General features: G+C 72.4%; 42 protein-coding genes, 8 tRNA genes, 1 pseudogene and 1 riboswitch. Of the genes and pseudogenes, 21 read left to right on the forward strand and 30 right to left on the reverse strand.

The window, feature by feature from the left end:
- The first annotated feature begins 388 nt into the window (after window positions 1-388).
- A complete protein-coding gene (locus ABZ172_RS12275) occupies window positions 389-2479 on the forward strand; it encodes a sigma-70 family RNA polymerase sigma factor (protein WP_356883017.1) in 2091 nt (696 codons plus the stop codon).
- Between the two features lie 517 nt (window positions 2480-2996).
- Here ABZ172_RS12275 and ABZ172_RS12280 read toward each other — a convergent pair.
- Window positions 2997-5108 (reverse strand): asparagine synthase-related protein, encoded by a 2112-nt coding sequence (locus tag ABZ172_RS12280; RefSeq protein WP_356883019.1) that lies wholly within the window; start codon window positions 5106-5108, stop codon window positions 2997-2999.
- A 930-nt stretch (window positions 5109-6038) separates the two neighbouring features.
- Here ABZ172_RS12280 and ABZ172_RS12285 point away from each other — a divergent pair.
- The 4 genes from ABZ172_RS12285 to ABZ172_RS12300 all read left to right on the forward strand — a co-directional run bounded on the left by ABZ172_RS12285 (window position 6039) and on the right by ABZ172_RS12300 (window position 11422).
- Window positions 6039-7535, forward strand: coding sequence for a sporulation protein (locus tag ABZ172_RS12285; RefSeq protein WP_356883021.1), 1497 nt, complete (start codon window positions 6039-6041; stop codon window positions 7533-7535).
- Window positions 7536-7674: 139 nt separating this feature from the next.
- Window positions 7675-8931 carry an L-2-hydroxyglutarate oxidase gene (lhgO, locus tag ABZ172_RS12290; protein WP_356883023.1) on the forward strand — a complete coding sequence of 419 codons (1257 nt, stop codon included), beginning with the start codon at window positions 7675-7677 and terminating at the stop codon, window positions 8929-8931.
- The gene (gene trmB, locus ABZ172_RS12295; protein WP_356883025.1) at window positions 8924-9886 is read left to right on the forward strand and encodes a tRNA (guanosine(46)-N7)-methyltransferase TrmB; all 963 of its coding nucleotides are present in this window, start codon (window positions 8924-8926) and stop codon (window positions 9884-9886) included. The genes lhgO and trmB overlap by 8 nt, the downstream gene beginning before the upstream one ends.
- A 90-nt stretch (window positions 9887-9976) precedes the next feature.
- Complete coding sequence (locus tag ABZ172_RS12300; RefSeq protein ID WP_356883027.1) at window positions 9977-11422, forward strand: PrsW family intramembrane metalloprotease; 1446 nt, start codon at window positions 9977-9979, stop codon at window positions 11420-11422.
- A gap of 253 nt (window positions 11423-11675) precedes the next feature.
- On the opposite strand, the gene ABZ172_RS12305 is transcribed toward ABZ172_RS12300, so the two are convergent.
- From ABZ172_RS12305 to ABZ172_RS12325, 5 genes and pseudogenes are all read right to left on the reverse strand, one after another.
- Window positions 11676-12620 carry an aldo/keto reductase gene (locus tag ABZ172_RS12305; protein WP_356883029.1) on the reverse strand — a complete coding sequence of 315 codons (945 nt, stop codon included), beginning with the start codon at window positions 12618-12620 and terminating at the stop codon, window positions 11676-11678.
- Window positions 12621-12842: 222 nt separating this feature from the next.
- On the reverse strand, window positions 12843-13883 hold the full coding sequence (locus ABZ172_RS12310; protein WP_356883031.1) for a M23 family metallopeptidase: 1041 nt from the start codon (window positions 13881-13883) through the stop codon (window positions 12843-12845).
- An 11-nt stretch (window positions 13884-13894) separates the two neighbouring features.
- A riboswitch (cyclic di-AMP (ydaO/yuaA leader) is annotated at window positions 13895-14047 on the reverse strand.
- A gap of 233 nt (window positions 14048-14280) precedes the next feature.
- A complete protein-coding gene (locus ABZ172_RS12315; RefSeq protein ID WP_356883033.1) occupies window positions 14281-15438 on the reverse strand; it encodes a PP2C family protein-serine/threonine phosphatase in 1158 nt (385 codons plus the stop codon).
- A gap of 139 nt (window positions 15439-15577) precedes the next feature.
- Window positions 15578-15679: pseudogene (locus ABZ172_RS12320) on the reverse strand (MerR family transcriptional regulator); the annotation flags it as partial.
- Between the two features lie 124 nt (window positions 15680-15803).
- Window positions 15804-15877 (reverse strand) — tRNA-Met (locus tag ABZ172_RS12325).
- A 463-nt stretch (window positions 15878-16340) separates the two neighbouring features.
- Between ABZ172_RS12325 and ABZ172_RS12330 the strand changes: the two genes are divergently transcribed.
- The 3 genes from ABZ172_RS12330 to ABZ172_RS12340 all read left to right on the forward strand — a co-directional run bounded on the left by ABZ172_RS12330 (window position 16341) and on the right by ABZ172_RS12340 (window position 18400).
- Window positions 16341-17726, forward strand: coding sequence for an FAD-binding oxidoreductase (locus ABZ172_RS12330; RefSeq protein ID WP_356883035.1), 1386 nt, complete (start codon window positions 16341-16343; stop codon window positions 17724-17726).
- Window positions 17727-17933: 207 nt separating this feature from the next.
- Window positions 17934-18086, forward strand: coding sequence for a hypothetical protein (locus ABZ172_RS12335; RefSeq protein ID WP_356883037.1), 153 nt, complete (start codon window positions 17934-17936; stop codon window positions 18084-18086).
- 92 nt (window positions 18087-18178) lie between these two features.
- On the forward strand, window positions 18179-18400 hold the full coding sequence (locus ABZ172_RS12340; RefSeq protein ID WP_356883039.1) for a hypothetical protein: 222 nt from the start codon (window positions 18179-18181) through the stop codon (window positions 18398-18400).
- A 25-nt stretch (window positions 18401-18425) separates the two neighbouring features.
- Here the strand turns inward: ABZ172_RS12340 and ABZ172_RS12345 are convergent, their stop codons facing one another.
- Entirely contained in the window at window positions 18426-19766 is a 1341-nt protein-coding gene (locus ABZ172_RS12345; protein ID WP_356883041.1) for a sugar ABC transporter substrate-binding protein, read from the reverse strand.
- 400 nt (window positions 19767-20166) lie between these two features.
- The gene (locus ABZ172_RS12350; RefSeq protein ID WP_356883043.1) at window positions 20167-21618 is read right to left on the reverse strand and encodes an MFS transporter; all 1452 of its coding nucleotides are present in this window, start codon (window positions 21616-21618) and stop codon (window positions 20167-20169) included.
- Window positions 21619-21797: 179 nt separating this feature from the next.
- On the opposite strand from ABZ172_RS12350, the gene ABZ172_RS12355 reads away from it, so the two are divergent.
- A complete protein-coding gene (locus tag ABZ172_RS12355) occupies window positions 21798-22253 on the forward strand; it encodes a MarR family transcriptional regulator (protein ID WP_356883045.1) in 456 nt (151 codons plus the stop codon).
- A 51-nt stretch (window positions 22254-22304) separates the two neighbouring features.
- Here ABZ172_RS12355 and ABZ172_RS12360 read toward each other — a convergent pair whose 3' ends face one another.
- Window positions 22305-23390 carry a transcriptional regulator gene (locus ABZ172_RS12360; RefSeq protein ID WP_356883047.1) on the reverse strand — a complete coding sequence of 362 codons (1086 nt, stop codon included), beginning with the start codon at window positions 23388-23390 and terminating at the stop codon, window positions 22305-22307.
- 187 nt (window positions 23391-23577) lie between these two features.
- Between ABZ172_RS12360 and ABZ172_RS12365 the strand changes: the two genes are divergently transcribed.
- A complete protein-coding gene (locus tag ABZ172_RS12365) occupies window positions 23578-23976 on the forward strand; it encodes a VOC family protein (protein WP_356883049.1) in 399 nt (132 codons plus the stop codon).
- 421 nt (window positions 23977-24397) lie between these two features.
- Here ABZ172_RS12365 and ABZ172_RS12370 read toward each other — a convergent pair.
- The 7 genes from ABZ172_RS12370 to ABZ172_RS12400 all read right to left on the reverse strand — a co-directional run bounded on the left by ABZ172_RS12370 (window position 24398) and on the right by ABZ172_RS12400 (window position 30525).
- Window positions 24398-24474, reverse strand: a tRNA-Lys gene (locus tag ABZ172_RS12370).
- Between the two features lie 91 nt (window positions 24475-24565).
- Entirely contained in the window at window positions 24566-26143 is a 1578-nt protein-coding gene (locus tag ABZ172_RS12375; protein WP_356883051.1) for an amino acid permease, read from the reverse strand.
- Window positions 26144-26246: 103 nt separating this feature from the next.
- A complete protein-coding gene (locus ABZ172_RS12380; RefSeq protein ID WP_356883053.1) occupies window positions 26247-28475 on the reverse strand; it encodes a DEAD/DEAH box helicase in 2229 nt (742 codons plus the stop codon).
- Between the two features lie 198 nt (window positions 28476-28673).
- Window positions 28674-29231, reverse strand: a complete 558-nt coding sequence (locus tag ABZ172_RS12385; RefSeq protein ID WP_356883055.1) for a hypothetical protein — start codon at window positions 29229-29231, stop codon at window positions 28674-28676.
- 117 nt (window positions 29232-29348) lie between these two features.
- Entirely contained in the window at window positions 29349-29732 is a 384-nt protein-coding gene (locus ABZ172_RS12390) for a CrcB family protein (RefSeq protein ID WP_356883057.1), read from the reverse strand.
- Window positions 29729-30175 (reverse strand): CrcB family protein, encoded by a 447-nt coding sequence (locus tag ABZ172_RS12395; protein ID WP_356883059.1) that lies wholly within the window; start codon window positions 30173-30175, stop codon window positions 29729-29731. The genes ABZ172_RS12390 and ABZ172_RS12395 overlap by 4 nt, the downstream gene beginning before the upstream one ends.
- Entirely contained in the window at window positions 30172-30525 is a 354-nt protein-coding gene (locus ABZ172_RS12400; protein ID WP_356883061.1) for a metallopeptidase family protein, read from the reverse strand. The genes ABZ172_RS12395 and ABZ172_RS12400 overlap by 4 nt, the downstream gene beginning before the upstream one ends.
- A 123-nt stretch (window positions 30526-30648) precedes the next feature.
- Here ABZ172_RS12400 and ABZ172_RS12405 point away from each other — a divergent pair, with 123 nt between their 5' ends.
- From ABZ172_RS12405 to ABZ172_RS12420, 4 genes are all read left to right on the forward strand, one after another.
- Entirely contained in the window at window positions 30649-32184 is a 1536-nt protein-coding gene (locus ABZ172_RS12405) for a metallophosphoesterase (RefSeq protein WP_356883063.1), read from the forward strand.
- Between the two features lie 79 nt (window positions 32185-32263).
- Window positions 32264-32336, forward strand: a tRNA-Glu gene (locus tag ABZ172_RS12410).
- Window positions 32337-32579: 243 nt separating this feature from the next.
- Window positions 32580-32654: transfer RNA gene (locus tag ABZ172_RS12415), tRNA-Asp, on the forward strand.
- A 22-nt stretch (window positions 32655-32676) separates the two neighbouring features.
- Window positions 32677-32750: transfer RNA gene (locus ABZ172_RS12420), tRNA-Phe, on the forward strand.
- Window positions 32751-32939: 189 nt separating this feature from the next.
- Here ABZ172_RS12420 and ABZ172_RS12425 read toward each other — a convergent pair.
- From ABZ172_RS12425 to ABZ172_RS12460, 8 genes are all read right to left on the reverse strand, one after another.
- Window positions 32940-34286, reverse strand: coding sequence for a 3-deoxy-7-phosphoheptulonate synthase class II (locus ABZ172_RS12425; RefSeq protein ID WP_356883065.1), 1347 nt, complete (start codon window positions 34284-34286; stop codon window positions 32940-32942).
- 43 nt (window positions 34287-34329) lie between these two features.
- Window positions 34330-35259 carry a diiron oxygenase gene (locus tag ABZ172_RS12430; protein WP_356883067.1) on the reverse strand — a complete coding sequence of 310 codons (930 nt, stop codon included), beginning with the start codon at window positions 35257-35259 and terminating at the stop codon, window positions 34330-34332.
- A gap of 13 nt (window positions 35260-35272) precedes the next feature.
- Window positions 35273-36088, reverse strand: a complete 816-nt coding sequence (locus ABZ172_RS12435) for an aminotransferase class IV (RefSeq protein WP_356883069.1) — start codon at window positions 36086-36088, stop codon at window positions 35273-35275.
- On the reverse strand, window positions 36085-38187 hold the full coding sequence (gene pabB, locus ABZ172_RS12440; RefSeq protein ID WP_356883245.1) for an aminodeoxychorismate synthase component I: 2103 nt from the start codon (window positions 38185-38187) through the stop codon (window positions 36085-36087). The genes ABZ172_RS12435 and pabB overlap by 4 nt, the downstream gene beginning before the upstream one ends.
- Complete coding sequence (locus ABZ172_RS12445; RefSeq protein ID WP_356883071.1) at window positions 38187-39017, reverse strand: arylamine N-acetyltransferase; 831 nt, start codon at window positions 39015-39017, stop codon at window positions 38187-38189. Before ABZ172_RS12445 ends, pabB begins: the two co-directional genes overlap by 1 nt.
- A gap of 14 nt (window positions 39018-39031) precedes the next feature.
- The gene (locus ABZ172_RS12450; protein WP_356883073.1) at window positions 39032-39928 is read right to left on the reverse strand and encodes a UbiA family prenyltransferase; all 897 of its coding nucleotides are present in this window, start codon (window positions 39926-39928) and stop codon (window positions 39032-39034) included.
- Between the two features lie 10 nt (window positions 39929-39938).
- Window positions 39939-41111, reverse strand: coding sequence for a cytochrome P450 (locus tag ABZ172_RS12455; protein WP_356883075.1), 1173 nt, complete (start codon window positions 41109-41111; stop codon window positions 39939-39941).
- Window positions 41112-41306: 195 nt separating this feature from the next.
- Window positions 41307-42344: a polyprenyl synthetase family protein gene (locus ABZ172_RS12460; protein WP_356883077.1), complete on the reverse strand. Its 1038-nt coding sequence runs from the start codon at window positions 42342-42344 to the stop codon at window positions 41307-41309.
- A 671-nt stretch (window positions 42345-43015) separates the two neighbouring features.
- On the opposite strand from ABZ172_RS12460, the gene ABZ172_RS12465 reads away from it, so the two are divergent.
- Window positions 43016-44263, forward strand: a complete 1248-nt coding sequence (locus ABZ172_RS12465; RefSeq protein ID WP_356883079.1) for a cytochrome P450 — start codon at window positions 43016-43018, stop codon at window positions 44261-44263.
- A 202-nt stretch (window positions 44264-44465) separates the two neighbouring features.
- On the opposite strand, the gene ABZ172_RS12470 is transcribed toward ABZ172_RS12465, so the two are convergent.
- The gene (locus ABZ172_RS12470) at window positions 44466-45299 is read right to left on the reverse strand and encodes a methyltransferase domain-containing protein (RefSeq protein WP_356883081.1); all 834 of its coding nucleotides are present in this window, start codon (window positions 45297-45299) and stop codon (window positions 44466-44468) included.
- A 248-nt stretch (window positions 45300-45547) separates the two neighbouring features.
- On the reverse strand, window positions 45548-46453 hold the full coding sequence (locus ABZ172_RS12475) for a methyltransferase domain-containing protein (protein ID WP_356883083.1): 906 nt from the start codon (window positions 46451-46453) through the stop codon (window positions 45548-45550).
- A 368-nt stretch (window positions 46454-46821) separates the two neighbouring features.
- Between ABZ172_RS12475 and ispH the strand changes: the two genes are divergently transcribed.
- Entirely contained in the window at window positions 46822-47772 is a 951-nt protein-coding gene (gene ispH / locus ABZ172_RS12480; RefSeq protein WP_356883085.1) for a 4-hydroxy-3-methylbut-2-enyl diphosphate reductase, read from the forward strand.
- Between the two features lie 270 nt (window positions 47773-48042).
- Here the strand turns inward: ispH and ABZ172_RS12485 are convergent, their stop codons facing one another.
- The gene (locus ABZ172_RS12485) at window positions 48043-48327 is read right to left on the reverse strand and encodes a LuxR C-terminal-related transcriptional regulator (RefSeq protein WP_356883088.1); all 285 of its coding nucleotides are present in this window, start codon (window positions 48325-48327) and stop codon (window positions 48043-48045) included.
- 1312 nt (window positions 48328-49639) lie between these two features.
- Between ABZ172_RS12485 and ABZ172_RS12490 the strand changes: the two genes are divergently transcribed.
- A tRNA-Asp gene (locus ABZ172_RS12490) sits at window positions 49640-49714 on the forward strand.
- A 22-nt stretch (window positions 49715-49736) separates the two neighbouring features.
- Window positions 49737-49813 (forward strand) — tRNA-Phe (locus ABZ172_RS12495).
- A 51-nt stretch (window positions 49814-49864) separates the two neighbouring features.
- Here the strand turns inward: ABZ172_RS12495 and ABZ172_RS12500 are convergent.
- Window positions 49865-50707: a cytochrome c biogenesis CcdA family protein gene (locus tag ABZ172_RS12500; RefSeq protein ID WP_356883090.1), complete on the reverse strand. Its 843-nt coding sequence runs from the start codon at window positions 50705-50707 to the stop codon at window positions 49865-49867.
- Window positions 50704-51501 (reverse strand): DsbA family protein, encoded by a 798-nt coding sequence (locus ABZ172_RS12505; protein WP_356883091.1) that lies wholly within the window; start codon window positions 51499-51501, stop codon window positions 50704-50706. The genes ABZ172_RS12500 and ABZ172_RS12505 overlap by 4 nt, the downstream gene beginning before the upstream one ends.
- A gap of 314 nt (window positions 51502-51815) precedes the next feature.
- Between ABZ172_RS12505 and hrpA the strand changes: the two genes are divergently transcribed.
- The 3 genes from hrpA (at window position 51816) to ABZ172_RS12520 (ending at window position 56474) form a co-directional block, all read left to right on the forward strand.
- Complete coding sequence (gene hrpA, locus ABZ172_RS12510; protein ID WP_356883093.1) at window positions 51816-55772, forward strand: ATP-dependent RNA helicase HrpA; 3957 nt, start codon at window positions 51816-51818, stop codon at window positions 55770-55772.
- Between the two features lie 115 nt (window positions 55773-55887).
- Window positions 55888-55962: transfer RNA gene (locus tag ABZ172_RS12515), tRNA-Asp, on the forward strand.
- A gap of 140 nt (window positions 55963-56102) precedes the next feature.
- Window positions 56103-56474, forward strand: a complete 372-nt coding sequence (locus tag ABZ172_RS12520; RefSeq protein WP_356883095.1) for a DUF6274 family protein — start codon at window positions 56103-56105, stop codon at window positions 56472-56474.
- A 604-nt stretch (window positions 56475-57078) separates the two neighbouring features.
- On the opposite strand, the gene bldC is transcribed toward ABZ172_RS12520, so the two are convergent.
- Window positions 57079-57285 carry a developmental transcriptional regulator BldC gene (gene bldC / locus ABZ172_RS12525; protein WP_003949541.1) on the reverse strand — a complete coding sequence of 69 codons (207 nt, stop codon included), beginning with the start codon at window positions 57283-57285 and terminating at the stop codon, window positions 57079-57081.
- Window positions 57286-57383 lie beyond the last annotated feature (98 nt).

The raw sequence follows: 57383 nt of genomic DNA on the forward strand, positions 1-57383 counted from the left end.
CCCTCCGCCCCCCTTCCCCCCGCCGGCGGCGGGCCGCGGGGGGGGGGGGGGGCGGGGGGCGGGCGGGGGGGGGGGGGGGCGGGCGGCGGGGGGGGGGGGGGGGGGGCCCCCCCCCCCGCGGCGGGGGGGGGGACCCACCGGTGCGGGCGGCCAGAGCAGCCTGAGCGTCCGGGGTGCGGGCGCCACGGTCGTGACCACGGCACCGCAGGGCTGAACACCCTTGCGAGTGAGGGAGGTTATGTCTCCCCGTCCGGGTGATGTCGCATTCCCCGGGCGCAGGAAAACACCTCGGACGAGTGGTTACCGATGCTCGGGCCCCGTCCTGGCAGGGCTCTGTGACACTCTTTCCCCGTATTCGGGTTCGAGGGTGTGTACGGGGGCTTCCGCGATGAGCGGTGAGGCGCAGCAGGAAGAGCCGGCCGACGGCGTCGCCGCCGAGGGCGAGCGCGGCGGCACCGGCACGGAGACCGACGGCCCCGCGTCCCCCTCGGTCCCGACCCAGATGCCCGGCCGTGCGCCGGGCCGGCCGGCACCGCCGGATCGTTCCGTGGGAGCAGGCCGCCCGGGCGGCGGTCCCACCGAGGCCGGTGTGGAGCCGCGGACGGACGAAACCACCGAGGGCGGCACGGTGCTGCCCGGCCCCTGGCCGCCGGCGAGCGCGGCCGACGCGGGCGGAGCGGAGCAGGGGCCGGGCACGGATCCGGTCTACGCCGTCCCGCTCCAGCGCGAGGGACGCACGGGATCCGCCGACCTCGGCCCCTCCGACGCCCAGCTGATCGAGGGCATGCGCGCGGGCGACGACCAGGCGTACGAGGAGCTGTTCCGGCGCCACTCGGGGGCCGTGCGCCGCTACGCGCGTACCTGCTGCCGCGACGCGCACACCGCCGACGACCTGACGGCCGAGGTGTTCGCCCGCACGCTGCAGGCGGTGCGCGGCGGGAAGGGACCGCAGGAGGCCGTCCGGGCCTACCTCATGACGGCTGTCCGGCACGTCGCCGCCGCGTGGACCCGGACCGCCCGGCGCGAGCAACTCGTCGACGACTTCGCGGTGTTCGCCGCCCAGGCCACCCGCTCCGCCGAGCTGTCGGAGACCGACACCCTGGATCTGGGCGCCGATGTGCTGGCCATGCACGAGGCGGACCGGTCGATGGCCATGCAGGCGTTCCGCAGCCTGCCGGAGCGCTGGCAGGCCGTGCTGTGGCACACGACCGTGGAGGAGGAGTCGCCGAGCCAGGTCGCCCCGCTGTTCGGGCTGACGGCCAATGCCACGGCGGTCCTGGCCGTGCGGGCGCGTGAAGGGCTCAAACAGGCTTATCTGCAGGCCCATGTGAGCCGGTCGCTGACCGCCGGCGGCGACTGCGCGCAGTACGCCGACCGGCTCGGCGCCCATGCCCGCGGCGGGCTGCGGACCCGGGCGGAGCGCGGACTGCGCAAGCATCTGGACGAGTGCGCGAGGTGCCGGGTCGCCGCCGGTGAGCTGGACCGGGTGAACGCCGGTATCCCCGCCCTGCTCCCGATCGCCGTCATCGGCTGGTTCGCGGCGGGTTACGCGGTCAAGGCGGCCGGCGTCGTGGCGGGTGGCGCCGCGGGGGCGGCCGGTGCCGGAGCCGCGGCGGCGGCCACCGGAACAGCCTCCTCCGGAGGCGGCACGGCCGGTGGAGCCGCGGCGTCGGAGGGGCTCGGCGCCCCGGCGAAGGCCGGGATCGCCGCCGCGGTGGCCCTGGCGGTGGCCGCCGGACTCGTGTGGGCCCTGGTCGGTGACGACCGGCCGGCGCCGGAGCAGAAGCCGGTCGCCGAGCCGCCGGTGACCGCACCCGCCGATCCGACGCCCCCACCCCCGGAACCGGAACCGGCCCCGCAGCCGCCGGACCCGCCCGCGTCACCCGCCCCCGAGGCACCGCCCGCCCCGGAGCCCACCCCGAGCCCCACACCGACCCCGTCCCCCACGCCGACCCCGGAGCCGCCCGCCCCGGAGCCCACACCCGAGCCCACTCCGCCCGAGCCCTCGCCGACCCCGTCCGCCCCGAAGGAGCCCGCGCCGGAGGTCTACCAGGTGAACGAGCTGGCGTACTCCGTGATCGGTGACCACACCGGTCCCGAGATCCTGCTCGGGCAGAGCAACGGCGTGTTCTGGCAGCGCAGCGGGCTCTCGATCGCCTCGACGACGTACGCCCACGGGGTGACCGCGCCGTCCCGCTCCTCGGTCACCGTCCAGCTCAACCGGACGTGCAGCCGCTACGACGCGATGGTCGGGGTCGACGACCTGACCCTGGGGCTCGGTGCGGTGCGCTTCTCGGTGTACGGCGGTGAGGGGACCCGGCTGTGGCAGTCGCCCGTGGTGCGCGGAGGTGAGCCGGCCGTGCCGGTGAGCGTCGGCATCGAGGGCCGGAAGACGATCCGGCTCGTCGTGGAGCCGTCGGGCCCGCTCGGCGGGGCCGCACTGGCGGACTGGGCGCAGTCGCGGATCAGCTGCAGCTGAACTCCCGCACGGAGCCGGTCAGGAGACCACGGCGGACCCTGCGGTGCCGGACCACGGCCCGGGCGACACCCGGGACATGTCCGGAGCCTGCTCGGGGACATGCCCCAGGACGTGCCCAGGCTCGTCACGCCCGGTCTCCCGCTGCGGCTCGTCCCACCCGGTCTCCCGCCCCGCGCAGCCGTCGCGCTCCGGCAGCCCCGGCGGCACCAGCAGCTCCAACGGCCGCCGGAGGCACGGTCCCTCGCCTGCGGAGGCATCCGGAGGCGTCTGCAGGTATCCGGAGGTCACGGCCGGGTCAGAGCCCTGGCCATCTCGCGCAGCACCTGCGGGACCACCGGACGGCGCGGACACCCGGGGACGGACGCACCTGAGGACGGACGCACCCTGGGACGCCCCGAGGCTGCCGTGACCCGCCGAAGCCGCCGTCGCCGTGGACCGCCGCGGCCCCCGAAGCAGCCGTCGCCGTGACCCGCCGAGGCCGCCGTCGCCGTGACCCGCCGCGGTCAGCTGCCGCCGGTCACCGTTGGAGGGTGCGACGGGCCGGGACGACGCCGCCCGCGACCGCGCGTTGCCGCGGGGCCGCCGTACCGGTCCAGCAGGTGCCCCGGCGGGTGACCAGGCGGCGCAGCCACAGTTCCGTGGACGCGAGCTCGGCCAGGCCGTCCAGGGGCAGCGGCTCGCCCTCGGAGGCGGCCCGCAGCGCCTTGCGCACGACGCGTGCCTCGACCAGGCCGGCGTCGGCGAGCAGCGGGGCGTCGAAGAGGGCGATCAGTTCGGGCAGGGCCGCGCGCAGACCGATGCGTCCGGCCGCGGTGGACGTGGCCTGGGACGGGGTTCCCCAGCCGGGCGGCAGTTCGTGGATGCCGGCGCCCGCGAGGACCCGGCGCAGGATCGCGGCCCGGGCGCCCGGCTGGACCCGCAGCGACTCCGGGAGGGCCCGCGCCGCGCGGACGACCTGGTTGTCGAGGTAGGGGGCGTGGAGGCGCTGGCTGCGGACCTCCGCGGCCTGTTCCAGGATCCGCTGGTCCGCCGCGTGCCGGGCGAGCGCCGCCCGGGCCCTGGCCTCGCCGGGGCGCTGCACGAAGGCGGGACGGATCGCCGCCTCCTGGAGGCGAACCGATACTTCCGCGAGGGCCTCACCGGTGAGCCAGCGTGCGGCCGGACCGGGCCGCGACCAGGCCAGGGAGGCGAGGGAGGCGTCGGCGGGGGTGTCGAGGTCGGGGGCGTCGCGGTTGGCGTCGGGCAGCAGCGACGCGGCCGTTTCGAGCCCGGTGCGGTACGACGTACGGGCCAGCCTGCGGGCGGCCCGGTAGACGGCCAGCGGGACGAGCAGGGAGTGCGGGGAGGGGCCTTCGGCCCGGGCCAGCGCGGCGACGGGCCGCAGCAGGTGGCGTCTGCGCCGGTCCATCAGGAGGTCGGCCAGCCGTGCCGGGTGCGCGTCCAGGACCTGCCGGGCGCCGTGGCCGACGAAGTGGTCCGCGCTGCCCGCGGACAGCCGGCGGCGGTGGCGTTCGGCGACGACCAGCGAGGGTGCGGGCTCGTCGGTGAGGGGGCCGCTCTCCAGTGAGGCGTACGGCAGGGCCTCCTCGCCCGCCGCCACGACCACGTGGTGCAGCCGGGGGTTGGCGGCGATCACCCGGGCCCGCTCCAGCTCGTCCTCGCGCCCCTGCGCCGCGAGGTCGTTGAAAGTGACGGCCAGCAGCCGTTCGCCGGCGCCCGTGCCGTGGCCCAGCACGGTGCCCGGCAGCCCGGGCAGCCCCGAGGCCAGCAGGGCGAGCGTGGCCGAGGCGCTGCCGCCGGAGAGGTCGGCGCCGATCCCCGGGACGGGCGCCCCACGGGCGGCGCGGCGTTCGGCGGGCCCCATGCCGGGGACGGGGCCCGGGTCGGGCGGCAGGGTCTCCGGGGCGTGGCGCGGGGCGGTGAGCCGGGCGCGTACGGCCTCGACGAGCGCGTCCCGTACGCCTTCGACGGCGCTCACCGGGTCGGCCTGCGGGGCCGCGACGGCGAGCGAGGCCACCGCCTCGTACCCGGTGATCTCGCGCGAGCCCTCCCGGAGGATCAGCGCGTGCCCGGGCGGGATCCGCTTCACCCCCGCGTACGGGGTGCCGTCGCCCAGCGCCTCCGGGGTCTCGGGGCAGGCCAGCAGCGCCGCGAGGTGCCCGATGTCGAGCTGCGCCTCGATGAGGTCGGCGAGCGGGAGGGCGGCGGTGGCGTAGGCGGTGCCGTTGGCCCAGGGGGTGTGGAAGACGGGGCGCGCGCCGGCGAGGTCCCCGGCCACGGTGATGCGCCGGCCGATCTGGACGACGGCCGTGTAACTGCCGGGCCAGGCCGTGAGGTGACGCAGCGCGCCGCCGCGTGCGGACAGCAGCCCGGCCCGGAGCTGCTCGTCGCTGGCGCCGCAGCAGCCGAGGACGGCGAGGCGGGTGGTGGGCGCCCCCTCGGGGGTCGCGACCGTGATGACGCGGATCTCGTCCGGGCGCCAGTCGCCCACGGCCCAGAGGGGATCCGGGTCACCCCAGAGGAGTTGGGAGCCGACCGGGTGGACCGTGCGCCCCTCCCCGTGGCGGCCGACCGCACCCACCGTGCCGAAGCTCGCGGCGATACTGCTCCAGCCCACCAACCAACGCATCGCCGCCTCCACAGGCTGTGGACGAACCGGCGTACCAGGACACGGAGAACGCCGTCGCGGGACATGCTGCCACGACAACGGCGCCCGGGAAGGGGTGCGGGTGGCGCACACCGGCCGCGCATGCGCCCCTGGCAGAGGCCTGGCCACGGCTCCGCGGATCCCTCCGCAACGGATGCGGGTTCCGGGGGAGTTGCGGAGGGCGGCTTCCGGAGGCCGCCCCGTCCCGGCCCCGCGGCACACCCCATGCGAATCGGCCATAGTCGGGCGGACGCGCCGCACCCCGAGTGACCGGCGCTATCCGGCCATTTTCCGATCGCCGGGGAACCGCGCGTTTCGCCGCCGCGGGCGCCCGTCCACGGGCCGTCAGGACCGTCGGCGGCCCCTCCCCCGGGCCGCCCGGAGCCTCCCGCGCCCGTCCGCCCCCGTGCGGCGACGTGCGGGCCGGCGCATCCCCCCGGTGCGCCGGACCGCACGTCCGCTTTCCCGAACCCCGCCCGCAGGGCGCACGGTCCGGGAGGTGTCATCACCTCCCGGACCGGTTCGCCGCCCGCGGGGATGGGGCGGCGGTCTCCCCCAGCCCGCCGAGTCCAGTTCGGCGGGCCGACCCACGCAGGACCCATCGAAGCGCTTGCGATTCGGCCGAGGCAGAGCGCACGGCCGGGCGCACGGCCACACGTCAGGAGCACGGCGGCCCCGCACCGCGCGCCGCACGCACCCCATTCCCGCCATACGGAGGTCTGCCCCTTAACGGTGGGGATGCGGCGAACTACGCTGGGTTTACCGATGTTCTCGGCAGCGCGGCATATTCCACGGGGCCTGGCCAAATGCAGGTGCGGCCGGAGTGCCCGGGACCGTAGCTGGGGAGAACACGGTACGAATGCCGCGCGCCCGACGGTGACGCGGCAGCCGTCTGTGTGTCGAGGGGTGGCTATGTCCAGGGAGCAACGCGGGCCGAACGAGAAGCTCGGCACGGTTCTCGCCCTCGCGGGAATCAGCAACGCCGGCCTCGCCCGGCGGGTCAACGACCTGGGAGCGCAGCGGGGTCTGACCCTTCGCTACGACAAGACGTCGGTGGCCCGGTGGGTCGCCAAGGGCATGGTCCCGCAGGGCGCCGCGCCCCATCTGATCGCGGCGGCGATAGGGGCCAAACTCGGCCGTCCCGTGCCGCTGCACGAGATCGGGCTCGCCGACGCCGACCCGGCGCCCGAGGTCGGTCTGGCCTTCCCCCGCGACGTGGGCGAGGCGGTCCGGTCGGCGACCGATCTGTACCGGCTGGACCTCGCGGGCCGCCGGGGCGGCGGCGGGATCTGGCAGTCGCTGGCGGGCTCGTTCTCGGTGAGCGCCTATGCGACCCCCGCGTCCCGGTGGCTCATAACCCCGGCGGATCCGTCGGTGGCGCGGGACCCGGCGGCGGCCCGGGCCGCCGTCCTCACCCCGGAGGGCGCACCGGGGGCGCAGATCCCCGTCCAGCCGGGCCCGGACAGTGCGGTCGCGGCGGACGGCACCCTGCTGCGCGTGGGCCACAGCGACGTCAGCAAGCTGCGCGAGGCCGCGCAGGACGCGCGGCGGTGGGACTCCAAGTACGGCGGCGGCGACTGGCGTTCCTCCATGGTCCCAGAGTGCTTACGCGTCGACGCCGCACCGCTCCTGCTGGGCTCCTACAGCGACGAGGTGGGCAGGGCGCTCTTCGGCGCCTCCGCCGAGCTGACCAGGCTGGCCGGCTGGATGGCCTTCGACACCGGGCAGCAGGAAGCCGCCCAGCGCTACTACATCCAGGCACTGCGGCTGTCCCGCGCCGCCGCCGACGTGCCGCTCGGCGGTTACGTCCTGGCCTCGATGTCGCTGCAGGCGACCTACCGGGGGTTCGCCGACGAGGGAGTGGACCTCGCGCAGGCCGCGGTCGAACGCAACCGCAGCCTGGCCACCGCACGCACCATGAGCTTCTTCCGGCTGGTGGAGGCGCGCGCCCACGCCAAGGCGGGCGACGCACCGGCCGCGGGGGCCGCGCTCCGGGCCGCCGAGAGCTGGCTGGAGCGCTCCAGGGCCGGTGACGCCGACCCGGCGTGGCTCGGCTTCTACTCCTACGACAGGTTCGCCGCCGACGCCGCCGAGTGCTACCGCGACCTCAAGGCCCCCCGCCAGGTGCGGCGCTTCACCGAGCAGGCGCTGTCGAAGCCCACCGACGAGTTCGTCCGCTCCCACGGGCTGCGGCTGGTCGTCTCCGCGGTCGCCGAGCTGGAGTCGGGCAACCTCGACGCGGCGTGCGCGGCGGGGACACGGGCGGTGGAGGTGGCGGGACGCATCTCCTCGGCGCGCACCACGGAGTACGTACGCGACCTGCTGCACCGCCTGGAGCCGTACGGCGACGAGCCCCGTGTGGCCGAGCTGCGGGAGCGGGCCCGCCCCCTCCTCGTCTCCCCCGCCTGAGCGGCTCACCGCCCCGGCACCACCGGTACGCCCGGTTTTCGGCCGGTCCGGGCACGAAACGTCTCGCCACGCTCGCGCCGTCCCTGGTTTGAGCCCGTTGTCAGTGGGTCAGTGCACTATCGGGGTGGGAGGTGGCGTGATGATGACGCACGCGGCGTACGACTGCGACGTGCTGGTGATCGGTGGCGGGATCGTCGGTCTGTCGACCGCGTACGCGCTCACCCGCGCCGCGCCCGGCACCCGGATCGCGGTGCTGGAGAAGGAGTGGGGCCCGGCCCGGCACCAGACCGGGCGCAACAGCGGAGTGATCCACAGCGGCATCTACTACCCACCCGGCTCCCTCAAGGCGCGGTACGCGGTCCGCGGCGCCGCCGAGCTGGTGGACTTCTGCGCGGAGCACGGCATCGACCACGCGGTGACGGGCAAGCTGATCGTCGCGACCGGCAGCGCGGAGCTGCCGAGGCTGCACGCCCTGGTGCAGCGGGGCCGGGCGCACGGCCTGCCGGTCCGGGAGCTCGGCCCCGCCCAGATCACCGAGTACGAGCCGCGGGTGCGCGGGCTGGCGGCGATCCGGGTCGGGACCACGGGGGTGTGCGACTTCACCGCGGTGGCCGTCCGGTTCGCCGCCGAGGTGACCGCCGCGGGCGGGCGCATCCGTTACGGCGCCGAGGTCGTCGCCGTCGACCGGCGCCCGTGGGGCGTCGCAGTGCGCACGGCCGACGGCCGGGTGGTCCGGGCCCGGGTGCTGGTCAACTGCGCCGGACTGCACAGCGACCGGATCGCGCTGCTCGCGGGCGACGAGCCGGGGGCCCGCATCGTGCCGTTCCGCGGGGAGTACTACGAGCTGGCCCGGCCGGAGCTGGTGCGCGGCCTCGTCTACCCGGTGCCGGACCCCGCGTTCCCCTTCCTCGGGGTGCATCTGACCCGGGGGGTCGACGGCTCGGTCCACGTCGGACCGAACGCCGTGCCGGCACTGGCCCGCGAGGGATACGGCCGGACGGCCGTCCGCCCCGGCGAGCTGGCCGCCACCCTGGCCTGGCCCGGCGCCTGGCGGGTCGCCCGGCGGCACTGGCGGTACGGCGCGGGCGAGGTGCACAGGTCCCTGTCGAAGAGCGCGTTCACCCGGGCCGTCCGGCGTCTGCTGCCGGAGGTGACGGAGGCCGACCTGCGGCCCTCCCCGGCCGGCGTCAGGGCCCAGGCGGTGCTGCGGGACGGCACCCTGGTGGACGACTTCCTGATCCGGGACGCCCCGCACACCGTGCACGTGCTGAACGCCCCGTCCCCCGCGGCCACCGCGTCCCTGCCCATCGGGAGGGAGGTGGCGCGTCGGGCCCTGCTCCGGGCTCGCGCGACGGGATGGACGCCTCCCGCCGTAGAATCGGGGCATTGTGTCTGAGCCTGTGAACCCCACCCCCAAGACGCCCGGCCCCGTCCCGGAGACGCCCGGCTCGGCGCCGGAGACCGTGCCCGGCAGCGGCCTCGGCGCCGCCCCGGACGACGCCGACGCGAACCGCGCGCACCCGCCGGCCGAGGACGCCACGGCCGGCGCGGACGCCCTCGCCGACGCGGACGCCGCCGATGCCGCGGCCCGCCGCGCCGCCTCCTTCGAGCGTCAGCGCAGGCTGCGCCAGGAACCCCGCTTCCCCGGCGGCCCCGCGGCCGACCCGGCGGGCTCCCACCACGAGCGCCGGATCCGCAGCTTCCAGCCGCGCCGCAGCCGGGTCACCACCGGCCAGGAGGACGCCCTCCAGCGGCTGTGGCCCCTGTGGGGCCTGGACATCGACGGCCGCAGCGTCCTCGACCTCCCCGCGTTGTTCGACGGCCTCCCGGTGGTCCTGGAGATCGGCTTCGGCATGGGCGAGGCGACGGCCCTGATGGCGGCCGACGACCCGGGCACCGGGATCCTCGCCGTCGACGTGCACACCCCCGGCCAGGGCAATCTGCTCGGTCTCGCGGACCGGGCGGGGGTGTCCAACGTCCGGGTCGCCAACGGTGACGCGATCATCCTGCTCCGCGAGATGCTGGAGCCGGCCGCCCTGGACGGGCTCCGGGTGTACTTCCCCGATCCGTGGCCCAAGAAGCGGCACCACAAGCGGCGGCTGATCCAGCCCGAGTTCCTCGACCTGGTGGCGGGGCGGCTGAAGCCCGGCGCGGTCGTCCACTGCGCGACCGACTGGGAGCCGTACGCGGAGCAGATGCTCGACGTCCTGACCGCGCACCCCCTGTTCGAGAACACCGAGGCGGACGGCGGCTTCGCGCCCCGGCCCGGGTTCCGGCCGCTGACCCGCTTCGAGGGCCAGGGCCTCGACAAGGGGCACGTCGTGCACGACGTGCTGTTCACCCGTCGCTGATCGGCTGACCCGTCGCTGATCGGCCACGGCCCGGCACCCCCGGGGACGGCGGCGTGGCCAGGTGTCCGTCGCCCTCGTTAGGGTCGTCGGATGTCCGAGGGGTCCGTGCAGCACCAGCAGCCGGCCGTCCCGGTTCTCGAGGAGCAGCGGCTCGACGAGTTCCTGGGTGCCGTCCCGGAGCGAGGCCAGTGGCGTTACCGGCCCCGCCGGGTCGGCATGGTCTGGCGCAGCAAGGCGTTCCGTGCCGGCGCGGTGATCACGGTGCTCGCGCTCTGCGGTCTGGTGATCCTCGCGCTGGTGCGCCGGCAGACGGGCACCGAGGGGTTCCTGGTGGGGCTGGGGCTGGCGGTGCTGCCCGTGCCGCTGCTGATGGCCGCGTTCCGCTGGCTCGACCGGGTCGAGCCGGGCCCCTGGCGCAATCTGCTGTTCGCCTTCTCCTGGGGCGCGTGTGCGGCTGCGCTCGTGGCCATCATCGCGAACTCCTTCGCCACCCGGTGGATAGCGACGGCCACCGCGGATCCGGCGAGCGCCGACACCCTCGGGGCCACACTCGTCGCCCCGGTCGTCGAGGAGAGCGCGAAGGCCGTCGCGGTCCTGCTGATCTTCCTCTTCCGCAGACGGCAGTTCGGCGGAGTCGTCGACGGCATCGTCGTCGCCGGCTTCACCGCGACCGGCTTCGCCTTCACCGAGAACATCCTCTACCTGGGCAACGCATTCGGTGAGGACCAGCAGCTCGGCACCTCGGGCTTCGCCTCGGTGACGGCCGGGACCTTCTTCGTCCGCGTGGTGATGTCGCCGTTCGCGCACCCCCTGTTCACCGTGCTCTCCGGGATCGGCTTCGGCATCGCCGCACTCGGCGGCGCGCGCCACCGGGTGCGCCGCGTCGTCCTGCCGCTGCTCGGGATCGTCCTCGCCATGGGCATGCACGCCCTGTGGAACGGCTCCACGGCCTTCGGACCGTACGGCTTCTACCTCGTGTACGGCCTCTTCATGATGCCGTCGTTCGGCCTGGTGACCTGGCTGGCGGTCTGGGCGCGCCAGCGGGAGCTGCGCACCCTCTCCACCGAACTGCCGGTGTACGCCGCGGCCGGCTGGCTGGCCCCGGCCGAGCCGCTCGCCCTCGCCTCGATGCGGGCGCGGGGCATGGCCCGCGACATGGCACGGCACTGGAACAGCCACCCCGACCGCGCCCGGGGCAAGGCGGCGGCCCGTGCCGTCGCCGAGTACGAGTCGTTCGCGACGTCCCTGGCCATGCTGCGCCGGAGGGCCCGCCACGACGGCGCGGGCCCGGACTTCGCCCCGCGCGAGCAGGAGCTGCTGCACCATCTGTGGCAGCGCCGGGAGATCGCCGGCCCCGCGCTGACGTACGCGGCCCATGCGACGGGCCGGCTGCGCACCCACCGGCTGCCCGTGCCGCCGCCGCGCCCGTACGCCCCCGGCGGCCCGGCTCCGCAGCAACTGCCCGCGCCGCACCGGCACTACGGCGGCTACAACCCGTATCTGGACGACGGCGACCGCCGCACACCGCCCGTCTGAGGGCTGCCCGCCGGCCGACGCCGGACGCCCGGCCAGCAGACGGCAGACGGCAGACGGCAGACGGCAGACGGCAGACGGCAGACGGACCAGCGTAGGACGCCCGCGGACCCCGGCCCCGGTACGTCCGGTCACAGGCTCCGGGCCCGGCCGGACGGTTCACAGGCGCCGGACCCGGGCGTCGGGTCACCCGCGCCGGGCCCGGCCGTGCGGTCTCGGGCCGGGGCCGGGGCCGGGGCCGGGCGCCGAACGGGTCTCAGGCGGATGCCTCGGTCAGCTCCGCGAGCTCCCGCTCGGTCAGCCGGAGGTCCGCCACCGCGACCAGCGCCGGCAGCTGTTCGACCGTGCGCGCGGAGGCGATCGGCGCGGCCACGGTGGGCCGGGAGGCCAGCCAGGCGAGGGCGACCGTGGCGATCTCGGCGTCGTGCTCCTGGGCGATCCGGTCGAGCACCGCGAGCACCGCGCGGCCCCGCTCGGTCGCCAGGTGTTTGCCCGCGCCCTCGGCCCGCGCGCTCTCGACGGTCGTCCCCGGCCGGTACTTGCCCGTGAGGAAGCCCGCGGCGAGCGCGAAGTACGGCACGGCGGCGAGACCCGCGGCGGCCGCGGTCTCCTGGAGCGCGCCCTCGTAGGTGTCGCGGGAGACGAGGTTGTAGTGCGGCTGCAGCGCGACGTAACGGGCCAGGCCCTCACGCTCGGAGAACTCCAGGGAGGCCCGGAGCCGCTCGGGGCTGATGTTGGAGGCGGCGATCTCCCGCACCGTCCCCGCCTTCACCAGCTGGTCGAGCGCCGTGACGATCTCCTCGACGGGGACGCTCTCGTCGTCGAAGTGCGTGTAGTACAGGTCGATGTGGTCGGTGCCGAGCCGGCGCAGGGACGCCTCGGCCGCCTGCTTGATCGTGGTGGCCGAGAGCCCCTTGTACGCGGGGTGGGCGCCGACCTTGGTGGCGATGACGACGTCGTCGCGGCGGGACCGGGCCGCCAGCCACGCACCGATGAGCGTCTCCGACTCACCGCCCTGGTTGCCCGGGATCCAGGCGGAGTAGGAGTCGGCGGTGTCGATGAAGTTGCCGCCCGCCGCCACGTACGCGTCGAGGACGGCGAACGTCCGCTCCTCGTCGGCCGTCCAGCCGAAGACGTTGCCGCCGAGGGCGAGGGGGAAGACCTGGAGGCCTGAGGAACCGAGAGGGCGCAGAGATGTCATGCCCAAGGACAACCCATCGACGGAAGCAACTATTCCGCTCCACGCCGGTGCGCCCCGGACCGTGCCGGTCCGGAGTACTCCGGGCCGGGCAGCGGCGGACGGCCCCACGACAGCGGCGGGGCGGACCGGCGACCGCCCCGGACAGGCCGGCGGCCCTGACGTCGGGGGGTCGTGCGTCAGGGCCGCCGGGGTACTGCCACGCCGTGACCGGCGCGCGGGGGATCAGATCGTGAGGCCCTTGCCGCGGAGCCAGCTCATCGGGTCGATACCCGTGCCGTCCGGGGTGTGGATCTCCAGGTGCAGGTGCGCACCCGTCACGTTGCCGGTGGCACCGACACGGCCGATGGTCTGGCCGGTGGTGACCTTCTGCCCGGCGGTCACGTCCATCGAGGACTGGTGGCAGTACCAGACCTCGGTGCCGTCGTCGAGCTCCAGGACCGTGCGGTAGCCGTACGAACCGGAGTAGCCGGCCGACTTCACCGTGCCGCTGTGCACGGCCTTGACCGGGGTACCGGTCGGCGCCGCGAAGTCCAGCCCCGTGTGGTGCCCGGAGGACCACATCGAACCGGCCTGACCGAAGGTGGAGCTGATGTAGTACGACGAGGTCGGGACCGCGTAGCTGGCGGCGAGCTTGGCGAGGCGCTCGGCCTCCGCCTTCTTCTTCGCCGCCTCTTCCGCCGCCTTCTTCTTCGCGGCGGCCTCGGCCTCCGCCGCGCTCTGCCGCTTCGCCGCCTGGGCCGCGGCCGCATCGGCCGCCGCCTGCTCCTCCGCCGCCTTCGCCTCGGCCTCGGCGCCGGCCTGCTGCTGCTCGGCCTGCTGGAGGATGCGGGCGCGCAGCGCCTCGCCCGCGTCGGTGGCGCCCTGCTCGGCCTCGGCGGCGGTGATGCCCGCGGTGGTGAGGGGGGCGGACGCGGCGACCGTCTCGTGGTCCGCGCCGGAGTCGCTGGACATGAACGCGCCGACGCCGGGCAGGGACTTGGCGTCGGGAAGGTTGTCCGCGATGGAATCGGGAAGAGAGATGGAGACCGGCGGCTTGCTCTGCGCGGTGGCCATGCCACCCGCACCGACGGCCGCGATGACACCGACGCCGAGGACGGTGGAACTACGGGCGAGGCCGCGCTGCTTGGCCACGCGATGCCGGCCGCGTACGGGACGGACGGACTCCTCGGTGGGGTTCCATTCCCCCCACGACCTGTCCTCGTCACCGAAGCCGGCGGTCCTGAAGGGTGCCGGAGCCTCGGGGGCAGGCTGATTTGACGCCACGTGGGCGCTCTCCTTTCCTTCCTTCTCGCCTACCGGGTTAGCTGACGGGTTCGGAGCAGGAAGGTCTCCTACGGGCCCCTCTGCCTCTCACGAGACACAGGTGTCCGATTCACCCCATGTAGGTGGTTCCCCGGTTCCCTTGCGGAATTCGGCGCTGCGCACGGTGCCGCCTCTTGCGGCGGCCTGTACGACCGTGCTGCGTTATCGAACGTTAATAGACACACGGGTCCGATTCCAAGCTGTTCCTACAGATCGTTCACGCCTCCGCCCTGGACTTACAGGGCTCAAACGGGCGCAAACGGTCGAGTTGAGCAGGGTGAATCCAGCCGCCCGTTTCTGACGGTGCGTCATATGTTATGCGGAGCGGGGTCCTTCGACTACCGACGGTCGCGACGGTTCATTCACTGTCCCGTCGCACGATCTTCACGGTGGTCCGCCGCTCCTGCTGGCCCCTCGCCGGACGGGCGACCGCGAGCAGCGCCAGGTCGTCCGTCGACCGGCCCCCGGTGTGCAGCCGTACGTCGTCGGTGAGCGCGGACAGCAGCTCCTCGGGCCCCGGGAAGAGCCGGCCGCGCAGCCGCGCGGCCGGGTCGTAGAAGACCCCGGTCATGTTCCGGGCCTCGGAGAGCCCGTCGGTGAACGCCAGCAGCATCGCCCCGGCCGGCAGCGTCCACTCGTCCGACCGGTCGGGCCACGCACCCAGCCCCATCCCCAGCGGCAGGGCGGGCGCGGTCGGCGCCAGCACGTCGAGCGCCCCGTCCGGGTGCAGCACGAGCGGTTCGGGATGGCCCCGGTTGATGACGCGCAGGGTGTCCGAGCCGGCCGGGATCTCCGCCAGGACCGCGGTGACGAACCCCTCCATGGAGTCGAGCCCGCCCCGGCGCGAGCCCTCCCGGGCCAGCGCACGCTCCAGCCGCTGGGCCACCCCCTCCAGCGACATCTCCTGCTCGGCGGCCTCCCGGAACGCCCCGATCACGACGGCCACCGCCGCCACGGCGTCCAGCCCCTTGCCCCGGACGTCCCCCACCACCAGGCGCACCCCGTACGGCGTGTCCGCGACGGCGAACAGGTCACCGCCGACGAACTCGTCCGCCTGGGCCGCCTCGTACCGCGCGGCGACCAGCAGTCCGCCGATCCGGTCCTCCGGCTTCGGCAGCACCGCGCGCATCGCGGTCTCCGCGATGACCCGCGCCGAGGCCAGCTGCTCGTTCCCGCGGCGCACGACGAGGTTGATGACGAGGGAGAGCGCCGCGACGGTCACCAGGGTCAGCAGATCCGTGATCGACACGACCCCGTAGACCGCGCCGCCCGACAACCGCAGGGCGAACACCACGAGGACCGCGGCCACCCCGACCCGCACCGTGCCGGCCAGCGAGAAGAACGGGGCGGCGATCAGCGGGGCCGCGGCGAAGAGCGGCACCGCGGTCACCTCGGTCGGCGTGACCAGGTCGAAGGCCACCCCGGCGCAGATCATCAGCGCGGGCAGGGCGCGCACGAACCGCCGGGAACGGGATCCCCCGGCACCGCGCCCTCGCCTTCCGTCCCGCTTCCCCACCTGTGTGCTCCTGCCCGGTCCACCCACGGCTGCGGACGGTACCGCGCCCCGCCCCGGCCGCCCGGAGCCGCGCCGGAGGGCGGCTCGTCATGGGCCGAAGGGAGGAGCGCGCCGGAGCACCGCGCTCCGGGGGTCGGCCGGAGAGCCGGCGCTGCGCGTGAGTCGTCAGTGCATCCCGTACGGAGACGGCGGTTCCGTCTCCGTGGCGATCGTAGTTGCTCCCGAAGCGGGGATCGGCGACCCGCGCCCTCCGGAGCCGGTCCGCGCACGGTGACCGCCGCCGGACCCACCCGGCTCCGCACCACCGTGCGGCGGTACACGACAGGGGCCCGGATCCTCGAAAGGATCCGGGCCCCTGTCTTCAGTAGCGGGGACAGGATTTGAACCTGCGACCTCTGGGTTATGAGCCCAGCGAGCTACCGAGCTGCTCCACCCCGCGTCGTTGTGAGTAGAACTCTACGCCATCCGGGGCGGTGCTCCGACCACCCGAGGCCCACCGCTCCCCCGAACCCCTGACCCCGGAGAGGCCCCCTCCACTGCGGGTATCTCCAACTCGCCACACCTGCAACGACGTTGACGACCGGTAGGACGGGACCGCGGGCACCGGCACGGTCCGGGATCCGGATTCCCCCCGATCCGGAACACCCTCCCCGGGGTCCGCGGCACACCGGACGGCGCCCCGGCCCCGCGCGCCCGGCCCCGGACCGGTGGCACGCCCGGACCGGTGGCACGTGCCGCTCCGCGATTGCGCGGGCTCCGGAGCGGCGGGACGCTGGAGGGAGAAGCCTTTCGGTGTCCGGCCCCGTCCGCGCGCCACCCCCCGGGGGTGCCGCCGCCGGCCGGCGAGGTTCCGCCGTCATGGTGCCGGAAGAGGCCGGGCGCCACCCGATCAGGAGACGATCATGGACGGCGCCCTCCTCGAAACGATGCGAACCACTCTGCGGGGCCCGGTCATCGGCCCGGACGACCAGGAGTACGGGACGGCCCGAGCGGTCTACAACGCCATGATCGACAAGAGGCCGGCGGCCGTGGTCCGGTGCCACGACACGGCGGACGTGCGGGAGGCCGTGAACTTCGTCCGCGACAACGGCCTGGACGTGGCGGTCCGCGGCGGCGGGCACAGCGGCCCCGGGCTGGGCCTCGCCGACGGCGCGGTCACCCTCGACCTCTCCGCCATGCGCGGTGTGCGGGTCGACCCGCACACCCGGACCGCCCGGGCGGACGGCGGCGCGACGCTGGGCGATCTCGACCACGCCACCCACACGTTCGGCCTGGCCACCCCGGCGGGCATCATGTCCACGACCGGGCTCGGCGGACTCACCCTCGGCGGCGGCCACGGATACCTGACCCGGAAGTACGGGCTCTCGGTGGACAACCTGGTCTCCGCGGACGTGGTCCTGGCCGACGGCAGCTTCGTCACCGCGAACCCGAGCGAGCACCCCGACCTGTTCTGGGCGCTCCGGGGCGGTGGCGGGAACTTCGGCGTCGTCACGTCGTTCGACTTCGATCTGCACCCCGTGGACACCGTGGGCGTGGCCGTCACCCTGTGGCCCCTGGAGCTCTTCGGCGAGGTCATCCGGTGGTACCGCGACTTCCTGCCGCAGGCGCCGGACGACCTGTCCGGCTTCTTCGCCTCGCTGACCGTCCCGCCCGCCCCGCCCTTCCCCGAGGAGATCCACGGCCGGACGATGTGCGGGGTCGTCTGGTCCTCGACGGCGGACCCGGAGGCCCTGGGCGACACCCTCGCCGTGGTGAACGAACCCGGCCCGCCCGCGTTCCACTTCACCACGCCGATGCCCTACCCGGCGCTGCAGAGCATGTTCGACGCGCTGATGCCCGCCGGTCTCCAGTGGTACTGGCGCGGCGACTTCTTCGACCGGATCACGGACGACGCCGCCGAGGTGCACGCCTCGTTCGCGGAGAAGCTCCCCACCGGCCTGTCGACCATGCACCTCTACCCGGTCGACGGCGCCGCCGGCCGGGTCGGGCCCGACGACACCGCCTGGGCCTACCGCGACGCGCACTGGTCCGGCGTCATCGCCGGCATCGACCCGGACCCGGCCAACGCGGCGGCGCTGCGGGAGTGGGCCGTCGGCTACTGGGAGGCGCTGCACCCCCACTCCATGGGCGGCGGCTACGTCAACTTCCTGGGCACCGGCGAGGCCCGGGACCGGGTCCGGGCCACCTACCGCGGTCATTACGACCGGCTCGCGGAGGCCAAGCGGACGTACGATCCGCACAACCTCTTCCACGCAAACCAGAACATCGAACCCGCCGCGCCGCACTGAGCGTCACGCCGGGCTCGCAATTCCGGGGGAAAGCCGTGCCGGGAGGGTTACAGTCTGCGTATACCGCCGCACAAGGATCCGGACGCCCCCGGAGCGGCGCGCACCGGGAGCGGCGCCTCGTCGCCGCACCGGTCGGGACCAGTCCGGCAATCAGTGCGGCGGCTCGGTCACGGGGCTCTCATCACACCTACGTACAGGACACCTGAGATGACCGACACGTCTGCCCGCACGATCCCGCGGCACGCCGACCGGACGACGGCCCCCGCCCCGTCGGGCGCCGCGGCTCCGCTGCCCGCACCGCAGTACGCGGGCCTGTTCATCGAGCCCGACCTGCCGCCGTTCGCCGACGACACCGAGTGACCGGGCGGCCCGGGAGCGGTCCCGCCCGAGTGACCGGCCCGGGAGCGGTCCCGCCCGAGTGACCGGCCCGGCCGGACGGTCGTTGGGAGACCATGCGCATCCGTATCGGCGTGGTCGTCCTCGCAGTGGTCCTGCTGATCGCCGCGTTCCTCGCGAACATCCCGTCCGAGGCCGAGACCGAGGCGGCCTGCCGGCGGGCCCTCGACAACCTGTCGACGTGGACCAACCGGCCGGACGTCTGTCTGGATGTCTCCCCGGACACCTACCGGACCTTCCTCCTGATGTACCAGCTGCGGGAGGAGGGCCTGGACTGAGCGCGCCCGGGACCCGGGGTCCTGATCAGCCCTGCTGTTCCTTCCACTCCGCCTGGGCCTCGTCGAGGTTCTCGGCGAAGGTGTCGAGGAAGTCCGCGGCGCTGGTCTTGCCGAGCAGCACCTTCTGGAAGCCGGCCTCGCTGTCGGCCTTGGAGAGGGTGTTCCAGTCCGGCAGGTAGTACGGGAGCTGGACGATCTCGGTGTCGCCGGAGAACAGCGCCTCGGCGCCGAGCTTGGTGGTCTCGGCCTTGTCGAGCCAGGGGTCCTCGGCCGCTTCCTTGTTGGCCGGGATCAGGCCCGCGGACTCGCTGAACTTCGAGTTCGAGGCGTGGGAGGCGGCGAACTCGATGAACTTCCAGGCCGCCGCCTTGTTCTCGGAGGACTTGAGCAGGCCGAGGCCGGACACCGGGTTGGAGACCATCACCCGCGTGCCGTCGGCGAGTTGCGGCTGCGGGATGCCACGGAACTTCCCGGTGCCGAGCGCACTCACATGGTCCTGGTAGGAACCCAGGTTGTGGTTGAGCATGGCGATGCCGCCGGAGTCGAACTGGGCGACCATCTTCGTGAAGTCGTTGTTGAGGTCGGCCTCCGGGGTGGCCTTCCGGTACAGGCCGACGTACTTCTCCAGGGCGGCGACGTTCTTCGGGTCGTTGACCGTCGTCCGGGTCTGCGAGGCGTCCCAGAACGAACTGATGCCGGACTGCCCGTACATCGCGTCCAGTGCCTGGGCGATGGAGCCCGGGCCGCCGCGGATGGTGTAGCCGAACTGGTTCTTCCGCTTGTCCGTCAGCTTCGCCGCGGCCGCGTAGAACTCGTCCCAGGTGTCCGGCTCGCCCAGCCCGGCCTTCTCGAACAGGTCCGTGCGGTAGTACAGGACACCGTTGGTGGCCGAGATCGGCACCGTGTACATGGCGTCCCGTCCGGCGGCGCTCCGCACGTTCTCGACCATCGCCTCGTTGAGCTTGCCCTTGAGCGAGCCGGCCTCGATCCGGTCGTCCAGCGGTTCCAGGGCGTCCTGCGCGGTGATCCCGGCGACCATCGCGGCCCCCACACCGCCGACGTCCGGCAGGCCTCCCCCCTGGATGGCGGTGTCGTACTTCGACTGCGCCTCGGTGGAGGCGATGCCGACGTACTGCACCTCGATGTCCGGGTTGGCCTGCTCGAAGTCGGCGATGATCTCCTTCCAGATCGCCGTGCGGACGCCGCCGTTCTCGTCCCAGAACACGATCTTCCCGGTGCCCGAGCCCTCGGCGCCCTTCGCGCCGGTCATGCCGCTGCCGTCGTCGCCACAGGCGGTGGCGGTGAGGGCCAGGGCGGAGACCAGGGATATCGCCGCGGCGAGACGGCTGGTGCGGGGCTTGGTCATGGTCGGCTCTCTTCTCTGAGTGCTCACCGGCGGAGCGCCGGGCAGCAGTGCGCCGCAGCGTGGACCGTGCGGGGTGGAGAGGTGCTTCGGTGAGCGCGGGACCGGCGGGGCGGGCCGTCAGCCTCTTCCGGGGCGCCGGGGGCGGCCGGGGAGGTGGATCGGGGCTGGCTGCATGGGGCGCTCGGCTCTCATATCGCGTCTCATATATGACATACGAAGGGCAACGCGAAGAACGTAAATTCGGCCCACTCCCCCGGTCAATGCCCGTGCAGCAGAAACTTCCCGGGCCCGGGGAACGCCGGAACGCCCCGGCCGGGGAACGTGAGTTCCTCCGGCCGGGGCGTTCCGGTGTCTCCCGGGGCGCCTCCGTACGTCGTCGGGCCGCCTCCGGTGGCGCGGGTCAGGCTTCGACGGTGACCTTGTCCGCGGCGGCGGGTCCGGTCCGGTCGCCGTCGGCGGGACGGACGAGGCCCGGGATGAGCGCGGCGACCGCGGCGGCGACGAGGGCGACCCCGCAGCCGATCATCAGGCCGACGCGGAAGCCGTCCTCGGAGGCGAACGAGAACCCGCCGAGGTCCATGGTCATCTGCGCCAGCACGACGCCGATGACGGCGGACCCGATGGTGGTGCCCAGGGAACGCATCAGGGTGTTGAAGCCGTTGGCCGCGGCGGTCTCCGAGAGCGGGACCGAGCTCATGATGAGGGCGGGCATCGCACCGTAGGCGAGGCCGACACCGCTGTTGATGACGATCCCGACGATCATGAGGCCCCAGGCCGAACCCATCAGGAAGAGCGAGATGCCGTAGCCCACGGAGATCACGAGGGCGCCGAGGACGAGGGCGATCTTGGGCCCGCGTGCGTTGATCAGCTTCCCGCCGAGCGGGGAGACGATCATCATCATCACGCCGCCGGGAGCCATCCAGAGGCCGGCGGCCAGCATCGACTGGCCGAGGCCGTACCCGGTGGCCTCGGGGAACTGCAGCAGCTGGGGGGCGATGAGCATGAAGGAGTACATGCCGACGCCGACCAGGATCGACGAGACATTGGTCAGCAGCACGCGCGGACGGGCGGTGGTCCGCAGATCGACGAGCGGGTCGCGGGTGCGCAGCTCGTAGAACCCCCAGGTACCGAGCGCCACGACCGCCACGGCGAACAGTCCGAGCGTGGTGCCCGAACCCCAGCCCCAGTCGGCGCCCTTGGAGATCGCCAGCAGCAGGGACACCAGGCCGATGGCGAGCCCGATCGCGCCGGGCGCGTCGAAGCGCTGGCCCTTGGCGCCGGCCGGGACGTCCGGGACGAAGACCCAGATGAGCACGGCGATCATCAGCGCGAGGACGGCGGAACCCCAGAACAGCACGCGCCAGCTGGCGTACTCGGCGACGGCGGCGGAGATCGGCAGGCCGAGGGCGCCGCCGATGCCCATGGAGGCGCTGACCAGGGCGATCGAACCGCTGAGCTTCTCGGTGGGCACCACGTCGCGCAGGAGCGCGATCCCCAGCGGCACCATGCCCATGCCCATGCCCTGGAGACCACGCCCCACGATCATCGGCACGACGGACGAGGCCAGCGCGCACACCACCGACCCGGCGATCAGCGGAACCGCGCAGGCCAGCAGCATGCGGCGCTTGCCGAGGAGATCGCCGAGCCTGCCGGTCACCGGCACGCACACGCCCGCGACCAGCAGGGTGACGGTGACCACCCAGGCGGCGTTCGAGGACGAGGTGTCCAGAATCCGCGGCAGCTCCGCGATCAGCGGGGTCACCAGGGTCTGCATCACCGCGGCGACGGTGCCGGCGAGCGCCAGCGTCGTGATCACACCGCCCGCGCGGGCGGTGGGCTGGGGTGCGTCCATATCGGGGGTCCTCGGCTATCCGGTCGTTTCGGGAGGAAGAACTGGCATCGTACATGCCTATTGCATCATGCACACTGTGTGCCATATGCACGCCCTGGTAAACATACGATGAAGCCGGTACGCACGACCGCACGACGACACACCGGCCACGCCCGGCAGGAAGCAGGAGGTGCCCGCGCATGAAGAGGGCGACGCACGAGGTCGAGTACGAGCAGATGCTGCTCAGCCGGCACGGCCTGCTGACCCACAGGAAGGGCCGCCGCAAGGACGGCCTCCTGGAGCGCAGCGCCTACGTCCTGCTCAGCCGCATCCGCGTCCAGGGCCCGATGTCCGTCGGCGAACTGAGCGAGGCCTTCGACCTCGACGTCTCCACCCTCAACCGGCAGACCGCCGCGGTCATGCGCGCCGGCTTCGTGGAGCGCATCCCCGACCCGGACGGCGGCATGGCCCGCAAATTCCGCATCACGGAGGAGGGCGCGAGGACCCTCGACGCGGAACGCGAGGGCATGGTCAGCTCCCTGGAACGCGTCATGGCCGACTGGCCCGACGAGGACATCTCCGCCTTCGCCGGCTACCTGCGGCGCTTCAACTCCGACATCGAACGCATCGGCGGCCGCCCCTGGCCGCGCCCCTGAGCCGGACACGCCGGCGGAGGGTCGGCACGGCTCCTTCCCGGCGGCGGCCGCTCACGGGACCCGGCGGGCGGAGGCCGCGAGGCGACCGGCGAACGCGGTGACGAGGTCGCGGAGTTCGGCGGGACGCTCGATGACGAAGGGCCGGTCGAGCGCGGCCAGCACCGGCGGCAGCCAGTCGAGTCGCTCCGCCCTGACACCGACACGCCACCAGCGTCCGGACTCCGTTCCGCCGCCCTCGCCGGGGGCGTACTCCGGCCCGCCGTGCTCCGGCCCGCCGTCCCCGACGGGGCCGCACTCCGGCGCGCCGTCCTCCGGCGCGCCGTCCTCCGCGGGGCCGCGCTCCTCCTCCAGGGTCGCGACGGAGGCGGGGAGGCGGGCTCGGATCTGCTCGGCCGTCCCGTGGATCCGCAGCATCACCTCGTGCCGGTACCCGGCCGTGGCGAACCCCGACAGCACGCGCCCGACCGGGTCGGTACCCGCAGGCACCTCGAACGATCCGGGGAGGGCCCGTGCCTCGGAGATGCGGTCGAGCCGGAAGGTCCGGTCCTCGCCCTTCTCCGCGTCCCTCCCGGTGACGTACCAGCGGCCCGCGTGGGCGACGATCCCGTACGCGTGCAGCGTGCGTGCGCTGCGCCGGCCGTCGCCGCCGGTGTAGCGCATCGAGACCGGCCGGCCGTGGCGCACCGCGTCGGCGAGCGTGAGCAGCACCCCGGCGTCGGGAGAGGCGGGCTCACCGGGCCGGTCCGTGAAGGCGAGGGACTCCAGGAGCGCGTCCAGCCGGCCGGCGAGGTGCCGGGGCAGCACCCGCCGGATCTTCGCCGCCGCCGTATCGGCCGCCGTGGGCCCCGCCACCGTCAGCCCCGCCCGGCGGCCCGCCACCAGACCGAGCAGCACGGCCAGGGCCTCGTCGTCCCCGAGCATCAGGGGCGGCAACCGGTAGCCGGGGCCGAGCCGGTACCCGCCGTACCGGCCCCGCACCGACTCCACGGGGACATCGAGGTCGATCAGCTGCTCCACGTACCGCCGCACGGTGCGCCCGTCGACCCCGAGCCGGTCGGCCAGCTCGGCCACCGTGCGGGTACCGCCCGACTGCAGCAGCTCGAGGAGCCTCAGCACACGTCCTGCGGGTCGGGTCATGGCCACAGCCTCCGATCGATACCGGGCGGAATCCGTCCACTATCTCCCCTAGCCTCCGACGTGCACGACGCCGGCCCGGCACGACGACGGCCGCGCCACCGGCGTCGGCACAGCCACAGCCACAGCCACAGCCACCTGCACCGGCGCCCAGCGCCGGCACCAGCACCAGCACGACAAGGGAGCTCCCATGGACTTCGTCTCGATCCGCATCATCACCGCCGACGTCGCACGCCTCGTCACCTTCTACGAGCGGGTCACGGAGGTCCGGGCGGAGTGGGCCACCGAGGACTTCGCCGAACTCAGGACACCCGGCGCCACCCTCGCCGTCGCGAGCACCCGCACCATCCCCCTGTTCGCCCCCGGCTCCGCCCGCCCGTCGGAGAACCACAGCGTGATCACCGAGTTCCGCGTCGACGACGTGGACCGCGTGCACCGCAATCTGTCCGGCTTCGTCACCGACATCGTGACCGAACCCACCACGATGCCCTGGGGCAACCGCTCCCTGCTGTTCCGGGACCCGGACGGCAACCTGGTCAACTTCTTCACCCCCGTCACCCCTGAGGCCGTCGAGAAGTTCGCCCGCTGACACGCCACCGCGGCCGACGCCCCCCATCGACAGCGACGAAGCGCCCCTCGCCGAGGTCCAGAACTGCCACGCGGTGCGTATGCGAGCGAATCGCGCGTGCCACGAGACTCATGGGTCCGACCTCCGGCCGGTCCGCCACCCGAGCCCCCGGTCGATCTCGACCTCGCCCCCTGGCACTGGCACACGCCCCCTGCACCTGGCCCACGGGCCGGGCGCGGGGGCGCCGTTGTCGTGTGCGGGGTCAGGCGTCGGGGTCCTGGTCGTACGCGGTCGGGGCGTCCACCGGGTCCCCCGCGTCTCCGGGCCGGACGTCCCCGGATCATCACGCACGCCGACCCGGCCGACCGGGCGGCAGCGCCGGCACATGACGTCGAAGACAGGGGCGGACCCCAGGCCGTTGACACTCTGACCTGGGGTCCTGTGGTAGGCCGTGTGGGACTCGAACCCACAACCAACGGATTAAAAGTCCGCTGCTCTGACCAATTGAGCTAACGGCCCCGGATGGATCACCCCCCGAGCATAGCTGGCCCGGGCCCGGCAGCCGATCGGGTATCGGGTGCCGGGCCCTGTCGTGGCGGGGCGGGCGGGGTCAGGGGGTGGATTCGTCCGTGATCGGAGTCTTGTGGGCCGGTGCGGCCGGCTTCAGGAACCAGTGCCGGGCCGAGACCAGCCACCACACGGCGGCGAAGCCGAGCACCACCAGGACGGCCAGCGGGGCGTAGTTGAAGCTCTCCCAGGTGACCGGGGACACCTGGGGCAGCATGAAGAGCACCGTGATCACCCCGACCCAGGTCACCGCGATGATGCCGATGGGGCGGGACCAGCGGCCCAGGTGCCAGGGGCCGCGGACGAAGTCGTCGCCGCGCAGCAGCCTCAGCAGGGTGGGGATGACGTAGGCGATGTAGAGGCCGATGACCGCGATGGACGTCACGGCGGCGTACGCGGTGACGTTGATCAGGTACGGCAGACCGAGGGCCAGGGCGCCCAGGGCGGCCAGCCAGACCGCGGCGACGGGGGTGCGGGTGCGGGGGCTGACCGTGTGCCAGACGCGGGAGAAGGGCAGCGCCCCGTCGCGCGAGAAGGCGTAGATCATGCGGCTGTTGGCGGTCACGGACGCCATGCCGCAGAAGAGCTGCGCCCCGATCACGACGAGCAGCAGGAGCTTGCCCGTGGTGGCGCCGAGCGCGTCCAGCAGGATCTGCGCGGGCGGAGCGCCGGTCGGGGAGTTCAGGGCGCCGTCGTAGGACTGGATGGCGAAGGTGAAGCCCAGCAGCAGCACGAACCCGGCGATCCAGGACGTCCAGATGGACTGCACGATGCCGCGCGGGCCCGCCACCGCCGCGTCGTGGGTCTCCTCCGTCATGTGGGCGGAGGCGTCGTAGCCGGTGAAGGTGTACTGCGCCATGAGCAGGCCGATCATCACGACGTAGAAGCCGCTGCCCCAGCCGGTGTTGTTGACGAACTCGGTGAAGACGTACGAGGCCGACTGGTGCGAGTCCGGCACGAAGGTGAGCGCGCCGACGATGACGGCGACCCCGACGACGTGCCACCACACGCTGACGTTGTTGAGGAAGGCCACGATGCCGACGCCGAAGGTGTTCAGCAGGCCGTGCAGGACCAGGATCGCCGCGAAGAGCAGGATCGTGCGGCCGGGGGTGACCTCGAAGCCGAACTGGAGGTTCAGGTACGCCCCGAGGAAGGACGCCGCCCCGAAGTCGATGCCGGCGGTGACGGCGACCTGGCCGAGCACGTTGAACCAGCCGGCGAACCAGGCCCAGGCCGCCGCCGAGCGGGGCGGGGCGAGGCGGTGGGCCCAGAAGTACAGGCCCGCGGACGTCGGATAGGCCGAACAGATCTCCGCCATCGCCAGGCCGACGAACAGCGTCATCAGCCCGACGGCGACCCAGCCCCAGGTGATGACGGCGGGCCCGCCGGTGTTCATGCCGAACAGGTACAGCGTCAGACAGCCGGAGAGCACCGAGATGATCGTGAACGAGACCGCGTAGTTGGAGAAGGCGGACATGCGGCGCGCGAGCACCTGGGTGTAGCCGAGTTCGGCCAGTCGCTCCTCGTCCGTGGGCGCGGCGGGAGCCGGGCCGGACGGGGACGGGGAGCCCTTGGGGGCGTCCGGTGGAGGGACCGCCGCTGCGACGTCGTCATTTGTCATGCCCCCAGCGATGCCCTCGCAGGGGGCCCGGAAACGCCCTGGGGCCCGTACGGCACCGAAGTGCCGTACGGGCCCCAGGGATCGGTCAGCCGATCAGCCGGACTCAGCCGTTGCGCTTCCAGCGCGGCTTGTCGTCGCGGCGGCCGAAGGTGCCGGTGCCGGTACCCGTGCCGGTGCCGCCGCGGTGGTCGTCACGACGGCCGTGCGGACGGTCGCCGCCGGAGCGGAAGCCGCCCGAGGGACGGTCGTCACGACGGTCACGGTTGAACGGGCGGTCGCTGCCGCCGGAGCGGAAGCCACCGGAGGGGCGGTCGTCGCGACGGTCGCGGTTGAACGACGGGCGGTCGTTGTCACGGCGCTCGAAGGAACGGCCACCACGGTCGTCCCGACGGTCACCACCGGAGCGGAAACCACCCGACGGGCGGTCGTCACGACGGTCGCGGTTGAACGACGGACGGTCGTTGTCACGGCGCTCGAAGGAACGGCCACCACGGTCGTCCCGACGGTCACCACCGGAGCGGAAACCACCCGACGGACGGTCGTCACGACGGTCGCTGCTGCCGCGGAACGACGGACGGTCGTTGCTGCCGCGGTATCCGCTGCCGCCGGCGGGGCGGCCGCTGCGCTCGCCGACCCGGTCGCTGCCGCCGCGGTAACCGCCGCGGTCGTTGCCGCCCCGGTCGTCACGGCGGTTGAAGTTGCCCCGGTCGTCGCGACGGTCCTCGCGCGCGGCCGGCTGCTCGGGGACGGTCGCGGCGGCGACGAGCGCGGCCTCGGCCTCGGCGGCGACCTCGGCCACCGCCGCCTCCGGGTCGTCGCCCCGCTCACGGGCGGCACGGGCGACCAGGCGGTCGGCCTCCTCGCGCAGCTCCACGGCACGGCGCTGGACCCGCTCCAGCTGCTTGGTGAGGTCGGCGGCCTCGCGCTCGGCCTGCTTGGCCGCGTTGTTCGCCGAGTCGGCCTGGACCTCGGTCAGCGAACGGGCGCCCGTGATCTCGGCGACCTCGGGCTCGAAGACGCCCGCGCCCTGCACGATGTGGCGCGAGGCGTCGACGCCCGCGTCCTCCATCAGGCGGAAGATCTGACGGCGCTGGTGCGGGAGCGCCAGCGAGACGACGACACCGGAGCGGCCGGCACGCGCGGTACGGCCCGAGCGGTGCAGGTAGTCCTTGTGGTCGCCGGCCGGGTCCACGTTCAGGACGAGGTCGATGCCGTCGACGTGGATGCCGCGGGCGGCGACGTCGGTGGCGACCAGGGCGTTGACGTAGCCCTTCTTGAAGTCCTCGAGGACGCGGGTACGGGCGCCCTGCGTCATGCCGCCGTGCAGCGCGTCGGCCTTCACACCGGACTCGATGAGCTGCTCGGCGATGCGGTCGGCGCCCAGCTGGGTGCGGACGAAGATGATCGTGCGGCCCTTGCGGGCGGCGATCGCGGCCGTGACCGGCGCCTTGTCCTTCGGCTTCACGACGAGGACGTGGTGCGACATGGTCGAGACGTTGCCCTGCGCGCTGTCGACCTCGTGGGTGACCGGGTTGCTCAGGTAGCGCTTGACGAGCGTGCCGATCTCGTTCTCCATGGTGGCGGAGAAGAGCATGCGCTGGCCGCCGCCGGGGATCTGGTCGAGCAGCTCGGTGACCTCGGGCAGGAAGCCCAGGTCCGACATCTGGTCGGCCTCGTCGAGGACCGCGACCTGGACGTTCTCCAGGGAGCAGGCGCCGCGGTTGATGATGTCGCGCAGCCGGCCCGGGGTGGCGACGAGGATGTCGACACCGCGCTCCAGCGCGTAGATCTGGTTGCCCATCGACGTACCGCCGCAGACGACCTTCATCTTCAGGCCGAGCACGTCGCCGTAGGGCTGAAGGGCGTCCGCCACCTGCATGGCCAGCTCACGGGTCGGCGTGAGGATGATCGCGCGGGGCTTCTTCTTCTCGGTGTGACCGCCGGCCAGCGCGGCCAGGGTCGGCAGACCGAAGGAGAGCGTCTTGCCGGAGCCGGTACGGCCGCGGCCCAGGATGTCCTTGCCGGCCAGGGCGTCCGGGATGGTCGCCGCCTGGATCGGGAAGGGGGTCGTCACGCCGTTCTGCGAGAGCTTGCGGACGACGCCCTCGGGCAGTCCGAGCGAGGCGAAGGTGACGCTCGGCTCGGCGTCCTCGGCGTCCTCGGCGGTCTGGTCGGCCGCCTCGGAGGAGTCCGCAGCGGTGTCCGCGGCGGAGGACTCCGCGGCGGGGGTCTCGTCGGCCTGGGCCACGACGGCCTCGGCGGCCTCGAGGACCTCGATGCCCTCGACGTCGTTCTCGGACATGACGGTGCGGTCAGAACTGGAAATTGACATGCGAAATGCGAAACCTTCCGGAGTCTCGGCACGCGCCCGTAACTCCGTGTTATCGCAATTTCGACCGCCTCAATGCGGTCCAGCCACGGCAAGGGAGAGTACGCGCCACACGGCGCTCTTCTGTGTCGGCGCCGGGCAATGGGATCAAACGATCTACTACCATACGCACCCTCCCCCACATCGCGCAAATCAGCCCGCTCACACGGGCGCGACCTGCGGTGACACCCGCGGGGTGGGCCACACTCCGGGCTGCCCCGGCGCCCCCATCGCGTCCGTGCGGGACTGGGCCGCGGGAGAGGCCGAGGGCTGCTCCGGCGGCGGCGAGGGCTCCGGCTCGGGCGAGGCCGGCGGCTCCTCCGGGGTGACCGGCGGAGGCGGCGGCTCGACCGGCCCCGGGGCGCTGGGCTCGGGGGTGGGCGGCGGGCCGCCGTGGGAGGGCTCGGGGGCACCGGGCCCGACCGACGCGGGCGCGGCCTTCACCGGCCCCGCCGACGGCGTGCGGCCCGAGGCCTTCGGGTCCGGACGGCGCGAGGCGTCCCGCTCGGACTGCGCCTCGGCGCGGCCACCGCCGGAACCGGACCTGCCGGTACCGGACACGGTGTCCCCGTCGGGCAGCGCGGAGGCGCCCGCACGGTCGGCGGAACGCGAGGGCGTGGGCTTCCCGGCGTCGTCACCGACGCTCACACAGCCTGTGGACGCGGCGATCGTCAGCGCGGTGGCGGCTGCCCAGCGGACGCGGGCGGACAACTGGCGCACGGGGTGCACCTCCGGGGAGGGGAGGACGGCGGGACGGGCGAGCGCCCTGTCCAACTCCGCCGCCCCCGCCGGGGACACGCCCGGACACAACACCCGCACACCCCGTGGACGCCCCGGTCACCCTCCGGAGACCCCGAAGCCCCCCGCCAGTTCCGCCCCCAGGAACACCGCCCCGAGCCCCACCAGCAGGGACGCCAGGACGTTCGCCCCCGCGAGGAAGCCCCGCCCCGCCTCGGCCAGGCGCAGGGTCTCGTAGGAGAACGTCGAATACGTCGTCAGCGCCCCGCACAGTCCGGTGCCCAGCAGCGCGTACACCGGGGTGGACACCGCGGCCCCGGTGAGTACGCCGAGCAGCAGACTGCCCGCCGCGTTGACGGTGAACGTCCCCCACGGGAAGACGTACGGCAGTCCGGCGCCGTGCCGTGCCTGCACCGCACGGTCCGTCAGATAGCGCAGCGGCGCCCCGACCGCGCCCCCGAGAGCCACCAGCAGCCAGGTCACGACACCCTCCCCCGCCCGTCCACCAGCGCCCGGGTGAGCGCGGCCGCGCCCCACACCGCGGCGAGCGCCGCGACGGCCGTCGCCGCCGCGTACGCCAGGGCCGTGGCCACCTCCTGACGGACCAGCAGCCGGGACACGTCGGCGGCGTACGTCGAGAAGGTGGTGAACCCGCCGAGCACCCCGACCCCCAGGAACGGGCGCACCAGCGGGCGGGTGACGCGCGCCCGCTCGACGGTCAGCACCATCAGCACCCCGATCAGGGCGCAGCCCGTGACGTTGACGGCGAACACCGTCCAGGGGAAGCCGGGGCCGGACACGGGCCAGGCGAGGGAGGCCGCGTACCTGGCCACGGCTCCCAGGGAGCCGCCCGCGGCGATCACTGCGAGGACCGGCCAGGTGCCGGGGCCGCGCGCGGGCGGCCCGGACGCGGGGCCGCCGCTCATCCGTACCCCAGCGCGTGCAGCCGCTCGTCGTCGATGCCGAAGTGGTGGGCGATCTCGTGGACCACGGTGATCTCGGTCTCGGCGACGACGTCCTCGCGGGTCTCGCACATCCGCAGGGTCGGCCCCCGGTAGATGGTGATCCGGTCGGGCAGCACCCCGGCGTACCACTCCCCGCGCTCGGTGAGCGGTGTTCCCTCGTAGAGGCCGAGGAGCTCGCGGTCCTGCGGGTCCTCCGGCTCCTCCTCCACGAACACCGCGACGTTGTCCATCAGCCGCATCAGCTCCGGCGGGACCCGGTCGAGCGCCAGGCTCACCAGCTCTTCGAACTCCTCGCGCGTCATCTCCAGCACACCGCCATTGTCACGTACACCGGCCGGGAACGGGCGGGCCGCACCCGCTCCGCGGATCACCCGCCCGGCCCAGGCCCGCCCGCCGACCGCATGTCCGGCGCCCGAACGGGGCATACGCGCCCAATGGCACGCCCGTTCCACGCCGCAGCCGTCCGTGTCCGCCGCCTCCTCCGCTCCCGCTCGCGCGCCACCGCCCCCGCCGGAGGCCCGGTCCCCGCCGCGCACCCCTGGCAGCGGGCGCTCGGGCTGCTGGCGGTGGTCGTGCTGGGCGCCTGGCTCGGGCTGCTGGTCGTCGGCAGCGTGCGGACGCCGGTGGGCCCCATGGACACCACCATGACCCTGCGGCCGTCGATGACCGGCGGCACCAAGATCAACGTGTCCCCGCTCGGCGCCCTGGAGCTGGACTCCCACCACGCCCCGGTCCGGCTGGACGTGGATGTGGACCAGCTGGACCCGGAGCGCTCGCAGGCGCTGGTCAAGCACCCCGAGCGCCTCTCCGGCCTCCAGGACGAGGTCACCGGCGACGTGGCCGCGGGCACCCGCGAGCTGGCCGTCCGCTCCTGCGTGGCGGTGGTCTCCGGCGCCACCGCGCTCGGCCTCGTCGTCTACCGCCGCCCGCGCCGCGCCCTGGCCGCGGGAGGCCTGGCCCTGGCGCTGCTGGCCGCCTCGGGCGTCAGCGCGTACGCCACCTGGAACCCGAAGTCCGTGCTGGAGCCGAAGTTCTCCGGGCTCCTGTCCAGCGCCCCCTCGGTCGTCGGCGACGCCCGCTCGATCGTCACCGAGTTCGACGTCTACCAGCAGGAGCTCGCCCGCCTGGTCACCAACGTCACCAAGCTGTACGACGCCACGTCCACGCTGCCCGTGTACCAGCCGGACCCGGCGACCATCCGGGTCCTGCACGTCTCCGACATCCACCTCAACCCGGCCGCCTGGCACATCATCGCCTCGCTGGTCGAGCAGTACGAGATCGACGTGATCATCGACTCCGGCGACACGATGGACCACGGCACGGCCGCCGAGAACGGCTTCCTGGACCCGGTCGAGGACCTCGGCGCGCCCTATGTCTGGGTCCGGGGCAACCACGACTCCCGGCAGACCCAGGAGCACCTGGAGAAGACGAAGAACGCGCACGTGCTGGACGAGGGCCGGACGGTGAGCGTGGCCGGGCTGCGGATCGCCGGGACCGGGGACCCGCAGTTCACCCCGGACCGCTCGCGCCCGGTCGGCGGCAAGGCCGCCGAGCAGCTCGCCGGGATGCGGCTCGCCTCGGCCCTGCGCGACCAGCGGCGTGCGGGCACCCCGGTGGACATCGCGGTGGCGCACGACCCGGACGCGGCGCGGGAGACGGACGGAACGGTTCCGCTGGTCCTGGCCGGCCATGTGCACCACCGGGTGAACCGGCTGCTGCCGCTCGGTACGCGCCTCAAGGTGGAGGGCTCCACGGGCGGCGGCGGGCTGCGCGCCGTGCAGAACCGGAAGCCCGAGAAGGTGCGCGCCTCGGTGCTCTATCTGGACCGCCCCACCCGGCATCTGCAGGCCTGGGACGAGATCACCCTCGGCGGTCTCGGGCTGACGACTGCCGAGGTCAGCCGCCATCTCCCGGAGGAGAACCTGAAGAGCCCGTCACCCTCCCCGAGCGTGCCGACGCCCTCCCCGTAACCGTTTTGGCGATAGCTCCTCGCATCCCCTATGCTTCTCACGTCCCCGACGCGCTGCGAAGCGCGCAGGTGGGCCCTTAGCCCTCATCGTCTAGTGGCCCAGGACGCCGCCCTTTCAAGGCGGTAGCACGGGTTCGAATCCCGTTGGGGGCACGTGCTTACGGTCCCCCTGACCGGTGGAAACACCGGTCAGGGGGACTTTTTGTGTCCAGGGCGCCCGCAGTGTGCCGGCACATCCCGGAAAGCGGTGTGCCGCACGGCGGGCTCCCGGCGGCACCGATCTACTGATTTCATCCCGCCGGTCTCCGTCGGGTATAGTCAGCCTTCGGTCAAGGCGCCAGCGCCGAGGCCGATCCCCCAGCATTTCAGCCCCTCAACCGGGTGCGACATGCGCGAGGTCCTGTGGAGCAGTTTGGAGTGCTCGCCACCCTGTCAAGGTGGAGGCCGCGGGTTCAAATCCCGTCAGGACCGCTGCAGCCCTCACGGGCTGCGTGGCTGGGTAGCTCAGTTGGTACGAGCGATCGCCTGAAAAGCGATAGGTCGCCGGTTCGATCCCGGCCCCAGCCACATCTGAGGCCCCAATCTCCGGATTGGGGCCTTTTTTCTTCTTCTCAGCCGGACCGGCAGGGCCGGCTCCGCGCGCCCGGCACGGGAGTCCCCGACGGGGACGCGGCCGGTGCCGGGATCGGCGCGGCGGGTGTCCCCGGCGGTGGCCGGGCGTGCGCCGATCCGGGCGGTCGGGCGCCGGCCGGGGGCTCAGCGGTCCGGTGACGCTCCCGGGGTAAACATCTCCGCCACCAGGACGGCCAGGTCGAGCGCCTGGCTTCCGTTGAGGCGGGGGTCGCACGCCGACTCGTACCTGCGGTGCAGGTCGTCGAAGCCCAGGCCGGTGCTGCCGCCGACGCACTCGGTCACCTCCTCGCCGGTCAGCTCCACGTGGAGTCCGCCGACGTGGGTGCCGAGCGCGCGGTGCACCTCGAAGAAGCCGGCGACCTCGGCGAGGACGTCGTCGAACCGCCTGGTCTTGTGTCCGCTGGGCGCCTCGAAGGTGTTGCCGTGCATCGGATCGCACACCCACGCCACCGGTGCGCCGGAGGCCGTGACCTTCTCCACGAGCTCCGGCAGCAGGTACCGCACGCGGTGGGCCCCCATGCGCACGATGAAGGTCAGCCGGCCCGGCCCCCGGTCGGGGTCGAGGCGGTCGATCAGGGCCAGGGCCTGCTCGGGTGTGGTGGTGGGGCCCAGCTTCACCGCGATCGGGTTGTCGATGGCGGCGAAGTAGGCGACGTGGGCGCCGTCGGGCTGTCTGGTGCGGTCGCCGATCCACAGCATGTGGGCACTGCCCGCGTACCTCCGGCCGGAGCGCGGGCCGGGGCGGGTCAGGGCGGCCTCGTAGTCGAGCAGCAGTCCCTCGTGGCTGGCGAACACCTCGGTGGTGCGCGACGGATCAGCGTCGTGCGCGCCCTCGGCGGACGGTCCCCGGCCGATCCGGCCGACGAGGGCGCCGTGGCGTTCGGCGGCGGACGGGCGGGGTACGAAGTCCTGGATCTCCTCGTGCGGTTGAGGCGGACCGGTGCCGTCACGGGCGTACGCGCGCATGGCGTCCAGCGTCCGGCGCGAGGCGTCGTACATCCGGAGCAGCCGGGCCGGGTCCGGCCGTCGTTCGGCCCGGCTGAAGCCGGGGCCGTTCACCGCGTCGCCCCGGTAGACCGGCAGTGTGCGCCCGTCGACGGTCTCGGTCGGCCGGGACCGCGGCTTGGCGTACTGCCCGGCCATCCGGCCCACCTGGACCACGGGCACCGCCGACGCCTGCGTCAGGATCGCGGCCATCTGACGCAGGAGGCGCAGTTTGCCGTGGATCGCCCGCGTCGAGACACCGTCGAAGCGTTCGGCGCAGTCGCCGCCCTGCAGCAGGAACGCCTTGCCCTCCGCCGCCTGGGCGAGTCGCGCGGTGAGCGTGTCGCACTCCTGCGGTGTGACCAACGGCGGCAGGGCCGCCAGACGGTGCACCACGTCGCCGAGCTCGACCGGGCCGGGCCACTCCGGTCGCTGATGGGCGACGAGCGTCCGCCAGTGCGCGGCCGCTTCGCCGGCGAGGGTCATCGTGCTCTCCGTTCGCTTCTCGTGGCTGGGCGACGCGGCGCGGTCAGCGCTGGACCGTCTCGATGAGATCGCCGCTGATGCCCAGGTCGTCGAGCAGCAGCTGCAACGGTCCGGTGTCCCGCGCGGGCACGGGGCGGGAAGCGGCCCACTCGCTCAACTGGCCGGTGTCGATCGCGAAACCGCCCTCGGCCGCCACGGCCACCCAGGGCTCCAGGTCCGCGGACCTGAACGCGGACAGCCCGGTGACGAGCGCCTCGCGGAACAGCCTCCGCATGCCGCTGTCCAGGTTCCGGTAGAGCGAGCCGCACAGCTCGCGGAAGACCACGGCGTGTCCGCTCTCGTCCCGCCGGTGCAGGTCGGTGGTGATCCGGTTCATCGGCTGGATGTCCGAAGCGGTGGAGAGCGCGGACAGGAACCCGCTGATCGTCGTCTCGGCGGCCAGGGAGAACGCGATGTCGACGATGTCGCGGTCGGACCCGGACAGCCCGGCGCGGACCGCGTCCCGTCCCTGGACCACCGACCAGACGCCCGGAGCGAGCCGCAGGTCCTCCAGGCCGCGCCGTCTGCGGGTGACACCGACCGCGTTGTGGCACATCAGGATGTGGTAGTGCTCGTCGATGACCGTCTGGTGCAGCGCGTCGACGGCGACGTCGTCGCGGCGGACCGGGATCCGTTCCTCCAGCATCAACCGGCAGGCCGGCAGGATGATCTCGTTCTCGATGGCCGCGGTCTTGGTGTTGTAGGCGATCCACGCCGCGGACAGGATGCGTGCGCGGGCGTCCCGGTCGAGCCGGTCCGCGCCCGGCAGGTCAAGCACCGGGACGAGGTGCTCGGGAAAGTCCGGCAGCGCCGCGTCGAAATGCCCGTCGAGGTCGAGCTCGTCCTTCTTGACCGCCACCCGCTTCCCCCAGCGGCGCGTCAGCTGGACCAGCAGGTCCCTCTCGTATGCGGGCTCTTCACGTGCTGAGGTCATCGGGCAACCCCCTTCATGGGTTCACCACAGGAATCAGGGAGGCGTCGGCCGGAACGGCGAGCGCGGCCAGACGCGACTGCCAGCGCTCGGCCGCCGCGGCGTCCGTGTCCCGGAACCGGCCCAGCCCCTGGGTGACGGGCCGGATGCCGTGCAGGGCGTTCAGCGTCCAGACAGGCACGCCGGTGAGGTCGTTCACGGTGGCCCGCTCGGTGACGACCCGGTGCCCTGCCGTGCCGGCGGAGTCGCCGAGCAGGGCGCGGGTGATCCCGGGGAGCAGACCGGGGCCGGGAGGCGGCCCGCACAACGTGTCCCCGCGCCACCAGACGATGCTCGTGGTGGACCCCTCCACCACGTGCCCGTCCGCCGAGAGCAGCAGCGCCTCGTCGGCACCCGCCTCGGCCGCGGCGGCCCGCAGGGAGGTCAGACGGTCCAGGTCGGCGCCCTTGACGTCCGGAAGCCGACGGTGGTCGGGGCCCGGCGCGGTCCACAACCGGACGGTCGCGGTGCGCGGGGGCGCGGGCCGCAGCCACATCCGCAGCCGCGTTCCCGATCCCGTCTCCACGAGTTCGACGCGAGGGAACCAGCGGCCTCGCGCGGGCAGCGACGCGGCGACCGCGCGCAGGAACCGGTGTGTCCGTTCCGCCCCCGGCCCGGAGAACCGGTCGCAGGCCGTCGCGAAGCGTCCGGCGTGCCGGTCGAGGCCCCGTACCCGCCCCTCGTCCACGAGCCAGGAGTCGATGACCAGCAGCGTCCCGGAGGAATCGGCCGTGGTCCATCCGCTGTCGGCGTCCCACCACCGGGAGGCCCCCTGGCCGGTCGCCGTGCTCATCGCGGCAAGCCGCCCGCGTCCGACACCGTCGGCATACGCCGGGCGCGGAGCGATGCCGCCGCCTTGAGCAGCATCTCCTCGTACTCCTCGTCCGGGTCGGAGTCGAGGACGATGGCCCCGCCGGCTCCGATGGTCAGCCGGTCACCGACACGGACCGCGGTGCGGATCACGATGTTCAGATCCATGCCGCCGGAGAGGCCGAAGTAGCCGAGGGCGCCCGAGTAGACGCCCCGGGCCTCGGTCTCCAGGCGGTCGATGATCTCCATGGTGCGCAGCTTCGGCGCCCCGGTCATCGACCCGCCCGGGAAGGACTGCCGGACGCAGTCCACCGCGCCTGCCCCATCCGCGAGACGCCCGTGAACGGTGGAGACCAGTTGGTGCATGGTCTCGTAGCTCTCGACCGCCAGGAACGGGTCGACCTCGATGCTGCCCACCTCGCACACCCGGCCCAGATCGTTGCGCAGCAGGTCGACGATCATCAGGTTCTCGGCCTGCGTCTTGGCGCTCGTGGCGAGGGCGGCGGCCAGTTCGGCGTCGCGCACCGGATCGGCGTCGCGAGGGGCCGTGCCCTTGATGGGCTTGCTGGTGACCGAGCGGTCCCGCTCGACCCGCAGGAACCGCTCCGGCGAGGAGCTGAAGACCGCGATGTCACCGAGGCGCAGGAGCGCGGCGTACGGCGCCGGGTTCGCCCGGCGGAGCCGCAGGTAGAAGGACGTGTCGTCGTCGTCGAACGGCATGTGCATCTGGTTGGTCAGGCAGATCTCGTAGCTCTCGCCCCGGTTCAGCTGCCGCCGGCACTCGGTGATGTCCGCCAGGTACTGGCCGCGGTGGCGGACGAGGTGGTCCTCGGCGTCCGGGGGCGGGCCGACGGCGGGTTCACGCGGCGGATCCGCGACGGCCGGGTCCAGACCTGCCAGGAGCGCGGACGTCCGGTCCACCCATTCCTGCGCGTCGCGCCGGGTCGCCCCGTCGTGGACGGCCACCAGGTAGGTCAGTCCCTCCTGGTGGTCGACGGCGACGACGCGGTCGGCGAACATCCAGACGGCGTCCGGCGTCTCGGCGGTGTGGCGGGCCGTGGCGCCGCAGTCGGCCTTGAGTTCGTAGCCGAAGTAGCCGACGTAGCCACCGTTCAGGTCGAACGGCAGGTCCGAGTCGGGTATGCGCCGGTCGCGCAGCCGCTGTTCGAGGACGTCGAACACGTTGCCGGAGACGGTGTCGACGCCCTTCGCGTCGCGCACCTCCACCGTCCCGCTGCCGGTGCGGTAGGTCAGGACCTCGCTGAGCGGACCCGAGGTGTCGCCGAGGAACGAGAACCGGGACAGGCCCTGCTCCACCCGGCTGCTGTCCAGCCAGAAGCAGTACGGGACGTCGTCGAAGAGCTCGAGGAAGACGGCCTCGGAATCGGCGGCGGTCGCCACGACCGTGCTGATGATCCCCAGTTCCTCGACCGCGTCGGGCAGCTCGCGGGCCGGCGGGGTGACGGTCACGGTGTCGGTGACGGGCGCCCGGCGTCCGTGCTGCGTCCGGCGGGTCAGGTCGGCGAAGTTCTGCAGGATCTCCCGTCCGTACTGGGACGCGACCGACTCGGGGTGGAACTGGACGCCCCACTGCGGCAGATCGCGATGGCGCAGCGCCATGAGCACACCGTCGTCCGCCCAGGCGGTGGCGACGAGTTCCTCCGGCAGGGGCTCCTGCACGCACAGCGAGTGGTAGCGAACCGCGACGAACTCGCTCGGGACTCCGGCGAACAGCGGATCTCCGCCGTGGGAGACCTTGGCGAGGTGTCCGTGTCTCGGTTCGGGCGCGGCGATCACCGACGCTCCGGCCAGGTGCGCGATCAGCTGGTGGCCGAAGCAGACGCCGAGCACGGGGAGCGTGGTGCGGCGCAGCAGGTCGCCGAGGAGGCCGACGTCGCGGGGGTTCTGCGGCGCCCCGGGACCGGGTGAGACGACGATGTTGTCGAAGTCCTCCAGTCGCAGGCCGGACAGCGCCGGATCGTCGTTGACGACGACGACGGGCTCCTGCCCGTTGATGGAGGCGATCAGCTGGTACAGGTTGAAGGTGTACGAGTCGTAGTTGTCCAGCAGCAGGGTACGCATCACGGACCGTCCAAGATTTTCCTGAGCGCCTGGACGTCACCCGGTTCCAGGGTGATCCCGAAGATCTTCTCGGGAGCGGACAGCAGCTCGTCCTTGTCGAGTTCCCGGACGGTCGTCGGCTCCGCGGGACGCAGTTCCATGAGCGTGCTGCCGGCGAGGAGGTGCCTCACTCCGGGCCGCGTGCGCTGGAGGACCATCCGGTGGTTGAACGGCGAGCGCGGGTGGGTCAGGCAGAAGTGGTTGAGGAGCTCGAAGTCCGACGGATAGCGCGGGTCGGTGGTGAAACCGTAGAGCTCGGCCGTGCCCTCCGGCCGCAGGAACCGCAGTACGTACTCACCGTTCGGTTCCCGCACCAGGTCGAAGGGCCAGTCGCCGTCCGTCCGGGCGTTCTCGGCGAGACGGATCGGGGTGTGCAGCCCGTGCGCGCCGAAGCTCACATCGAAGAGCCAGGGCCCGTCGTCGAGCTGCACGCACAGGGCGACGTGGAGCGCGGGACCGAGCTTGTTCCCGGTGCGGATCCGCGTCCTGCCGGCGAACGCGGAGAACGTGAAGCCGATCCGGTCCAGCACCGCCGCGACCAGGACGACCTGCTCCAGGCACCAGCCGCCGCGGCCCTGCCGCACGATCTTCTCCTGGACGCTGTCCAGGTCCAGTGGCACCGCCGGCCGTCCCAGCACCGCGTCCAGGTTGTCGAAGGCGATCGCGTCGACGTGGGCGGCGTGCAGACCCCGCAGCGTGGCGAGGTCCGGAGCGACCTCATCCCGGTAGCCCACCCGGTGCAGGTAGGCGTCCAGGTCGACGCCGCTCCCCTGCCACATCGAATCCGTCATACGTGGCTCATCCCTCATGTGAACTGCCCGGCGACCACGCCCGCGAGAACGATCCACCCGAAGTAGGTGTTGGCGACGAAGGTGTCCCAGCACGATTTCGGATCATCCAGGTCCACCCGTACGACCAGGGAGGAGAGGAAGAGTCCCGCAAGCACGACGATCACGTAGAACGCCCAGCCGATCGGCGTCCGGGAACCGGCCCACAGCACGCCGCCGACGCTGAGCACGACGAAGAGCGCCAGCCACACCTTGGTGGTCCTGCCGAACAACAGGGCGGAGGACCTGACACCGATCTTCCGGTCGTACTCCTTGTCCTGGTGGGAGTAGATCGCGTCGTGGATCAGGGTCCAGAAGGCTCCGGCGGCGTACAGGCCGTACACCTCCACCGGGTAGTCGGCGCTCCCGGTCACCGCGGTCCAGCCGACGAACACGTAGAAGCTCATCACCAGCGCCAGGAACGCCGTGGGCCAGAAGAAGATGCGCTTCATGAAGGGGTACGCGACGATCAGCGGGTACGAGGCCCCGACGACCAGAGCCGTCTCCAGGTTCGCCACCGCCAGCAGCAGCAGTGCGGCCACGGCCTGGGCGGCCGCGAACAGCAGCGCGTTCCCGACACCGATCGTCCCCGAGGCGACAGGACGCGTCACGGTGCGGGCGACCCGGGCGTCGATGTCCTTGTCGACCACGTCGTTGACCGCGCAGGCGAAACCGCGCACCAGCACTGCGGCGACGGCGACGACCACCACCGCCAGCAGGTCCGGGCGTTCGTCGGAGGCGAGGACGACGGCCCAGAGGCCCGGGAGCAGGTAGAGCACGTACCCCGTAGGCCTGTCCAGTCGCATCAACAGGAGGTAGGCGCGGGCTGAATCCGGACTCTTCGCCACGACGTCCGTGGATATCTTGTGCAGCATCAGGACTCAATCACCATGTCACCGGAAGTTGGATCAACCCGCCGATCAGCGTGTTGTGGCGCAGTCCCAGCTCCTCCACACCGACCGCCAGGCGCATGGTGGGGAAGCACGTGACGAGCTGCGTGAGCACCACCTGCAGCTGCGTCCGGGCCAGCATCGCGCCGACGCAGGCGTGCGCGCCGCGGCCGAAGACGAGGCTGCCCGAGGTGTCGCGAGCGACGTCGATCCGGCCGGGATCGGCGAAGACCGTCTCGTCGTGGTTGGCCGCGATGATGTTCAACATCACGAAGTCGCCGGTCCGGACGGTGACTCCGTCGATCTCGAAGTCCGTCAGCGCGTAACGCGGCATACCGCCGTTGTGCGGGTTCGGCATCGACCTCCGCAGGGTTTCCTCGACAGCGGCGGGGACGAGGCCCGGGTCGTCCCGCAACGCCTGCCAGCGCTCGGGGTCGGCCAGCAGCAGCGCCGTACAGGTGCCGATCCGGGCCGCCGTGGTCTCGTAGCCGCCGAACAGCAGCAGCGCCGTCAGTCCGAGGACCTCGTCGTCGCCGACCCCCTCGGTCGCGCAGATCCGGGAGATCGCGTCATCACCCGGATTCTTCCGCTTGTCGGCGACGAGTTGCCTGCAGTAGCCGAACAACTCGCCCAGCCCCTGCTTGGACCTGGCCGGGTCCCCGAGGTCCGCGGCGTCCTGGGTCCAGCCGGCGAACCGGTCCGTGTCCTCCTGGGGCACGCCCAGCCACGTGCACATCACCTGGATCGGCAGGGGCAGCGCCAGCGCCTCGCGCAGGTCCACCGGCCGCTCCCGATCGGCCAGTTCGTCGAGGAGCCGGCGGGCCAGCTCCTCCACCCGGGGCCGCAGCGCCAGCATCCGCTCGGAGGTGAAGTGCGGCTCCAGGAGCGCACGCATCCGGGGGTGGTCGGTGGCCAGGTCGCCCAACAGGCCGGCGAGGAGCGCCGCCCCGGGGTCCTTCGCCGCGGCCCCCGGGTCGGGATGCGAGCGGCCGAGCCGGTCGTCGTCGAGCAACTGCGCCACCTGGGCGTGACCGGTGACCAGCCAGGCGTCCTCGCCCCCGGCCGTACGGACCCGGTGGACCGCTCCCTGGGACCGGAGCGTGCGCAGGCCTGGCGCGAGTTGCAGCACGTTCGTCTGCTCGAAAGGTAATTGGGCTGGGTTACTCACTGACGGCCTCCGCCGGAATCGAGGTTCGGACACCCTGGTCGAGCGCGACCGTGACGCGTGGGAGCGCGTCGCCCCGGCAGGGCGTGCCCCCAGGGCTCGGACGTGCTGCGGGAGGCGGGTGGGGCCGGGCCGGCGTGGGAGCCCACCATGGTCATGTACTCCGATCCGAATGCCGTCCCTGCCGGGATCTACGGGTCATGGCGTGCGGTTGACGATGCGGTCGAACAAGGCGGTCAGTTCGTTGGTCGCTCCCGGGGACAGCCCGGCTCGGCCGAGGTGCTCCAGGGCCGCGTCCAGATGGTCGCGGGACCGCTGCTCGGCCGTGTGCCGGCCGCCGGACTCCTCGACGAGGTCGGCCATCTCCCGCAGGTCGGCCGCCGTGGTCCCGTCGGCGTGCCACAACCGCCGCAGCCGTTCGCCGGCCGGACTCCCGGCGGACATGGCCGCCAGCACCGGGAAGGACGGGTTGCGCCGCAGGAGGTCGCTCCGGACGGGCTTGCCGGTGACGGCGGGGTCGCCCCAGATGTCCTCGACGTCGTTGAAGATCTGGAAGGCGAGGCCCAGATGCCTGCCCGCGCCGCGCAGGGCGGCCAGGACGTGCTCCGGTCCGCCGGCCCGCAGCGCGGGGGTCACCAGGGCGCACTCCAGCAGCGCGGACGTCTTCTCCTCCACGATCCGGTCGTACTCGGCGGTACCGGCGTCCGGCCCCAGCCTGACGGTGAGCTCGCGGGCCTGGCCCGCGAGAACGAGGCCGACGGCCCCGGCGAACAGGCTGGAGATCTCCGCGCGGCCGGGGCCGGGGTCGTCGACGACCATGCGCAGCCCGTGAGCCTGCAACACGTCCCCGGCCAGGATGGCGGGGCCGGCACCGAACACCGTCCACGCGGCCGGACGGCCGCGACGCAGCTCGTCCGCGTCGATGATGTCGTCGTGGATCAGGGTCGAGTTGTGCAGCAGCTCCAGTGCCGCCGCCTGGCACCGCACGTCCTCCGGCCGCAGCCCGATTCCGTCGGCCACCGCGGTCATGAGCCCGGCGCGGGTCAGCTTGCCGCCCTCCGCGCCGCTGGGGTCACCGTGCCGGTCGGTGAAGCCGAGGTGGTAGGAGCAGATCCGGGCCACGGTCGGCTCCAGTGCGGACACCTGCTGCCGTATGACGGGCCACACCGTGGACCGCGCCGTCCCCGGCGACGGGGCGGCCCGGAGCCCGGTCGATGAGGTGTCGAGTGCGCTCATCGGGATTCTCCTCCGATCAGGCGCTTTCCTGATTCCTGGCCGGAACCTGAGCGCATGGGGTTCGAGAATTGCACCACCGAAAATGACCGTGCTGGGTATGCGCGTAAAAATCCCGGCATCACCGCATGCCGAAAGAAAGAAGGCATCCGCGTCCACGCGCATTCTGAACCCGGAGTGCTGCACCGGAAATTACATGATCGTTCCTGCCACAATCATCAACGACCCCCTCCACTCATGTCAACGACGCAGTGTGAGCATCCTCGACTTTAGGAAAAACCCCAAAGAACGCGGCGCAAGGGCCGGATTGGACTAGCCTGCGGTTGGTATCCGCCGGGTGGCATCCGAGGTCGTACTCCGAGTCCGGCCGCCGGGCCGTCACCCGACGGCGGACGGGAATTCCGGAGAACGACCCGGTTTGCACCGACCGCCGTGGATGCCCTGTTCGGCAACGCGGTCCACGCCCGCGTCGAGCAGGCCCACGAAGGGCCGGGCGGCCCTTCGACACGCTGACGACCCGGCTGCGGGAACTGCCGCGCTTCGGCCCGGTCGGCCATATCAGGATCTCTGAAAAGCCCCCGGCCGAGCAGGCTCGACTCGGCTCCGGCAGGCCGAGCGATATCCGCGGCATCACTGATCACTGCCGGAAATATTTCACGAGCTGGGGAGGCGAGATGACTGCGTCAGCCGATTCCGTTGAATTGCATGAGGGCAGGCCCTTCGACCCGTACGGCGCGCACCGCGACGACCCGTATTCATTCCTGGCCGACGTCGGAGACGCGGAGCCGGTGTTCTACGCCCCTCTGCTCGGCGCGTGGTGCGTCACCCGGCGCGAGGACATGGTGTCCGTGCTGCGGGACGACCGGAGCTTCTCGGCGCGTGACCACAACCCCCGTCCTGCGGTGGAGTTGCCCGAGGACGTGCGCCGGATGTTCCGCACCTGGCGCGGCGCCGACGCGGTGGCCGTCGGCTCGCTGGACCCGCCCGAGCACGCCAGGGTCCGGGACATTCTCAACACAGGGTTCACGCCGGCCAGGGTCAGAGCGTTCGAACCGACGATCCGCGAGATCGCCACCGATCTCGCCGAGCGTGCCGCGGCCTCGACGGAGTTCGACCTCATCTCCGGGTTCGCCGTTCCGTACGCCCTCGAGGTGATCTGCCGGCGCCTGGGGGTCCCGGAGGAGTACTACGACCGCTGCCGCACCTGGTCCGAGCAGCGCATCGAACTCATGATGTCGCAGCAGAACGCCGATCCGGAGCACCTGCGCGCCTACGCCCGCGGACTCATGGAATTCGGGGCGTTCGCCCGTTCACTCGTGCAGGAGCGGCTGGCCGCGCCGCAGGACGATCTGATCAGTGAGCTGCTCCACGACGGCAAGGCGGGCCGCACGCTCACCGCCGACGAGGTCGCCGTCCAGGTCCCCACGCTGATCTTCGCGGGACACATGACCTGTGCCGAGGCGCTCGGCACGATCTTCTACCAGCAACTCCGGTCGCCCGGCGGCTGGGCCGAGGTCGCCGACGGGAAGGTCGCCACACGGAATCTCGTCGAGGAGGGGCTGCGCTTCGACAGCCCGCTGGCGGGCATGTACCGGACCGCGACCCGCGACGTGGTGGTCGGTGACGTCCCCCTGACCGCGGGGAGCCGGCTGCTCCTCCTGTACGGAGCGGCCGGCCGGGACAGCCGTTCTCACGCGTGTCCGGCCGCGTTCCGTCCGGACAGCGGGTCCGCCACGCATCTCGCGTTCGGGCACGGCATCCATTTCTGCCTCGGAGCCGGATTCGCCCGCGCGGAACTGGAGATCGCGATTCAGGCCGTCGCCGCCAGGATGCCGGGGCTGACGCTCGCGCCGGGGACTCCGCCGCACCACCGGCCGGTGTTCCCGCTGCGGGCGCTCACGGAGTTGCGGGTACGGCAGTGAGGAGACGGTCCGACGGGTGGTGGCCGGCCGCGGACCGGCCCGGCGGCGCGCGCGGCGGGTGGAGAGCGGCCCCCGTCCACGCCGGGGTTCCCCGGGGTCGAGGTGCGTCAGGACAGCCCTCTCGGCCTGCGCCGGACGTGACGCAGGCCGAGGGTGGGCGGGGCGGCACCTCGTCCAGGTGCCGCCGGACCGGTGACCGCGGTCAGGCGCGGACCGCGGTCACGTAGACATAGCCGCTCTCCGGGATGGACCCGAACCTGCGCACGAAGTCGATGAGCGAGTCGGCCTGTTCCTTGCCGACCAGATCGGCGAGCTTGTCGCTGACGGTCTCGAAGGCGTCGGCCATGAGCCCGAGGGTCCGGATGACGTGGTCGGTGATGTCGCGGATCTCCACGTCGACGAAGCCGTTGGCGGCCAGAGCCGTCCGGTATTCGTCCATGGTGCCCAGCGAGCTCACCCCGTAGTTCGCGCAGACGTGGTCCAGGACCACCTGCCCCTCGGGACTGACCGGGTCGCGCTGGATGACGTCGGCGACGGCGAGGCGGCCCCCGGGGCGCAGGACGCGGGCGGCCTCGGAGAGCACCTGGCTGCGGTCGGGCATGTGCCACATCGACTCGAAGGCCCAGGCAGCGTCGAACGAGCCGTCCGGGAAGGGCATGTCCATCGCGTCCGCGAACTGGAACGTGGCCCGGTCGGCGAGCCCGGCCTCGACGGTGTGCTGTGTGGCCTCCGCCGCCTGGATGTGGCTGATGGTGATGCCCACGACGTTCACGTCGGCAGCGCGGACGAGCCGCCGCGCGGGGTGGCCGATGCCGCAGCCGATGTCCAGGACCCGCTGCCCGGCCCGCGCGTCGAGACCCGAGATCATCAGGTCGGTCAGGCGGTCGGTGGCCACCTCGACCGAGCTGTCGTCGGCGTCGTTCTCCCAGTAGCCGTAGTGGATGTTGGGACCCCACACGGAGCCGTAGACCCGGCCGAACCCGTCGTACACGTTACGGACGTCGTCGCTGTGCGTGGGAGGCTGCTCGATCGTCATGAATAACTCCGTGTCGTTGTGAAAGCCGCGGGACACCGACGGCGGTTCCGCCCCGCCGTCGGTGAGCCCGCGAATGATCGTGCTGGTACGCCACCACCGGTCCTGCGGATCGACCGCGAACCACCGCGGTGAGGACTCGGTCGGCCGGCCTTGGATCCGGGAGTCACCTCGAAGGAGTCCACAGGCCCGGGCCGGGAAAGCTCAGCCCCGCTTCTGCGCGGTCGACCGAGAACCACGGACAGCCATGCTCACGTGTTCAACTCGAAGCGCAGGAAGCCCAGCCGCAATCCACCGGCCCGCCATTCGGCGCCCTGCGCCTGGTTCGCCAGCAGCGAGATCCTCATCTGCCTGCGTTCGACCGCGGTAAGGCTGTCGTCACTGTCCAGCACGGCCTTCGTCCAGGCGGCACTCTCGTCCCAGAACGCGGCGGTCTCGGCCGTGGCATCGATGTCATCGACCAGTTCGAAGCCCGCGGCCTTCGCGGCCTCCACGTATTCGAGCACCGTGGCCGGCTTGGTGTAGAAGTACTCCGCCCACACATCGGCCCCGCGCGGTCGGGTGGTGAACACCTCCTCGACGCACACGCTCGCGCCGGGACGAAGCGCGTGCGCCAGACGCTGGAACCACTGAGCGCGGTTGAAGTACCCGCTGCTCTCGATCGCCACCGCGGCGTCGTAGGGGCCGTCGTCCACGGTGAACTGGTTCGCGTCGCTGACGAGGGTCCGGACCCTCCCCTCCAGGCCGCACTCCCGCGCGAATCCCTCGACGACCGGCGCGTGCTCCGGCGCGTTGGTGACCGCCGTGACGTCGGCGCCGTATTCCTGCGCCCAGAAGAGCGCGCCCCCGCCGAGACCGCAGCCGACGTCCAGGACCTTCCCCGACAGCCGGTGCTCGGCACCCCAGATCTTGGCCGCGTGCCGCAGCAGACCTTCCTGATGGACCCGGATGCTCTGGCGAATGGAATCCGGCGTCGCGTCGTCGGCGTGCGAGGGCGTTTCAAACGTGGGGTAGTAACCCACGTGATAGTGAATCCTGGGACCGGGCCCGTACTTGCGGACAAGCTTGGCCGTTTTATCGTCGTAGTACTGGCCGACTATCCTGACCTCGTCCTGGGGGTCCAGCGCTGCCAGAGGTGAAGTTGAAAGATTTGACACGGCCACTTCTCCAGAGCTCAGATGCCGACGACGTTGGCGAGGAAGCGTGGTGTGACGAGGGCCGCCGGACCGGATTCCTCGCAAGCAGCGCCATGTACTCATTGCAGAGCCGCCCCGATGAATCCGGAATCTTGATTCCTTCCGAAATCGGGTGGCAACTATTTGATCTCATCCTGAAGGTCGGCTCTGGTCGTGTCAACGACGCAGTGTGAGCATCTTCGAGTTTAGGAAAAACCCCAAAGAACGCTGCACGAGGACTGGATTGGACTAGCCTGCGGTTGGTATCCGCCGGGCGGCACCCGAGCCGTACTCCGGCAACGCGAGCCAGGCGTTCCGACGCGGACTCCACGACATCGAACGGAGTGGAAATGAGCGGAGGTAAACAGATCCTGCTGGCCGAGCCACGGAGTTTGTGTGCCGGTGTGCGCAGGGCGATAGCCATCATCGACCTCGCGCTGGAACAGCACGGAGCGCCGATCTACGTCCGCAAGGAGATCGTGCACAACCACCACGTGGTGCACGAGTTCCAGCGCCGCGGTGTCCGGTTCGTCGACTCCGAGCAGGAGGTGCCGGAGGGCGCGGTGTGTGTCTTCTCCGCGCACGGTGTCTCCCCCGAGGTGCGGCGGAACGCGGAGGCACGTGGGCTGGACGTGCTCGACGCGACCTGCCCCCTGGTGGCCAAGGTGCACCAGGAGGCCCTCCGGTTCGCCCGCGACGGGCGGACGTTGCTGCTGATCGGGCACGCGGACCACGAGGAGGTCGAGGGCACCTACGGGCACGCACCCGACCGGACGGTCGTCGTCGAGACGGTCGAGGACGCGGAGGCACTGGACCTGCCGGCCGACGCTCCGGTCGCCTTCCTCACCCAGACCACGCTCTCGGTGGACGAGACCAGGGACGTCATCGCCGTGCTCCGGCGCAGGTTCACCGATCTGCGCGGGCCCGCCACCGACGACATCTGCTACGCGAGCCAGAACCGCCAGGACGGCATCCGGGCCGTCGTGGACCGGTGCGACCTGGTGCTGGTGGTCGGTTCGACCAACTCCAGCAACTCGATCCGGATGGTCGAGGTGGCTCGCAGGCTCGGCGGCAGGGCCGAACTGGTGCCGGACGTGACCCACTTCGATCCCACCTGGCTGGCCGGCGTGAGCACCGTCGGCGTGAGCGCCGGGGCGAGCGCACCGGAGATCCTCGTCGACCAGCTGCTCGTCCGGCTCGCCGAACTGGGGTACTCGGACACGACCGTGGAACGGGTGGCGACCGAGGACATCGTGTTCTCGCCACCCGGGCGGCTGACCGGGGTGCCGGACGAGCCGTGACCGCTCCGAGGCCGTCGGCCGGCCCGGCTTCGCGCCGGGCCTCCCTCCCTCAACGGATGCGGTGAGGGGCCGCGGCCGCCCACCGCAACCGGGCAGGGGCACCGTCCGACCGGGCGCCGCCGGACCGTGCCCGCCCCGGAGCGGCCGGACGAGCCGACCGCCGAGGAGATCCGCGCGTTCCCGATCGAGCGGATCTCCGCGACCGGACCCCTCGCGCCCCCTGGGTGCGGACGAGCCGTCCCCCGCCCTCGTGCGCGACGTCGGCCGAGGTCAGTCCACGGTCTCCCGCGCGATGCGCGGAGGCCACGAATCCGCTCGCAGTATCCGGAGGACGTACGCCCTCGAAACCAGTGCGACACGGTTCGGCGCCTGTAACTTGTCCGACATGACGCGCACGTGGTAGTCGATGGTCTTCGAACTGAGGAACAGCTCCCGCGAGAGCCGGCCGCTGGAGTACCCCGCGGCAACGCCCTCCAGTATCCGGGCCTGCATCGAGCTGAGAGCCCAGTCGTCGAACGGCCGGGCCGCTTCCCAGATGTTCTGATCATCGCTCATGGCACCCATCCATTCCGTACCACCGTGCTGGTTCCCCGCGCTCCCGTTCGTGTCGTCCTGAGCTCGTCGACCGGTCGGGCCATGCGTGCACCTCTTTTCGGAACAGGCCACCCTCTTCGGGGCGGACCGCGAAATCAAGGTCATTGACGGAAACACCAAGGGCCGCTGGAATCAGGGCGCTTATACCGGCCGACGCCATCGTCGGTTGCTCACCTGAGGCGGACCGAGGACATCAAGGACTCTTCCCTCCCGTTGTGCCCGCATCTGACGCCAAGGGAAAAACCGAGCCGCACGGGTCGAGCAGGTTCGAACTGTTGAAAAAGAAAAGACCTTCACGGACACGGACCGGCATCGGCGGGCCTCACAGGGCCGTGCCCGAATCCACAGTCAGGCCGTGCGTGAACGAACGGATCGGGCACCGACGGCTGCCCGCCTCACGCGACCACCATGACCGTGACGTCCCGTTCCCGCGCCGCTCCGGATCCTCACGCATCCCGGCCGAGTTGCCGTCGCGCATGCACATACCGCCTTTCCGAGCGAAGCAGCCCGCCAGAAAACGGACTTGCCCATCAGTTCCGCACCAGCTCGTCATACCCGACGCGCATTTAAATAATGTGATCGTACTCTCCCTGGGTCGATAGAGGGACGATGAACCTTCCCCTTCTCCCCGCAGTGGCTGGAAGGCCCTTGGGCGACTCGGAAGGAGACACCTCCGCCCCGCTCCCCGCAGTCGCCTTTCATGCGCAAGCACAAGACAGAGAAATGAAGTTATTTCCTACTGAAGTTGAACTCGCGATGCCATGAGGCAGCTCGGGCGGGCCCGACGGCAGGGCTGTCCGCGAGGTGGCGGCGGTACGGGGCGCGGCACAGGTCGTGCCGGATGCGCCGGATGACGTGGTCGGGGACCGGAAAGCGACGTCGGAGCACCGGCCGCGTACGAGGAGTGGCTGGATTCCTTCGACGGGGTGGAGGAGGCCGCGTCGAAGGAGGCGGTGGACGGTGAGCCGGACCCAGGCGTGGCGGACTCCCGCACGGCGGTGGCCTGGTGCACGTCGAGGTCGTCCCGGACGGGCGGCCGGGCCGCCGGGCGACCGTCGGCGGAGGCGACGGATCCGATCCCTGCGGTCACACAGTCCCCTGTGCCTGTCCGGCCTGTCCGCACGCGGGCGGTGTCGAGCGGGGCCGAGGAGCGCACGGAATGGCGCAGCCCTCGGGCGACCGCGTGTATGCACAGGTCAGCGACGTAACGATGCCGGGTGCGGATCCCGTTGGGGGCACGCTTGACCGTGTGCGAGACTTGTCCCGCACACGAGGTCCTGTGGAGCAGTTTGGAGTGCTCGCCACCCTGTCAAGGTGGAGGCCGCGGGTTCAAATCCCGTCAGGACCGCTGCAGCCCTCACGGGCTGCGTGGCTGGGTAGCTCAGTTGGTACGAGCGATCGCCTGAAAAGCGATAGGTCGCCGGTTCGATCCCGGCCCCAGCCACCACCCGAAGGCCCCGTCCCCGGACGGGGCCTTCGGCGTGCCGTCGGGGGCCGTTCAGTCCGCCCCCGCCCGGCCCACGCGGTACCGCCGCACCGCGTGGACGGTCAGTGCGAGCAGCGCCACGGCCGCCACCACGGCCAGCACCGCCGCGTCGGACACCCGCCCGCCGAGCCGCTGGGCCCACTGCTCGACGGCGAACGACGCGTCCACGTCCAGCAGTCCGGGCAGCGCGGTCGTCCCGTCGTACGCGAGGAACAGCGTCCCGAGCCCGACGAAGAGGAGGCCGGAGACCAGCGAGGTGCTGTGCAGCCGGAGGCGGCCGACGCGCAGCGGCCTGCCGCGGAGCCAGGCCCGGCGGCCCAGGTCGCAGCGCTCCCAGAGGAGGGCGAGCACGAACAGCGGGACGGCCATCCCCAGGGCGTAGACGGCCAGCAGCAGTCCGCCGTAGACGGGGCTCCCGCTGACCGCGGCCACCGTCAGGACGCTGCCGAGGACGGGACCGGCGCAGAAGCCCGCCAGGCCGTAGACCGCGCCGAGGGCGTAGACGGAGAGCGCGGTGGTGGGCCGGATCCGGCCGCTGAGCGCGGCGATCCGCCGGGAGGCGAAGCCCAGCCCGGCGATCTGGGCGAGACCGAGCCCGATGATCAGCCAGCCCGCGCCGAGCACCAGCGCGTCACGGTGCCCGTAGAAGAGCCGTCCGGCGTACGAGCCGGCGGCGCCGAGCGGGACGAGGGTGGTGGCGAGCCCGGCGTAGAAGACGCCGGTGCGCCCCAGCAGCCGTGCGGCGGAGCCGACGGAGTACGCGAAGAAGGCCGGGAGCAGCAGGGCGCTGCACGGGCTGACCAGGGCGAGCAGACCGCCGAGCAGGGCCGCGAAGTAGCCGAGGTCCGGGGTCACTTCGCGGGGTTCCCGGCGCTGCCCACGTGCGCGTCCTCCGCCGCCGCCTCGATGGCCCGGATGAAGACGGCCGGCGGCTGGGCGCCGGCCAGGGGGCGGCCGTTGATGAGGAAGGACGGGGTGGAGGTGACACCGATCCCGTACGCCTCCTGCCGGTCGGCGCCGACGGCCTCGCCGGCGGCCGCGCCGGCGGCGTCCCGGGCGAAGCGGTCGAGGTCCCGCACGCCCGCCTGCCGGGCGAGGTCCCTGAGGCGGTCCGCGCCGAAGCCCTTCACCTTGGCGTCCTCGGCGTACGCGGCCCGGTGGAAGGCCCAGAAGCGGCCCTGCCGGCCCGCCGCCCAGGAGCCGCGGGCGGCGGCCTCGGACGCCTCGCCGAAGATCGGGAAGTTGCGCCACTCGATGCGCAGGACGCCGTCGTCGACGTACTTCCTGATCAGTTCGGGTTCGGTGTCCCGGGCGAACTTCCCGCAGTAGCCGCACTGGAAGTCGGCGTACTCGATGAGGACGACGGGGGCGTCGGTGGCGCCCAGCGCCTGCTCGTCGTCCGCGTCGCGCCGGGCAAGTCCGGCCGCCTCCCGCCGGACGCCGTCCGGCACGGCGGCCGTGGTCCCGGAGCCCGGTCCGTCCGGGGCGGTGGCCCGGTAGGAGACGAAGCCGAGGAGGCCGGCGGCCAGGACGACGACCAGGCCGAGGAGCACCGGCTTCGTGGCGGACTTCGAGGCCGGCCTCTTCGCGGCGGGCTTCGTCGCGGCGGGCTTCGTCGCGGCGGGCGAGGGGCGAGGGGGCGTGGTCATGCGGCGCTCCGGCGGGGATGCGGGGACGGACGGACTCCGCGGGATCTCCACGGGGCAGGGTGCGCCGGGCCCGCCCGCGTCCCGGTGCCCGGCGGATGCGGGCACATCCCGGGCACGGGACCGCCGTGTGCGGGCGCGGGTGATCGGCTGCCGGGAATGGTACGCCCTGCGATCGCACGCTCCCGCTCGGTGACTGCCCCGGGGCCGGGGCGTCCGGGAAACGGTGCCACCGGGCGCCCCGGAAGCGGTGCGACACGGCCCGCGCCGAAATAGGTTCGCCACTCCTCGCGCGCGGGTGAGATCCTGGTGTCCGTATGTCTACTTCCTTCGCCGATCTCCAGTCCCTGCTCGGGCAGCTCTCGCTCCGCGACGCGCACAGGCTCGGCCGCCGTCTCGAGGGTGCCCGCCGCATCCGCAAGCCGGAGGCCCGCCAGTCCGTACTGGACGAGATCTCCGCCGAGGCCGGGAAGGCGGCCGGGCGGCTCGCAGGGCGCGCCGCCCGGGTGCCCGCGCTGTCGTACCCGGAGCAGCTTCCGGTCAGCCAGAAGAAGGACGAGATCCTGGAGGCGATACGCGACCACCAGGTCGTGATCGTCGCCGGGGAGACCGGCTCGGGCAAGACCACGCAGATCCCCAAGATCTGCATGGAGCTGGGGCGCGGCGTCCGGGGCATGATCGGGCACACCCAGCCCCGCCGGATCGCGGCACGGACGGTCGCCGAACGCGTCGCGGACGAGCTGCGGACCCCGCTGGGCGAGGCCGTCGGCTGGAAGGTCCGCTTCACCGACCAGGTGAACCCGGACGCGACCTTCGTGAAGCTGATGACGGACGGCATCCTGCTCGCCGAGATCCAGACGGACCGCGAGCTCCTCGCCTACGACACGATCATCATCGACGAGGCCCACGAGCGGTCGCTGAACATCGACTTCCTCCTGGGCTACCTGGCCCGGCTGCTGCCCAAGCGCCCCGACCTCAAGGTCGTCATCACCTCGGCGACCATCGACCCGGAGCGCTTCGCCCGGCATTTCGGCGAGGCGCCGATCGTGGAGGTCAGCGGACGGACGTATCCGGTCGAGGTCCGCTACCGGCCGCTGCTGGAGAAGGACTCCGACGACGCTGCCGACTCCGACCGCGACCAGATCACCGCGATCTGCGACGCCGTGGACGAGCTCGGCCACGAGGCCCCCGGCGACGTCCTGGTCTTCCTCTCCGGCGAGCGGGAGATCCGCGACACCGCGGACGCGCTGAACAAGCGCAACCTCCGGCACACCGAGGTCCTCCCCCTCTACGCGCGCCTGTCGCACGCCGAGCAGCACCGCGTGTTCCAGCGCCACACCGGACGCAGGATCGTCCTGGCGACCAACGTCGCGGAGACCTCGCTGACCGTCCCCGGCATCAAGTACGTGATCGACCCGGGCAACGCCCGTATCTCCCGCTACAGCCACCGCACCAAGGTCCAGCGGCTGCCGATCGAGCGGATCTCGCAGGCCAGCGCCAACCAGCGCAAGGGCCGCTGCGGCCGTACGTCGGACGGCGTCTGCATCCGGCTGTACTCCGAGGACGACTTCCTGACCCGCCCGGAGTTCACCGATCCGGAGATCCTGCGGACCAACCTCGCCTCCGTCATCCTCCAGATGACCGCGGCCGGCCTCGGCGACATCGAGAAGTTCCCCTTCATCGACCCGCCGGACCACCGCAACATCCGCGACGGCGTGCAGCTGCTCCAGGAGCTCGGTGCGCTGGACCGCCCGGAGAAGTCCGCGGACGAGGACAAGCGGGGCCAGCGCCTCACCCCGCTGGGCCGCAAGCTGGCCCAGCTGCCCGTCGACCCGCGGCTGGCCCGCATGGTCATCGAGGCCGACCGCAACGGCTGCGCCCGCGAGGTCATGGTGATCGCGGCGGCGCTCTCCATCCAGGACCCGCGCGAGCGCCCCTCGGACAAGCAGACCCAGGCCGACCAGAACCACGCCCGTTTCAAGGACGAGACCTCGGACTTCCTGGCGTTCCTGAACCTGTGGCGTTACGTCCGCGAACAGCAGAAGGAGCGCGGGTCCTCCAGCTTCCGCCGGATGTGCAAGCAGGAGTACCTGAACTTCCTGCGGATCCGCGAGTGGCAGGACATCTACACCCAGCTGCGCTCGGTCGCCAAGCAGATGGGCATCGACGTCCAGGAGCCCAAGGGCGACGAGGGCGTGCCGGAACAGGCGGTGCACACCTCGCTGCTGGCCGGCCTCCTGTCGCACATCGGGCTGAAGGACACCGAGAAGAACGAGTACCTGGGCGCCCGCAGCGCCAAGTTCGCGGTCTTCCCGGGCTCCGCGCTGTTCAAGAAGCAGCCCCGCTTCGTGATGTCGGCCGAGCTGGTGGAGACGTCACGGCTGTGGGCGCGGGTCAACGCCAAGGTCGAGCCGGAGTGGATCGAGCCGCTCGCCCAGCACCTGCTGAAGCGCACCTACAGCGAGCCGCACTGGGAGAAGGACCAGGCAGCCGTCATGGCCTACGAGCGGGTGACCCTCTACGGGGTGCCGATCGTCGCCCAGCGCAAGATCAATTTCGGCCGGATCGACCAGGAGGCCTCGCGCGACCTGTTCATCCGCAACGCCCTGGTCGAGGGCGACTGGCGCACCCACCACCAGTTCTTCCACGACAACCGCAAACTCCTGGGCGAGGTCGAGGAGCTGGAGCACCGCGCCCGGCGCCGCGACATCCTCGTGGACGACGAGACCCTCTTCGACTTCTACGACCGCCGGATCCCGGAGCACATCGTCTCAGGGGCGCACTTCGACTCCTGGTGGAAGCAGAAGCGCAGGGACGAGCCGGAGGCGCTCGACTTCGAGCGCTCGATGCTCATCAACGAGAAGGCCGGGGCCGTCACCAAGGACGACTACCCCGACACCTGGCGGCAGGGGAAGCTCAAGTTCCGGGTGACCTACCAGTTCGAGCCGGGTGCCGACGCCGACGGCGTGACCGTCCACGTCCCGCTCCAGGTGCTCAACCAGGTCACCTCCGAGGGCTTCGACTGGCAGATCCCGGGCCTGCGCGAGGACGTGGTCACCGAGCTCATCCGCTCGCTGCCCAAGCCGATCCGCCGGCACTACGTCCCCGCCCCGAACTACGCGACGAAGTTCCTGGACCGCGCGGTCCCGTTGCAGGAGCCGCTGCCGCTGACGCTCGCCCGCGAGCTGCAGCGGATGGTCGGTGTCCCGGTGACCGCGGACGACTTCGACCTGTCCCGGGTGCCGGACCACCTGAAGATCACCTTCCGGGTCATCGACGAGCGGCGGCGGAGGGTCGCCGAGGACAAGGACCTGGAGGCCCTGCGGATCCGGCTGCGGCCCAAGGCCCGCCAGGCCCTCTCCCAGGCCGCCGCCGCCACCGCGGGCCCCTCGGGTGAGTCCGTCGAGCGCTCGGGCCTCACCGACTGGACCCTGGGCACCCTGGACCGGGTCTTCGAGACCCGCCGCGCCGGCCAGCCGGTGAAGGCGTACCCGGCGCTCGTCGACGAGGGCGCGACCGTCGCCGTACGGCTCTTCGACACGGAGGCCGAGCAGCAGCAGGCGATGTGGCGCGGCACCCGCAGGCTGATCCTGCTGAACATCCCGGTGCATCCGGCCAAGTTCGCCTCGGACAAGCTCAGCAACCAGCAGAAGCTGGCGCTGTCCCGCAATCCGCACGGCTCCGTCCAGGCGCTGTTCGAGGACTGCGCGACGGCGGCGGCCGACCGGCTGATCGCCGCGCACGGCGGTCCGGCCTGGGACGAGGCGTCGTTCCGGAAGCTGTACGACAAGGTGCGCGCCGACCTGGTGGACCTCACCGTCCGCACGATCGGCCAGGTGCAGCAGATCCTGGCGGCCTGGCAGGCCTGTGAGCGCCGGCTGAAGACGACCAACAGCCTGGTCCTGATCAACAACGTCACCGATGTGCGCGACCACCTCGCCCGCCTCGTCCCGCCCGGATTCGTCACCGCGACCGGGCTGCCCAGGCTGCCCGACCTGATGCGCTATCTGGTCGCCGAGGACCGCCGGCTCCAGCAGATGCCGACGAACGTCCAGCGCGACACCACGCGCATGGAGAAGGTCCACGAGATGCAGGACGAGTACGCCTGGCTGCTCGAACAGCTCCCGCAGGGACGGCCCGTGCCCCAGGCGGTCCTGGACATCCGCTGGATGATCGAGGAGCTGCGGGTGAGCTACTTCGCGCACGCGCTGGGCACCGCGCAGCCCGTCTCGGACAAGCGGATCGTGAAGGCGATCGACGCCGCCGCACCCTGATCCGGCCCCCGCGGAGCCGTGACGGGGGCCGCACGCAGAGTGAGTTCGACCTGGCCGCCGGACCTCCTGTACAGTCTTGCTTCGCAGCAGGCCGCAAGGCCGGAAGCGAAAACGAGGTCCTGTGGAGCAGTTTGGAGTGCTCGCCACCCTGTCAAGGTGGAGGCCGCGGGTTCAAATCCCGTCAGGACCGCAGTAGACGAAAGCCCGGATCCCCTGGATCCGGGCTTTCGTGCGTCTTGACGGTGCACGCCGGCGGGGGTACTCCCGTAGGACGGAGTCCGCCCCTGTTCCTCCCGCCGCGGGGCGGCCGGGTCCGCCGGGAGGCCGCCCATGCCCGCGTCCACGGAGAGGCACGAGACCCGCGCGCTGCTGCGCGCCCACCTGGCGGCCGCCTCCGGCTACCGCCACCTCACCCCTCGCTGCCCCGTCTGCCACCGCCTGCTGCGGCTCGCCATGGAGCCCCTGACGGCCCCACAGGCGCCGTACGGACAACGGGAGCCCGTCGATGCGTCCGGGCCGCCACCGGGCCGGGAGGCGGCCACCGACGCCCTCGCACGGGCCACCGGAGCGCCGACCCACGCGGCCGAGGCCCCGGACGACGCCACCCGGGCCGGCACGGGGCACCGCACGGCCCCCGCCGGGGAGGCGCGGCGGGATCACCCCGACGCCCGCCCCGGGGTCGAAAGTCCCTCCACGACATGACCATCTGCCGCAGCGGACCACCCCCGCGCGGTGACAGCCTGGGAGTGGGTAGGCCCGCGCCGGTGTGACGGGAGTCACCGAAAAAGTTTTCGGCAAGGGGGACCTTACGCGCTTCCTACAACTGGCGAATTTAATATGTGCAATTGCACTGCCCTGAAAGTACATCCCGGACCGTTCCGCCCGAGCCGCCCCACGACGCCCGGCACCCGGGCGAACAACCCCGAACAACCCCGCTCAGAGTCGCACGCGGCCGCTGTGCAAACCGACCCGTCGGCCGGTTCGGGAGCCGTCCCGGCCCCCGAGACGCCGGCCGGGACGGCTCCCGCGACCCCGGAGGACCGGGCGGACACCTCCCCGGACACCCCTCGCCATCCCCCGTGCACGCCAGGACACTCCGCGACACATCGGGGCACATCGAGACACCTCGGGACACAAAAAGATCGCGCTGGACCCGGCGGAGTCCAGCGCGATCGAACGACGTACCCGCATGTCACAGGCATGGCACCCGTTGGGGCGGGCACCCGTCGTGTGGAGCTATGAGTCGGAGCACCGGGGGCTGGGGGACCCTTCGGCGCCCTGTTGCGGCTGCGGCGACAGGGGTGTGTCAGGCCTCGCTGCGCTGCTGCGGAATACCCGCAAGCAGTGCGCGGACCTCTGCCTCGCGGTACCGGCGATGTCCACCGAGCGTGCGGATGGACGTGAGCTTGCCAGCCTTGGCCCAACGGGTGACCGTCTTCGGGTCCACGCGGAACATCGTGGCGACCTCAGCCGGGGTCAGCAGCGGCTCGGCATCAGGGGTGCGAGCGGTCATGAGCGGCCTCCTCGGGAGAACCGAACCATCTCGGTTCTTTCCTCTAAATTCTGCACCTTGACCCGCGTTGCCCGAAATGACGGACGCGGGCCGAGTCG

It is taken from the genome of Streptomyces sp. NPDC006296 (assembly GCF_040613235.1).
Lineage (GTDB): Bacteria > Actinomycetota > Actinomycetes > Streptomycetales > Streptomycetaceae > Streptomyces.

Excerpts from the sequence above, each read along its gene's own strand:
- ABZ172_RS12275 (WP_356883017.1), top strand. The coding sequence starts at position 389 with ATGAGCGGTGAGGCGCAGCAGGAAGAGCCGGCCGACGGCGTCGCCGCC.
- ABZ172_RS12280 (WP_356883019.1), bottom strand. The coding sequence starts at position 5,108 with ATGCGTTGGTTGGTGGGCTGGAGCAGTATCGCCGCGAGCTTCGGCACG.
- ABZ172_RS12285 (WP_356883021.1), top strand. The coding sequence starts at position 6,039 with ATGTCCAGGGAGCAACGCGGGCCGAACGAGAAGCTCGGCACGGTTCTC.
- lhgO (WP_356883023.1), top strand. The coding sequence starts at position 7,675 with ATGATGACGCACGCGGCGTACGACTGCGACGTGCTGGTGATCGGTGGC.
- ABZ172_RS12300 (WP_356883027.1), top strand. The coding sequence starts at position 9,977 with ATGTCCGAGGGGTCCGTGCAGCACCAGCAGCCGGCCGTCCCGGTTCTC.
- ABZ172_RS12305 (WP_356883029.1), bottom strand. The coding sequence starts at position 12,620 with ATGACATCTCTGCGCCCTCTCGGTTCCTCAGGCCTCCAGGTCTTCCCC.
- ABZ172_RS12330 (WP_356883035.1), top strand. The coding sequence starts at position 16,341 with ATGGACGGCGCCCTCCTCGAAACGATGCGAACCACTCTGCGGGGCCCG.
- ABZ172_RS12335 (WP_356883037.1), top strand. The coding sequence starts at position 17,934 with ATGACCGACACGTCTGCCCGCACGATCCCGCGGCACGCCGACCGGACG.
- ABZ172_RS12340 (WP_356883039.1), top strand. The coding sequence starts at position 18,179 with ATGCGCATCCGTATCGGCGTGGTCGTCCTCGCAGTGGTCCTGCTGATC.
- ABZ172_RS12345 (WP_356883041.1), bottom strand. The coding sequence starts at position 19,766 with ATGACCAAGCCCCGCACCAGCCGTCTCGCCGCGGCGATATCCCTGGTC.
- ABZ172_RS12350 (WP_356883043.1), bottom strand. The coding sequence starts at position 21,618 with ATGGACGCACCCCAGCCCACCGCCCGCGCGGGCGGTGTGATCACGACG.
- ABZ172_RS12355 (WP_356883045.1), top strand. The coding sequence starts at position 21,798 with ATGAAGAGGGCGACGCACGAGGTCGAGTACGAGCAGATGCTGCTCAGC.
- ABZ172_RS12360 (WP_356883047.1), bottom strand. The coding sequence starts at position 23,390 with ATGACCCGACCCGCAGGACGTGTGCTGAGGCTCCTCGAGCTGCTGCAG.
- ABZ172_RS12365 (WP_356883049.1), top strand. The coding sequence starts at position 23,578 with ATGGACTTCGTCTCGATCCGCATCATCACCGCCGACGTCGCACGCCTC.
- ABZ172_RS12375 (WP_356883051.1), bottom strand. The coding sequence starts at position 26,143 with ATGACAAATGACGACGTCGCAGCGGCGGTCCCTCCACCGGACGCCCCC.
- ABZ172_RS12380 (WP_356883053.1), bottom strand. The coding sequence starts at position 28,475 with ATGTCAATTTCCAGTTCTGACCGCACCGTCATGTCCGAGAACGACGTC.
- ABZ172_RS12395 (WP_356883059.1), bottom strand. The coding sequence starts at position 30,175 with ATGAGCGGCGGCCCCGCGTCCGGGCCGCCCGCGCGCGGCCCCGGCACC.
- ABZ172_RS12405 (WP_356883063.1), top strand. The coding sequence starts at position 30,649 with ATGGCACGCCCGTTCCACGCCGCAGCCGTCCGTGTCCGCCGCCTCCTC.
- ABZ172_RS12425 (WP_356883065.1), bottom strand. The coding sequence starts at position 34,286 with ATGACCCTCGCCGGCGAAGCGGCCGCGCACTGGCGGACGCTCGTCGCC.
- ABZ172_RS12430 (WP_356883067.1), bottom strand. The coding sequence starts at position 35,259 with ATGACCTCAGCACGTGAAGAGCCCGCATACGAGAGGGACCTGCTGGTC.
- ABZ172_RS12435 (WP_356883069.1), bottom strand. The coding sequence starts at position 36,088 with ATGAGCACGGCGACCGGCCAGGGGGCCTCCCGGTGGTGGGACGCCGAC.
- pabB (WP_356883245.1), bottom strand. The coding sequence starts at position 38,187 with ATGCGTACCCTGCTGCTGGACAACTACGACTCGTACACCTTCAACCTG.
- ABZ172_RS12445 (WP_356883071.1), bottom strand. The coding sequence starts at position 39,017 with ATGACGGATTCGATGTGGCAGGGGAGCGGCGTCGACCTGGACGCCTAC.
- ABZ172_RS12450 (WP_356883073.1), bottom strand. The coding sequence starts at position 39,928 with ATGCTGCACAAGATATCCACGGACGTCGTGGCGAAGAGTCCGGATTCA.
- ABZ172_RS12460 (WP_356883077.1), bottom strand. The coding sequence starts at position 42,344 with ATGAGCGCACTCGACACCTCATCGACCGGGCTCCGGGCCGCCCCGTCG.
- ABZ172_RS12465 (WP_356883079.1), top strand. The coding sequence starts at position 43,016 with ATGACTGCGTCAGCCGATTCCGTTGAATTGCATGAGGGCAGGCCCTTC.
- ABZ172_RS12470 (WP_356883081.1), bottom strand. The coding sequence starts at position 45,299 with ATGACGATCGAGCAGCCTCCCACGCACAGCGACGACGTCCGTAACGTG.
- ispH (WP_356883085.1), top strand. The coding sequence starts at position 46,822 with ATGAGCGGAGGTAAACAGATCCTGCTGGCCGAGCCACGGAGTTTGTGT.
- ABZ172_RS12485 (WP_356883088.1), bottom strand. The coding sequence starts at position 48,327 with ATGAGCGATGATCAGAACATCTGGGAAGCGGCCCGGCCGTTCGACGAC.
- ABZ172_RS12505 (WP_356883091.1), bottom strand. The coding sequence starts at position 51,501 with ATGACCACGCCCCCTCGCCCCTCGCCCGCCGCGACGAAGCCCGCCGCG.
- hrpA (WP_356883093.1), top strand. The coding sequence starts at position 51,816 with ATGTCTACTTCCTTCGCCGATCTCCAGTCCCTGCTCGGGCAGCTCTCG.
- ABZ172_RS12520 (WP_356883095.1), top strand. The coding sequence starts at position 56,103 with ATGCCCGCGTCCACGGAGAGGCACGAGACCCGCGCGCTGCTGCGCGCC.
- bldC (WP_003949541.1), bottom strand. The coding sequence starts at position 57,285 with ATGACCGCTCGCACCCCTGATGCCGAGCCGCTGCTGACCCCGGCTGAG.